Below are 57671 nucleotides of genomic sequence, written 5' to 3' on the forward strand. Positions count from 1 at the left end.
CCTCCCGTAGGAGTCTGGGCCGTGTCTCAGTCCCAGTGTGGCCGATCACCCTCTCAGGTCGGCTACGCATCGTCGCCTTGGTGAGCCATTACCCCACCAACTAGCTAATGCGCCGCGGGCCCATCCTTCAGTGACAGCGAGATGCCGTCTTTCAACATTCCCTCATGCGAGAGAATGGATTATTCGGTATTAGCCCCGGTTTCCCGGAGTTATCCCCATCTGAAGGGCAGGTTGCCCACGTGTTACTCACCCGTCCGCCGCTAACTGAAGGAAGCAAGCTTCCAACAGTTCGCTCGACTTGCATGTATTAGGCATGCCGCCAGCGTTCGTCCTGAGCCAGGATCAAACTCTCCATAAGACTGACAGACAATCTGCAGCGAATTACGTCGTCGATTTCAGTCGATTAGTCGGTCACGTACCTAAGTACGCTCCCTCCTTCTCTCCTTCATCTCCTAGTACTTCACTACATCTTGTCAGTCAGTAAAATGAAAAATCGATTAGCTCGAGTTTCATTTGCTGGCATCATTTAAGATACTCATTTTGTTTGTGTCATCGTTAGATGCGCAAACTGTATTTCGTTAACGTTTTGCTGTTCAGTTTTCAAGGTTCGTGTTTGTCAGTCGTATAAAAGCGACTTCTCTATATTACACTCGAAGTTTGTCGAAGTCAACAACTTTTTAAAAGAAGTTTTTTATGTTGTTTTCGATTACGTCCGAAGCGACAAGAACTAATATACAATAGATCGTATAGAGAAATCAAGTGTTTTTCGCAAAAAGTTTTTTCTTTATTGCTTTTATATCCACGACAAACAGCAAAACCCCTGTCAGGACAACGATTGCGCCTGCAAATTGAAGTGCAGTTATTTTTTCATGCAACACAAAATATGCAGCGATTGAAGCGAGTACTGGCTCAAACAGAATAGCGATTGATACTACATTTGTGCTCACCCACTTGACTGCCCAGTTAAATAACGTGTGTCCCAACAGATTTGGTAAGATCGCCAAAGCTAAAAACCATCCCCAATCTGCAGTGGGGTATCCGAAGAAAGGTTCTTGTGTGACGAGAACATAGAAAAACAGTGCAACGGAACTTACGGAGTAAACAAGAAATGTGTACGTCACGAGCGAGATTCTTTTACGTACATTCTGACCTATTAATAAATACGCTGTAACGAATGCACAAGCGAGTAACGCTAGTAAATCTCCAAATAACGCAACTCCACTTACTTGGAAATCTCCCCAACTAATAATGAAGCTTCCCGTTAACGCAATGAATACAGCAGTCAGCATTTTTCCTGTAATAATCTCTTTAAAGAATAATGCCGTACCTGCTAACGCAAATATTGGTTGAAGCGTCACTAATACAGTCGAGCTAGCAACTGACGTGTAGTTGAGGGATTCGAACCATAGTATAAAATGGACTGCCAGAAATATTCCTGAGCATGTAGTGTAAAGCCAATCCCTTCTCGTTAACGATTTCAATTCATTGCGATAGGAGATTAAGAATAATGGAAGCATAATAACAGCTGAAAAGAACATACGATAAAAGGCGATGACACCCGCATCTGCCGTGGCCATTTTTACAAAAATTGCTGATAAACCGACAGTGAGGACACCAAGCGCAATGGGTATGTAGGGATGAATTAATGGTTTATTCATAATATCACTTCTCTTTCTATCTCTCTTCCCATTACAATAGAAGGAGAGGCATGTACGAGTCGATTGCCGTATTAAAGAGAGTATATAGGTAATCTTCCTATTATGTAAGTGAAGGAGGATGATTTATGTTAACAATACTTGCCGATTCATTTAATGTAGAAGCACTAATCAAAATTAGCATTGCCCTTGTACTTAGTATCATTATAGGTGTAGAGCGAGAGATCAAGAAGAAGCCTATTGGGCTAAAAACGAGTGCAGTCATTGCCACCTTCAGTTGTCTATTGACAATTATCTCAATGGAAGCAGCTTATTTAGTACCTTCTCGTAATGACATCAATATTACTATGGACCCTTTGCGGCTATCCGCTCAAATCGTCAGCGGTGTCGGTTTTCTTGGGGCCGGGGCTATATTGCGTAGGGATAATGACAATATCACAGGGTTGACTACCGCTGCAATGATTTGGGGCGCAGCAGGAATCGGTATTGCAGTAGGTGCAGGTTTTTATATCGAAGCATTCTTCACTGTAATTAGTGTAATGATCGTTATTGAGCTAATAGCGCCTTTATTAGGTAGATTCGGTCCTAAGCGGTTGCGTACTAAAGAAGCGAATTGTACGATTATCATTACTCAAAAGTCTAAAATTGATGATCTCATTAGATACTTGAATGAAGAACATATGGAAATTGATCATTTGCGTATCAGACAATTCCAGACACCTGAACATCAATATCATCACGAATTACAATTCAAACTTATGGCTCATCCTAAAAAATCTACCTCTACGCTCTATATAGAACTCACTACGCTTTCCTATGTAGAATCAGTAGAACTCGTTATTTACCCATAAAAAACGCCAAGTCGACGTGACCTGACGTAATCAACTGAAAGCAAACTCATTCGTAGTCTTTGCTTTCAGTTTCTTTATTTATTCAATTGACATTTTATCACAATAATCACAAACTAGCTTTCAATAAAGTTAGAACTTCATCCTTAGATAACTTAGCAAATCCACCAACCGGACCATTCACGGCAGCTTTTTCTGCTATCAACTCTAATTTGGAGTCATCAATATCATAATCCGCTAGTGTGACAGGCGCGCCAATTCCTTTCCAATATGCACTTAAACGGTCGATTCCTTCCATTGCAATCTCTTCATTCGTCTTATCAGCTGAATCTACTCCGAAAACATTAACAGCCAACTGTACAAAGCGTTGTGGATTTTTCGGGAATGTGTGCTTCATCCAGTGCGGGAATAAAATCGCTAAACCGCCAGCGTGAGGAATATCGTAGACAGCGGATACGGCGTGTTCGATATTATGCGTACCCCAGTCCCCTCTTGTACCCATCGATAGGAATCCGTTTAATCCCCAAACACCCGCAAACATCATGGATTCGCGAAGCTCTGTATTCTCTGGATCTTTCACCAGTTGCTCTCCAGTCTTCATAACGGAGCGTAATGCCGCTTCACAAATTTCATCTTGGAACAAAGCATTATCTGCAGTGTGGAAATATTGCTCGAAAATGTGGGACATCGTATCGACAATACCGTTGACTGTTTGATCAAGCGGCACGGTTAATGTGTATTTCGGATCCAAGATAGAGAACTTAGGATAATTTAGCGGTCCGCCCCAACCATATTTCTCCTGTGTCTCTTCATTCGTAATGACAGATCCCGCATTCATTTCTGAACTAGTTGCAGTGATCGTCAGCACCGTACCGAATGGTAGCGCTTCTTTAGGTGTTGCTTTACCTGTGACGAAATCCCATGGATCACCGTCGTATTTCGCCGCGGAAGCAATTAACTTCGTACAATCAATTACAGATCCTCCACCCGCTGCGATAATCACGTCGATATTATGTTCTTTACAAAGGTCCGCACCTCTTTTAGCAGTCGACAGTCGAGGATTCGGTTCAACGCCCGGCATGTCTACTACTTCAAAATCATCGTCTTTTAACAATTTCATGATCTCATCATATAGGCCATTGCGCTTAATACTGCCACCACCATATACTAGCAATACCTTTTTACCGTATGTTTCGAGTTCTTTAGGCAAATGTTGCAGTTGACCTTGACCAAAAATTAATTTAGTCGGGTTATTGAAAATAAAATTATCCAAATCGTACGCCTCCTTCTTCTTACTTTCCATTATGAAAAAGATGTATTTACGATGCAAGTATAGTGTTCTGAAAACAGGATATACTTTTTATAGGAGGAGATAAAATGGAAACATTGCAAAAACTTACGTTAGCGATCGCGCTAATCGGGGCATTAAACTGGGGTGTTGTCGGGATTTTCCGTTTCGACGTAATCGCCCAACTAACAGAAGGCGCCTATCAGCCATTAGCACGCTTTCTTTATATCGTCATCGGATTATCTGGTCTTATGGCGCTACAAGTTCTCTTTACGTATTGGCGCAGAGAAGAGGAACCGAAATCTAGTGAAGAAATTCGACCGGCTTCATCTATCGAACAAACATAAAAGGCATCTCCTCACACTCGAGGAGATGCCTTTTATTATTATTATACCCAACCACGGAAACGGCTTGCTTCCGCTGTTTTACGTACACCAATCATATATGCTGCTAAACGCATATCGATGTTACGTGTAGTGGCTATGTTATACACATTTTCAAATGCCTGAACCATCTTCGCTGTCATTTTTTCACGTACTTCATCTTCAGACCAGTAATATCCCATGTTATTCTGAACCCATTCGAAATACGATACTGTCACGCCACCAGCACTAGCCAATACGTCAGGTACTAGTAGGATGCCGCGATCTGTCAGGATTTTTGTCGCTTCCGAAGTAGTTGGACCGTTAGCTGCTTCCACTACGATGTCCGCTTTAATATTATGCGCATTTTTTTCTGTGATTTGGTTTTCAATTGCAGCTGGAACTAGTATATCACATTCCATTTCGAGCAATTCCGCATTGGTTAGCGTATTGTCGAATAATGTAGTGACTGTTCCGAAACTGTCACGACGATCGAGTAGATAGTCGATATCTAAACCATCAGGGTCATACAATGCACCGTACGCATCGGAAATACCGATTACTTTCGCGCCTGAATCGTGTAAAAACTTGGATAGGAAACTGCCTGCGTTACCGAATCCTTGGATGATCACACGTGCACCCTTCATATCGATATTACGGCGTTTTGCCGCTTCATTAATAATGATTGTTACACCTTCAGCTGTTGCGCGCTCACGGCCATGTGAACCACCGAGTACGACTGGCTTTCCTGTAATGAAACCAGGTGAGTTAAATTCATCAATTTTACTGTATTCATCCATCATCCATGCCATGATTTGTGAATTCGTAAAGACGTCCGGTGCCGGAATATCCTTTGCAGGCCCCATTACCTGACTAAGTGCACGCACATAGCCACGGCTCAAACGTTCTAATTCACCCATCGACATTTCTCGCGGATCACATAAAATACCGCCTTTAGCACCGCCATATGGCAAGTCCACAATTCCTGCTTTTAGTGTCATCCACATAGAAAGCGCCTTCACTTCGTCAGCACTTACGTTAGGATGGAAACGAATTCCACCTTTTGTCGGTCCGACTGCATCATTGTGTTGTCCGCGGTATCCGGTAAATACTTTTACTTTTCCATCGTCCATACGGATAGGAATACGCACTTCTACCATAAGAAGTGGTTCTTTCAATAGTTCATACATTCCTTCATCATAGCCTAGCTTTTCAAGTGCATCTTTTATTACAACTTGTGTAGACGTAAATAGATTCAGGTTTTCTGTCATTGTATGGCTCGCCTCTTTGTTTGTTATTGTCTTTCACGGACACATTATAACACGAGCATATTCAAACATCCACATATCGAATCCAAATCTTTTCCGAATTTCTTCATCCGACATAAGCTTGGTGGTAGAGTGTTACTTACTTGTTAAATACTGTGCGGATTTTTTCCAATGCCCAATCTAACTCATCTTTAGTAATGATCAATGGTGGAGCAAAACGGATGACTGTATCATGTGTTTCTTTACATAATAAACCAAGTTCTTTTAGTTCTTCACAATATGGCCGTGCTTCTTCTGTTAATTCCATGCCAATAAATAATCCGCGTCCACGTACTTCCTTGATTGAAGGATGTGTTAATTTCTTTAACTCATCCATGAAATAGTTTCCTAATTCTTTGGATTGCTTCGCAAGCTCTTCGTCTTCCAACACTTCAAGTGCCGCTAAGGATACTGCGCACGCCATTGGATTTCCACCAAATGTAGATCCGTGAGATCCCGGATTGAATACGCCTAGAATATCATCATTTGCAAGTACACAGGAAATCGGGAATACTCCCCCACCAAGTGCTTTACCGAGGATATACATATCCGGTGTGACACCGTCGTAGTTACAAGCAAACATTTCACCTGTACGACAGAGTCCTGCTTGAATTTCATCCGCTATAAAGAGAATGTTCTCTTTTTTACATAGTTCAGAAGCTTCCTTCATGAATCCTTCAGGAGGAATAATGATTCCAGCTTCTCCTTGGATCGGTTCAATCAGGAATGCAGCAGTATTGGAAGTAATAGCCGCTTTCAACGCATCAATATCCCCGTACTCTACTAACTTAATGCCCGGTAGCAATGGACCGAATCCTTTTTTATATTCAGCATCGGATGACAATGAAACCGCACCCAGTGTACGGCCATGGAAATTCCCTACACATGCGATAATTTCTGCATGGTTGCCTGCTACACCTTTCACATCATACGCCCAGCGTCTCGCTGCTTTTAAAGCAGTCTCCACTGCCTCTGCACCAGTATTCATAGGTAATACCATATTTTTACCTGAGAGTTCTGCCATCTTTTCATACCACGGGCCCAATTGGTCATTATGGAATGCACGTGAAGTTAGCGTTACACGATCTGCTTGATCCTTCAGCGCTTGAATGATTTTCGGATGGCGATGGCCTTGATTGAGTGCAGAGTAGGCAGCCAACATATCCATATATTTAGTACCTTCAGGATCCTTTACCCAGACACCTTCCGCTTCAGAAATTACAATCGGTAGCGGATTATAGTTATTCGCACCGTACTTTTCCGTTTTTTCAATAACATTCGTCGTTTTCGTCATATCCGTTCACTCCTTCAAATTCACTTTAACGATTTACAGCATCTCTGACGTAGTTTTACCCTGCATATGCAACTGCAAGTAATCAGGTCCACCAGCTTTTGAATCCGTACCGGACATATTGAAACCGCCAAATGGTTGGTAGCCAACGATAGCGCCTGTACAGCCTCTGTTGAAATATAGATTACCTACATGGAAGTCTTCACGAGCTTGCTCAATATGGTGACGGTTCTTCGTGATGACCGCACCTGTTAACCCGTAGTCTGTATCGTTTGCAAATTCAATGGCTTCTGCAAACGACGAGGCTTTTGATAGCGCCACCACCGGACCGAAGATTTCTTCTTGAGAAATACGTGCATTTGGATCAACGTCTGCGAATACAGTAGGCGCTACGAAATAACCTTTTGAATCATCGCCAGTTCCACCTGCGATGAGACGTCCTTCTTGTTTCCCAATTTCAATATAATCCATAATTTTATCGAATGCCGCCTGATCAATAACTGGACCGGCTGTGTTGTTTCCATCCATTGGATCACCCCAGTTGTATGACTTCGTGATCTCTTCTACACGCTTTACCACTTCATCGTAGACATCTTCATGAATGATCGCACGAGAACATGCTGAACACTTTTGGCCACTGAATCCAAATGATGAGGAAACGATAGATTGCGCAGCCAACTCCAAATCCGCTTCATTATCGACAACAATCGTATCTTTACCGCCCATTTCCGCAATTACACGCTTCAGCCAAATTTGACCGTCATGTACTTTTGCCGCGCGTTCGAAAATACGTGTACCTACTTCACGTGAACCTGTAAATGAAACGAAACGAGTGTCTTTGTGATCGACCAAGTAGTCACCAATCTCAGAACCCGATCCTGGGATGAAGTTGACGACACCAGTTGGCATACCCGCTTCTTCCAAGACTTCGAGAAACTTATACGCAACGACTGTTGTTGTTGAAGCCGGCTTCAACAGGACTGTGTTTCCTGTTACAAGTGCACCTACTGTTGTCCCTGCCATGATCGCAAATGCGAAGTTCCACGGTGAAATGACTACACCTACACCAAGTGGTACATAATCGAATCGGTTGTATTCACCTGGTCGACTCTCCACGTGCATACCTTCTTTTAGTGTAAGCATCTGACGAGCGTAATATTCCATGAAGTCGATCCCTTCAGCAACATCTGCATCCGCTTCATTCCAAGGTTTACCTGCTTCTTTTGTCAGTAACGCAGAAAACTCAAACTTGCGGCGTCTGACGATGGCAGCTGCTTTAAATAATACATCAGCACGGAATTCCGGCTTGACTTTCCTCCAAGTTTTGAATGTTTCCTTTGCAGTAGTCATCGCTTGCTCTGCTAAATCGCGACTAGCTTGCGAGACGTTACCAATGACTTCTTTTTTATCAGAAGGGTTAGTGGATGCTAGTTTCTTATCTGTCATTATACGTTCACCGCCGATAATTAGCGGATAATCTTGCCCAATATAACTTTCTACGACTTTAAAACCTTCTTCATACGCTTCGCGGTTTTCTTTAACTGTAAAATCAGTGAATGGTTCGTGTTTGTATGGAATCATTTGGAATCAAATCCTCCTTTATAGTAGGGACGCAAAATAAATTTGCGTTTGTTAGCGTTTACATCTATAATAATGCAAGAAAACATTGCACATTGCAAGTGTTTTCTTGTAATTATTTTTTAATTCTATTAATTTATTAACTAAAACCCGATAAGTACTATGTTAGGAAGGTGTTTTAAATGAGCATACATGAAAATATATTGGATATTTGCAATCAGTTTGCTGTGGACCATGCAACTATCGGTATACATGCTGTAGATCATTCAGGACGAACAATTGTCTACAATCGCAAAATGAAAGAAATCGAAGGATTGAATATTGAAGATATAAAAGACCATTCTATTTTGGAACTATTTAATTTTGACAAGATTGAAAGCACGTTATTGAAAGTATTACAAAGCGGAGAGCCCCAATTGCGGGTTAAGCAGAGGTACTGGAATACGAATAAAGTAGAGATCACGACGATGAATGACACCTACCCTATTTATGAGCAGCAGGAATTGATTGGTGCAATTGAGTTTGCTCAAGATATTACGGCATTAGAAAAATTCGTTTTACAACCATTACGTAAAAATCGCGGAAAGATTACATTCAATCAAATCACTGCTCAATCATCTGCCATGAAGTCGGTCATTTCCACTGCGGAACAAGCAGCGGCGGCTGACTTGCCAGTTTTATTGATTGGAGAAACAGGTGTAGGGAAGGATAATCTTGCTGAGGCTATTCACTATGGTTCTGCAGGAAACGAACGGATTTTCCACACATTCCATTGTCTGCATGCTGATACAGATATCATCCAGCAGCTCGAAGAAACTTTGCAACAACAACCACCTATGACATTATTCTGCGAACGGATTGACGCTTTATCGATTTCTTTGCAACAGGCATTGCTCTACGTCTTGCAGAAAACACCCACCCATCAATTCATCGCGAGTATCGGCGACGACCCAGTCGAACTGATCGCATCGGGTACATTGCTAAAGGAGCTCTATTATTTTTTCGCGTCCTTTGCCATTAGAATTCCTCCACTACGGAAGCGGCCAGAAGACATGATCCCTTGTGCGGAATCGTATTTAAAGATCAGAGTAGAGTCACTAGGGACAGGACTGACGAAAATTGATGACCAAGTGAAAGAATTGCTTCTGGCATACGATTGGCCGGGGAATTTGCGAGAGCTCGAGCTACTTCTGGACGAAGTTTCATCCATGCGTACAACAGAAGATACGTTGACTCTTGATATGTTACCTTTGCAATTTAAGATGAAGGTCGAGGCAGTAGCAAATGACGCTTCACGACCAAGAGACTTTATCGTGCAGAGCGACTCAAAACTGTTACCATTTGATCAGTATTTACGAGAAGCCGAGAAGTATTATCTTCAGAAAGCAATGAAGTTGCATGATCATAACATTACGAAAACTGCCAACTCCCTCGGTATGAGTAGACAGAACTTGCAGTATCGGTTGAAGAAACTAAAGGAGTAAGTAATAGAACACCGTTGATCTTCTGGTGATGAAACGCACAACCTCACAGTATCTTGCCCTAACTATACGATTGCGTCTTTAAAGTAGTAAGCGTACTTACAGCCTGTGATTCATCGCGGGAGCCATCTGCCGTCGAAGTGATTCGAAAAAACACAAAAGGACTGTCGCTAAAGTTATAACAACTTCTGCGACAGTCCTTTTATTAACGTCCGGATTGTTCAATCCAACCTTGCAGTTTATCTTTTAGTGAATTAAAGCCATCTGCGTCTTGCTGATCTACGCGTTCTTGCAATGATTGACGAGAACGAGAGTGATTCAAGTAAGAACTTGGTGGCTCCTGTAATGCACGTATCGACAAACTAATTTTACTAGCTCCTTCATCCACATCCAATACTTTGACGTGAACTTCTTGCCCAACTTCCAAAAATTCATGAATATCCTTAACAAATCCATACGTGATTTCAGAGATGTGCACTAAACCTTGCGTTGAAGCATCCAGCGCCACAAACGCACCGTATGGCTGTATTCCGGTAACTTTTCCGGTCAGCTCATCTCCTACTGCAAATTTGTGAGACATGCAAAACAGCTCCCAATCTAAAGTAGTATCTAGTCTGCCACTATGGCCGTTTCAAAGTATACCATATTTCGTAGTTTTGAACAAAAAAGAGCCATCCGAATAGATGGCGTTGAGCATTTAATATTGAACGATCGATTTGGCTTCATATTTAATAGCAATTAGTTTGTAGGATATCTCCATACAGTTCTCTAAAGGTATCCATATTTCATGGGTGTGCTCATAGATATCACGAATACATTTGGCTAAGTCTACTGGATGATCTACACGATGAAGCTCCGTCACTATTGCGGCAATTTCTGCACCATACGCATATTCCCCTTCTTCGAAAGGATCCCATTTTTTAAGAAGTGAGACTGCTTTTTTATTCATTTCCATGGTTTGCATGATTCGTCACCTGATTTGTTTTTCTTTTAATAATAGCACAACAGCTAGCAAGAGAACAGTTAGAAATATTTTGACAGTTTACGAGACCGATGGATAAAAAAAGAACATCCCAATCAATCGATGGGATGTCCTGCATTTTTATGTTGTTGTCGTTCTTTTAAAATACGTTGTTCCAGCTCTTTCGTTTCCTCTTCCTGCCGTTTGGATTTCTTAATAATCCAACGAAATACGAACAGCATGAGCGTCATGAAGATGACGAAAGAGATTGCTGCTGGGATGTATTCTGATTTATCTTCAGGAAAATAAAGAAACGGCATCAATAGAACGAAGTCCATGCTAGTTTCCCCCTAGGAATCAAATCCGCTTACTTTTGGATGATTTCAATTGATTCAATTTTAATTTCTTCATTTGGCTTATTGTCGCGGTTAGTTTTCGCATTAGCAATTTTGTCAACAACGTCCATTCCTTCTACTACTTGACCAAATACAGAGTGCTTCTGATCCAAGTGTGGCGTTCCGCCGTTTGCTTCATATGCATCCGCAATTTCTTCAGGCCATCCGCCATTTTTCAATTGTGCCGCTGAAGCGCCTGCAAGTGAAGATGCTTGTACGATGAAGAATTGGCTACCGTTTGTGTTTGGTCCAGCGTTTGCCATAGATAGTGCGCCACGCAAGTTGAATAGATCCATAGTAAACTCATCTTGGAATGTGTTGCCATAGATACTTTCTCCGCCCATTCCTGTTCCAGTTGGGTCTCCGCCTTGAATCATGAACTCAGGGATAACGCGGTGGAAAATAATACCGTCGTAATAGCCATTTTCAGCGTGCGTCAAGAAGTTTTCAACTGTTTTTGGAACTTGCTCTTTAAAAAGCTTTATTTTGATAGGCCCCATTGTTGTGTTCATCGTAACTAGTGCTTCGTTTTCTGCTACTTCAGTCGATAGTTGTGGATACATGATATTCCTCCTCAAATTTACGTGCTTGTTCATTTTGGTGCATGTTTTGTGTATGGAAACAGTCTATCATATATGATGGCAAAATTCGATAATTGTAACTGTGACAGTTAGTTGACAAAGTTTATTGTGCTTAGAAAAAGCGCAGGATCAGGATAGGATGACGTTGATCTACTCCTAAGTACACTGCGAGTTCGCTCATTCATTCGTGTAAGCGCTCATAGTTCATGCATAACCGCTCTATGATCAACGCCAAGCGCTCTATCACGATCCGTTACCGCTCATACTTTACTGTTAACCGCTCTATGACTAGCTGTAAGCGCTCATACACGCCTTGCAAACGCTCAAAGCCCTCCGCGTTTCCACCGCCATTGAATTATAAATGTCAATGTACATCCTCTTAAGAAGCAGAAACTCCATCCACCCCCAACTCTTGATGTAAGCACTATGTTTCCTTCGACTATCGAATTGTTTTATACTTATACTTATCGAAACTTTACAGGAGGAAGGCGGTTCAACGTTGAGTCGACATAAGAAAAATTTCATTATCATCTGGATTACGAACTTTCTTGTAGCGGGAACGATGACGATGATTATGCCATTCCTGTCGTTATATATTGAAACGTTTGGGGATTATTCTGATGCATATGTCCAGAAGTGGGCAGGATTAATTTTTGGTGCTACGTTTATTACCGCGCTAGTCATGTCACCTATTTGGGGGCGTTTTGCAGATCGCTTTGGCTTCAAGCCTATATTGCTCATTAATGGTTTCGGGATTACCATTTCAGTCTTTTTGATGGGCTTTGTCAATTCCGTAGAAATCTTTTTTGTATTGAGATTACTGATGGGCTTAGTTACAGGTTTTTTACCGACATCATTAGCTTTCATTTCATCTCAGACACCTCGTGAGGAAGCGGGTAAGATGCTCGGGACGCTGCAAATGGGTGGTGTCGCGGGAATGTTATTTGGCCCCGTTCTCGGTGGTCTCATGGCTGATACGTTCGGTTTTGAATACACCTTCATCATCACGTCCGTTTCCGTAGTGATTGCTACACTGCTTGTGCTATTTGGAATCAAGGAGGGCGCACGGGTAAAAGCGAGGAAAGTAGCAAAGTATTCTCGGAAAGTCATTTTAGGTGGATTGTTTAAACACCGTCTGATGTTTAACGTCATGCTCGTCACGACGTTGATCCAAGTCGGGAATTTCAGTATTCAGCCGTTGCTGTCACTCTACGTAGCAGATTTGACCCATGCTGCAACCAATATAGCGTTCCTTGCTGGATTGACGTTCAGTGCAACGGGCCTCGGCAACTTACTATTCGCTAGGTATTGGGGGAAGATAGGCGACGATCTCGGATACGAAAAAATCCTTGGGCTTCTACTCATCATGTCTTTCCTCTTCATCATCCCACAGGCGTTTGTTACATCACTTTGGCAACTGGTTTTGTTGCGGTTCTTATTTGGGATTTCGACAGGCGGTATGATTCCACTTACGACAGCACTTGTTCGTCGTGAAGCGCCACTGGAAGTACAAGGTGAGGTCATGGGATATAACACGAGCTTCCGTTTCCTTGGTAATATTATCGGACCTATGTTTGGCGGGATTGTCAGTGGGTATATTGGGATTCCTGCAGTATTCATCGTGACAGGCGTATTGTTCATAGTCGGATATTTGTTATTATCTATGGCATTACGACGGCCTACACAGGATTTCGAACACTTCCTACAAGACCGGCAAGGTGAAGCGAATGAACACGCGTAATTTTAGCCACGTAACCTTTTTATAGGTTGCGTGGCTTTTTTATTCCCATTTGATTCAGGCGACAGTTGTCAAGATATGTTATATTTTTCTATAGCTATGTGAGAGTACAGGGGGCTAGGTAGTTGAAACAAACGGTTGCATTAGTGATTACGCTTGCTTGCGTTCCGCTATTATTATTTATCCAAAATCAAATCCACGAAGAAACCATGAAGACGGAAACATTGCATGCGTCTATTCGTGACACCGTTCAATTGGAAGTGCCTGCCATGATCTCCCCTATTCAAATGAAAGACCGGAACGGGACTTTATTTGCGGAAGAATATACGGAATGGCGGCAGCCAATTCATTTGCAAAATATGACGTTTTTCACGCGGCAGTTGTTTTTAAAAAGTGAAGACCGGACGTTTTATGAACATCGAGGCTATGATATCGCAGCGATCATTCGAGCTTTCACGATCAACGCAGCGGCAGACGCTAAACAACAAGGCGCTTCGACCATTACACAACAAGTCGTACGAATGCGCTATTTATCGACAGAGAAAACGTATGAACGAAAGTTTAAAGAGCTCTTCTTTGCAGCAGAGTTGGAAAAGCAATCGACAAAAGATGAAATCTTGGAAATGTATTTGAATGAAATGTATTTTGGCAATCAAGTGTACGGAATTGGCGGTGCGGCAAGCTACTACTTCAGTCGTCCGCTCGAAAAATTGCATGAGGCGGAAATCGCTTTTTTGGCAGCCGTTCCAAATAATCCATCTCTTTATAACCCAATTAAACATTTCGATCAAACGAAAGAGCGTCAAATACGACTGCTTCGAGTTATGCTCGACCAACAAGTCATTACACAAGAGCAATTTGAAGCGTACAGTACGTTTCCAATTCAATTGAACGTCAAGAAAAAAGAACAGTTTTATCCGATGTACAGCTCGTACGTATTAGAAGAGTTGAAAGACCTTATTGCGCAGACAGAAGGGCTCGACACGTCGATGAGTAAAGCGAAAACGCCAGAAGAACGACAACGCTGGCAAAATGAAATCAATCGTCGTACACGAGAAGTGATTGGCGCAGGCGTAACAATTGATACGGCACTGGATCAAAATAAGCAACAGCATGATGAAAATCGAATGAATGCACTAATTGGAACGGGTGGTGTGCAAGCTGGAGCTGCTGTCATCGACAATGACATGCGGGAGATCATCAGTCTGTATGCAGGTGCAGGCTATAAAAAAAACGACTTCAATCGCGCGTATCAAGCGGTGCGGCAACCGGGGTCCGCAATCAAGCCTTTGCTTGTCTATGCACCGTTTTTTGAAAGTGGTCCGTATCATGCGGATACCCCTGTCAACAGTAGTGATATTTGTATTGCGAATTATTGTCCGAAAAACTTCGGCCACTATCAGTTTGGTACGACTACGGTACGGGAAGCATTCCGGAATAGTTATAACTCGACGGCTGTACGTTTATTGCAACGTGTAGGAATCGACGAAGCATTCTCGCATTTAGCACCTTTCCACTTCCAGCATGTCGTCGAGGCTGACCGCTCCTACCCTGCTGCGCTCGGTGGATTTTCTAAAGGTGTCACGCCACTGGAACTTGCCGCGGCGACTACGAGCTTTATCGACGGGACGTACTTGACGCCTCACGCGATTCGCTCCGTAAAAGATAGTAAAGGTGAGGTATTGTATAAATGGAAGGATACGTCAAAAGTGGTTTGGTCCCCTTCCACAGTTAACAGCATCCGCTCCTTGATGAGAGAAGTCGTCGTCAACGGTACAGGCGAAGGAATTGCTTATACAACGAGCTATACCGGAGCGAAAACAGGAACGACTGATGCGTTTAAAGACTTGTGGGCCATTGGCATGAATGATCGCTATACGTCAGCTGTCTGGATCGGTTACGACAGACCGACACCCATTCCACGTCTGCGCGACCAAAAAATTCATCTGCGGGCATTTTCCTCTACGATGCGACCATAAAAGCCTTGCAAGGTCCGTTAGTTCGGATCTGCAAGGCTTTTTCATTTATTCACTGGATTGGTTAATGGAATACTGGCGAGTAGCCCGTTGTATAGACGGAATATGATATACAGGAGCCCCGTCACCAGAACACTCCAGATGATAATCTGAAAGAAAATCAAACCTACTGTATGTGTCAGTGTCATGAATGGACTTAATTTGTAGACTACATAAACAAAGTAGATGAATGAAGTGATCAGGAAGATTAATACTAGTGTCTTCCATGATTGAATACCTATTGCCGAAGCGAGTGCACCGATAAAATAAATGACTACGCCAGATTTCGACGCGCTATACGACGCATCCGCTTCTTCTTTCAGGAAAAATAATAAGGCCGTTTCATGAATGGTGACAGCAATCAGCTTTAAAGCTGCAAATAGCATAAAGAATAGTAATGAATACATGGTCAATAAAAAGATACGTAACTGAAAGTCCGATAAGAACTCCCTCATACCTTGATAGAGACCGATTTCCTTAAAAAGGATCAATGTCTCCCCAACACTATAGACACCAAAGGTCAAACTGAATAGCAAGACCGTAACAAATGGTAAATAGCTGAACAAATATGGATTTTTCATAATACCCCCAAAAAAATTTTTTTCATCCTCCTAATAATATAAGAAGGAAGTCGAATAAAGCAATAATTGTTCGACTGTCGTCTATGCAATTTGAAATGTTTTACGCTATACTAACAAATACGCCCACGCTTATGCCTCGGGAATTGAATATGTGAAGAACATGGTTGGAAGGAGGATTTTCTTGGAATTCGTGTTATTGATTTTTTTACCTGTAATCTTCGCGCTACTTGTTCCTTTTGCTTATAAGAAGATTAAAGGAATACATACGGGTTGGTTTGTATTAGTAGTCCCTCTAGTGTTATTTGGCTATTACCTGAGCTTTTTACCGCTAGTCATGGATGGTGGTCATGCTATTTCTGAAATGAAATGGATTCCTTCACTTGGAATTGCGTTTACTTCATACATAGATGGTCTTAGTTTATTATTTACGCTATTGATCACCGGAATCGGTTCGTTAGTCGTCTTGTACTCTGTGTTTTACATGGATAGGGAGAAAGAAGATCTAGGTAGCTTTTATGTCTACTTATTAATCTTCATGACCGCTATGCTCGGAGTCGTGCAATCTGACAACACGATGACACTCTATTTGTTCTGGGAGTTAACGTCCATTTCGTCCTTCTTATTGATTGGTTTCTGGTATACGAAGGACAAGTCACGTTTTGGCGCATTGAAATCGATGATGATTACAGTGTTTGGTGGATTAATGATGCTCGGGGCATTCATTTTACTTAGTATCATGGGGGAAACATTCTCCGTTCGGGAATTAATTGCCCAAGCTCCTGATCTACTGAATCAACCGTATTTCACTCTGGCATTAGTATTACTCTTGCTTGGTGCCTTTACGAAGTCGGCACAATTTCCATTCTATATCTGGTTACCAGATGCAATGGAAGCGCCCACACCAGTCAGTGCATATTTACACTCTGCCACGATGGTGAAGGCAGGCATTTATTTGGTCGCGCGATTTACGCCAATTTTCGGCTCAGCGTCCACTTGGATTTGGCTCGTTACAGGAATCGGATTGTTGACGCTGTTCTGGGGTTCATTTTTCGCAGTAAAGCAAACTGATTTGAAAGCGATTTTAGCATTTTCAACAGTCAGTCAACTTGGTTTAATCATGTCGTTACTTGGCGCTGGCGCTATTTCATACCATGCGACCGCAGCCATGTTCGGCTTTGCGACGTATGCGGCTATTTTCCACTTGATTAACCACGCAGCATTTAAAGGCGGGCTCTTCATGATCGCAGGGATTATTGATCATGAAACCGGTACCAGAGATATTCGTAAGCTAGGCGGGTTAATGAGCGTGATGCCGATTAGCTTTACCGTTGCAGCGATTGGTTCATTATCTATGGCTGGCTTGCCACCGTTTAGCGGATTCTTGAGTAAAGAAATGTTTTTGGAATCTATGGTAGCGCTTCAACACTTTGAATTATTCAACTTCGATACATGGGGCATCTTGTTCCCGATCGTCGCTTGGATTGCCAGTGTGTTTACGTTTACGTACAGTATGTATTTTGTTTTGAAAACATTTATTGGACAGAAGAAGTTTGATCAATTGCCGAAGCAACCACATGAAGCACCGATTGGCATGCTAATTTCGCCTATGATATTGGCAACAATCGTCATTCTAGTGTTCTTCATTCCGAACGTCATTGGGAAGTGGATTATTAAACCGGCTGTCATGGCGGTTCAACCGACATTGTACGCAAGTCCGTCGGCTGTCGATATTCATGTCAAAGCATGGCATGGATTTGGAGCTGCTGGCTTATGGCTGACAATCGGCGTGGTCGTATTCGGTACATTACTTTATCTAACCATACCGAAATGGCAACCGCTTTATCGTATCCAGCCTGATAAGCTATCGTTGAATAATGGCTATGATGCGATGATGCGTGGAAGTGAAAAAGGATTGAATCGGGTTTCTCGTCTTTATATGACAGGCAAAATTCGGACATACTTATTGTATATGTTCGCATTTATGTCAGTTACGATCATCGCAATTTTGTTTATCAAGGATGCATTCGTTCTCGATATGAACAGTTTCACAGCGATTACATTATATGGATCACTAAATGCGATTGTGTTAATTTTATCTGTCGGATTTGTTGTATTTGCGAAGTCACGTCTTGCCGCGATCATCGCGCTTGGCGGCGTCGGGTATTCCGTCGCGTTATTCTTCGTCATCTTCAAAGCGCCTGACTTAGCACTGACACAATTGGTAATCGAGACAGTATCCGTTGCGTTGTTCTTGCTAGCTTTCAAGCATTTGCCGGCACTCAGTACGCACGGGGAAACGAAACGCAATAAAATGGTCAATCTGATAGTTTCATTGAGTGTAGGAGTGATGGTGACATTGGTCGCCCTATCCAGTCACTCACAAAAAATGATTCCTTCGATTTCCCAATACTATAAAGATACGGTCGAGACGGAGGCAGCTGGCGGAAATATCGTCAACGTCATTCTTGTAGATTACCGTGGATTTGATACATTTTTCGAAATCGCAGTTCTCGCTATTGCAGGGATTGCAGTACTAGGCATGATTCGCTTGCGTGTATCGAGAAAGGAGCCGACTGATGAAAACAAATGATGTCATTTTACAAACCACAGCTAAAGTAGTGTTTTTCATCATCTTCCTATTCTCTATACATATCTTTTTTGCGGGTCATTATGCACCAGGTGGAGGATTCGTCGGTGGCTTGTTGACAACAGGTGCAATTGTGCTGTTGTTGTTGGCATTTGATCTACGGACGATCCAACAAATTCTACCGTTTAACTTTACGATCATGACCGCAATCGGATTATTGCTTGCGTTAGGGACAGCGGCGGGCTCGATTTTCTTCAATGTGCCATTCTTCACACACGCATTTAGTGATTTTGACTTGCCGCTGTTCGGACATACGTCCCTTCACACAGCTATGTTGTTTGATAGTGGAGTGTACTTAGTTGTCGTTGGTTCCGCCATCACGATTATTCAATCGATTGGAGGCGATGACTGATGGAGTTTATCCTTTCGATTCTCATCGGGATATTATTTACGGCAGCCGTCTATTTGATTTTATCCAGAAGTTTACTAAAAGTGATTTTAGGTACTGGTTTGCTCAGTCATGGTGCGCACTTACTTATTCTTACGATGGGTGGACTTGGAGGCACAGCGCCTCCCGTTGTAATCGACGGTGTGACTGATTTTGCAGATCCCCTGCCTCAAGCATTGATCTTAACTGCGATCGTCATCAGTTTTGGTGTGACGGCGGTCATGCTAGTCATGGCATATCGTATGTATGATGTGCACAGAACAGATAATATGAATGAATTGAGAGGGAATGATGAACATGATTAATCTTCTTTTATTTCCGATCATTATTCCTTTCTTTTTCGCGATGATCTTAATGTTTTTCAAAGAGCAGGTGGTCGTCCAGAGAGTGTTGACACTGATCGGATTGGCTCTCAGTCTAGTTGCTTCATTTTGGCTTATCGCGACAGTGAAGACAGAAGGAATCCAAACCGTGACGCTCGGAAGCTGGCCTGCACCATTCGGTATTACGATGGTGTCGGACATGTTCTCCGCATTGCTCGTCACGACGACGATTATCATTACAATTTTTGTCGTCATCTATAGCTTTTCATCCATTGGTGTAGAAAGAGAAAGATTTTTCTATTATCCTGCGATTCTGTTCATGATTACAGGAATCAATGGTGCCTTCACAACAGGCGATATTTTCAATATGTTCGTATTTTTCGAGGTGCTACTGATCGCGTCTTATTTGCTTATTGTACTCGGCGGCGAGAAACGGCAACTTCGTGAATCCATTAAATACATATTGGTAAACGTCATTTCATCTGCTATCTTCGTTATTGCGGTAGCGTATTTGTACTCTATCATCGGTACTTTGAATATGGCGGATATTTCGGTGAAGATTGCCGAGATCAATCAACCAGGAATTATTTCTGTCATTGCGATTCTGTTTTTGATCGTCTTCGGAATTAAAGGGGCTATCTTCCCCTTATATTTCTGGTTACCAAATTCGTATGCTGCACCGCCGATACCCATTCTTGCACTGTTCGGTGCCCTACTTACTAAAGTAGGCGTCTACGCAATCACGCGTACCTATACGTTGTTTTTCGTACACGATATTGGGTTTACGCACCAGTTTCTCATGGTCCTAGCGTTACTCACTATCATTGCAGGCTGTATCGGCGCTCTCGCGTATTTCGATTTAAAGCAAATCATCATTTACAACATTATCATCGCAGTAGGTGTCATCTTGTTCGGTGTGGCTCAAATGAACACGTCTGGACTAGAAGGCGCGGTTTACTATTTACTCCATGATATGTTGATCAAAGGTGCACTGTTTGTCTTGATCGGTATCATTATTTATGCAACAGGTACTTCGAACTTACGGGAAATGGGTGGCTTAATTAAAACTCATGCAACACTTGGTTGGACGTATTTAATCGCTGCGTTCGGTCTAGCCGGCATTCCTCCGTTAAGTGGATTTATCGGAAAAGTACTTATCACAAAAGGTGCATTTGAAGCTGATCATGTGATCGGCAGTATCATTATTTTGGCCTCTAGCTTAGTTGTGTTACTGTCTGTCATTCGGATTTTCATTTATGCATTTTGGGGGCCTCAGAAGAACGAGTTGCCTGTTCGCGATCAACGTACGTATCGTCAAATGATGTTCCCAGCTATTATGCTAGTACTCATTACGGTAGCGTACGGTGTGGGTGCAGAATGGCTTATGCCCTATATGACGGATGCAGCGAATGTATTGGCTGATCCATCCATCTATATAAATGCGGTGTTAAAGGAGTAGAGGTCAATGGCTTTTCAGATACTATTAAATTTCTTCATTGCAGTCGTTTGGATGTTCATGAATAGTTCATTGACACCTTCTACGTTCATCATAGGATATCTTATCGGGTTGTTGATGATCATCATGACACGCCGTTATTTCAGTGGACGCTTGTACATTTGGCGAATCTGGTCTGCAGTAAAATTAACAGCGATTTTCCTAAAAGAACTCATCTTGTCGAATATTTCCGTGTTGCTATTAGTTATTAAACCGGATTTGTCGACTATGCAGCCGATGTTCTTCGCTATGCCAACAGAGCTCGAAAAAGATTGGGAAATCACGTTGTTATCTAGTTTAATTACGTTAACACCTGGTACGGTCGTCGTTCATGTTTCAGACGACCAACGTACTCTGTATATCCACGCAATCGATGTAGACGATGTGGATGAAGCAATCGATTCTATTAAAAACACATTCGAGAAAGCCATTATGGAGGTGAGCCGAGGATGAACGTATTTTATTCTGTCTGTCTCGTGCTAGTCATCTTGTCTATGCTCGGATTACTATATCGCGTATGGAAAGGTCCTTCCGTGCCAGATCGGCTAGTAGCTCTTGATGCGATTGGCGTCATGCTCATATCAGCAATCGCGCTGCTTTCCATCTTGTTCGATACACCGTTCTTCATCGATGCGATTTTATTGATCGCTATTATGTCGTTTATCGGCACAGTGTCCTTCTCAAAATTCATTGAGAGAGGAGAGATCATCGAACGTGGACCTAATCGCTGACATTATTATTGTGTTACTCGTTACAGTTGGGATCATTTTCACGATTGTCACAGTCATTGGAATTTTACGGCTTCCTGACGTCTATACACGGGCACACGCCGCATCGAAGAGCGCTACGCTAGGTGTTATGAGTTTACTGCTTGGTGTATTCCTCCACTTTTGGTGGAATGAAGGCCATTTCAGCGTGGCACTGTTGCTCGGTATCGTCTTTTTGTTTATCACTTCTCCTATTGGTGGGCACTTAATGACACGTGCCGCTTATATGTCGGGTGTAGAACCTACCGATTTAACGGTTGGGGATGATTTAGAAGAAGCAGTAATAGAACAACGCATAGAATCAGATAAAAACACGCCGGATGACAAATAGTCATCACGGCGTGTTTTTTCAATAATATGGATAGTAAGGGTAATACGGTTGTGGATAATACGGATAGCTGTTGTAGTAAGGTGGATAGTATCCCCCACCATAGCCACCTCCGTAACCGTAGCCTGGGAAAATAGCATTACCTAAAAATCCGCCAACTAAACCACCTAGGAAAGGACCCCCGAAACTACCAAATCCACTTCCATAACCGCCACCATAATGACCATGACCGCGACCGCCACCGTATCCACCTCTATGACTATGTCTTGTCATCCAACTTCCCCCTTTCCATGTATCCTATGTCTAGCCGGAAAGAAGGTGTGGGGAAAGCGCCTATCCTGAACTATTCTTGTTGTTCTGCTTCAGCAGCCAAACGTTCTACAAAGGTTGCCAATGTACGGACCATTACGCCCGTCGCGCCTTTAGGGCCGAGCGCATGTGGACTCGCTGCATCAGACGTACCTGCAATGTCTAAATGAATCCACGGTGTATCTCCAACAAATTCACCAACGAAGCCACCTCCGAAGATCATATGACCATCTCGTCCTGGCGAGTTGTTTACATCTGCGACATCACTTTTGCGAATCCGCTTCCGATCACTTTCAGTTAATGGCAGTTGCCAAATGAATTCCCCTGTTTCATCTGCTGCTTCCTGGAACTTCTTATAGAATGCTTTGTTGTTCGTCAGTGTACCTGTTTTATCATGACCAAGCGCCACAATGACACCACCTGTTAGTGTGGCCACATCAATCAAATACTCTGCGCCCGCTTGCTTCGCATATGTCACCGCATCAGCCAGTACTAGACGGCCTTCTGCGTCTGTATTCAATACTTCAATTGTTTTACCACTTAAAGACGTGATGACATCGTCCGGCTTGAATGCTTCACCAGAAATCATGTTATCAGAAGAAGCAATGACCGCAATTACGTTTTTCTTCGGCCGTGACTCCCCTATGATTGCCATAGCACCGAGTACTGCTGCCGCGCCCCCCATATCACCTTTCATGCCGACCATGCCGTCTTTAGGCTTCAACGAATAGCCACCTGTGTCATACGTAATTCCTTTACCGACTAAGCCGATGACATCTTCCCACTGTTCTGTCGCTTGGTACTTCAGCACAATGAGTTTCGGTTCTTCTACTGAACCTTGATTGACCGCAAGAATCGCGCCCATACCGAGCTCTTCCATTTCTGCTTTACCGAGAATATCGATTTCCAAGTCATAGCTTTCCGCTAATTCTCGTGCATATTCCGCCATCTTAGTTGGTGTTAATAGATTGGGGGGTACATTGACTAGCGTCCGAGCTTCGTTCACTGCATGCGCGGAAATCATGCCTACTTCTCCTGCAGCAGTGACACGTTCTTCATCTTCCGTCGTAATGAATGTCACAGTAGTTAGTGGAACATCCACTTCATTGGAAGAGGTCTTGAATCCCTCATACGTGTAGGAGCCCATTCCGATACCCTCAGAGGCCAGGAACGCAACATCCTCACTACCAATCTCATCATTGCAGAATGGGGCTGTCCAGACGCTTACAGTGCGCACACGGTCTTTGTGTAGTTGTTTCCCTACCTCAGCGAATAATTCACGCAACGGCTGCTCTGTCAGCTGTTTTTGATTGCCAATGCCTACAAAGTATACGCGGTCGTAACTTTGCTTTAATAACGCAGGCATTTTAGTAATCGCCTTAAACTTCTGTTGAATGTCATGTGATTTGATCCAGTCTGGCAATGAGGGATGGAAAGATTCAACGAACGCATCGAAGCCTTCTACATTCTCTGGATGATCTGGTATTCCTACAATCAGTACCTCTACTTCTTTTTGATCAATTGCGGATGCTGTTTCTACGTTTATCATGTGTGTTCCTCCCCTTTTCTTTACGCCTTCCCCATACTAGTATAGACTAGTCAGATTAGCACTTCCAACTACAAATAATTATTCGTTTAATAACGAGTAGATCCAGATTATGTTATACTGATTGTTAAACTACAGACAGTAAAGGAGTGGAATCTCTTGGCTATTTTTGAAAACATACCGCTCCTCGCAGCGCTATTTGCCATCTTATTTGCCCAATTTGTAAAAATTCCTATTCACTTTTTATTAACACGTAAACTCGATTTCGGACTCATGACTTCCACAGGCGGCATGCCCAGTTCTCACTCGGCAGCAGTCACTGCACTCACAACTGCCATCGCATTCGAAGCTGGCCTGGACTCACCACTATTCGCCATTTCCGCTATATTCGCGGTAATTGTCATGTTCGACGCAACGGGCATCCGCTACCAAGCTGGACAACAAGCCTTAATCATCAACCAAATGCGCTCCGACTTTCAAATATTCGTCAGCGATTTGAAAGATTGGCCAAAAAAAGACAACGACGCAAAAATTCAAGAACTCAAAACCTTACTCGGTCACAAACCAAACGAAGTATTCTTCGGAGCCCTAACAGGTATCCTCATCTCGATCCTTACGTATACGGTTATATTGTAACAATGAGTGACGCCCTCTTCCTCTCTAATCTTTTCATCTCTAAAACAACGCAAAAAACGGAACTGTCACAAGATGTCGTAATTCACGACTTCCTGTCCAGCTCCGTTTTTCCATATCAACACATAGCAAAAAGCATCAAAACATCTGATACCCCATCTTACGTAACACCTTCATCACAAAACCTGCAATAATCGCTCCGACCAAACCACTCGCCAATATTACGATATCTACTGCATGCAGCGACATAAGATTCGCCCCCAGCTCACTAAAAGCAAAACCAGGCTTCGTAATGTATTCATACATCGGCACATCATCAATAATAAAAATCACGATAATCGGATAAATAATAGCCATAAGCCACGTCATACGTAACAGCATATTCAATAAAAAGCCGATACCGAAAAACATAACGATAAATATCAAGATCGATAGCATCACCTGTGCTATGGATATAGTTTGCATGCTTGCTAACCTCCAGTTCATCACCTCAACATTTTACAGGATGATGAGACGGCTTTCAATAGAATGAGACAGAGTACACGGAACGTTCTTTTCAGATGTCATGAATTCTTAAAATTTGACAGACGAATTTCTCTACTTCGACTACTTCCAAAGTTGACTTGTTACCTATTTTGTTGCACACAAAAAAGCACTCGCCTCTGCGAGTGCTTTTCTATATTCATTATAACACGTTGAATTTACCTTTTTTAATCGTTAATCCAAGACCGCCGATCATAAATAGAGCACGGTTGTCGATCATTTTCTTCATGAATGATGCTTTTGTACCTGTCACTTTTTTATCAAATACTACACCAATCGCATCGGAATCACCTAAAGAACACACGCTACCTTTTAAATCCGGTACGAATTCTTTTGTTGGGTTTCCTTTCATCAACGCGATGATATTGTTAGCAATCATCTCACCTTGTTGCATAGCGATTTGTGCAGTTGGTGGGTATGGACGGTTGATTGCTTCATTGATCATCAACGCGCAGTCACCTACTATAAATACATCATCGAATCCTGGCGCACGCATGTCTTTTTCAACTTTTACACGAGCACGCATGTTTTCTATACCGGATTCTTCGATCAGATGGTTACCACGAACACCAGCAGCCCATACAACCGTACCCGCTTTGATGAATTCAAACTCATCTTCGCCTTTTTTAATCTTAACGCCTTCAGGAGTTGCTTCTACAACCGGTGTACCGATAGAGAATTCTACACCTTTCGCGCCCAATTGACGCACTGCATATTCCACAAGTTCCGGATCGAAACCAGGCAATACCATTGGAGCTGCTTCTACACATAGAATGCGAACCTTTTTGGCTGGCACATCGTATTCCTTACATAATTCAGGTACACGGTTTCCTAGTTCACCAAGATACTCGATTCCTGTGAAACCTGCTCCACCTACAATGATAGTCAAACGGCTATCGTCTTTTACTTCTTCGGTAGACCATGTAGCGAATTGATATTCCATGTGATCACGGATGTGACGAGCTGCATTCACATTGGCAATAGACAATGCGTATTTGTCCAAACCTGGAATTCCGAAAGTTTCCCCTTCAAAACCAAGGCCAATTACTAGGTAATCATATGTGTGAGAACCGAGGTTCGTCTTTATGCTTTTCGTTGCAACATCGATGCCAGTAACTTCTGCTTCGATGAACTTTACTTTATTGCTATTGATTACACTAGAAATATCATAGCGAACTTGTTCTGGAGATAATGTTCCAGCTGCTGCTTCGTGCAACCATGTAGATTCATAGTGATAGTCATTTTTGTTGATCAGAACGATATCTGCTTCATCTGCACCTAATGACTTTTGCAAATTTACAACAGTCATCAAGCCACCGTAACCTGCACCCAATACTAAGATTGTTGGTCTTTTCACGTTAATCGAACCACCTTTTAGTTTCTTAAACGCCGAGAACGTGTAAAATCAATCTTACTTGGTTTTGCAGTGCCGGCATTTAGTTTGATATTAATAGAATCATACTTTCATTACTAATAGTAGACCTTTTGAGCACGTATTTCAACAGAATTATTATTTTGCAAATAATCAATTTAGACTAGTGATTTGTCATTTCTGTAATTTTATCAAACCTTGCTCGACTAAGATGGCTAGACTTATTCGCAATCAGCAGGAGCGCCAGCTTTCTTAGCTGTTCTAAATGAAGTACCGCAACCACAATTTGCAATCGCATTTGGGTTATCGATGGTGAATCCGCCACCCATCAAAGATTCTTTATAATCTACTTTTGTACCTACGAGAATAGCTGCGTCCTCTTCTTTTACTACTACAGGAATTCCATGTGCTATATAAGAAATGTCATCGTCTTCTTTTTCTTGGGCAAAACCAAGACCGTATGTTAATCCGCTGCAACCTCCGCCATTGACGGAAACGCGCAAGAAAGATCCTTCTTCTTCGTTATGAGTCATCATTTTCTTCACGTGAAATGCTGCCGCTTCCGTAATCTCTACTGTGTTCGTCATCAATACCACTCACTTTCCACGTTTTCTTTTTATCATATCAATCTTTTTCATCACAATGCAACCAAATAGTCCCCCTACTAGGTCTATTTTAATGTATAATAAGACTTAGGATAGAAAGGAATGATACTAGTGGAAATCAGCCCGTTTTACGAGAAGAAGATGCAATGCTTACTGTGTAAAGAGCATTTCCCTACTACTAAAATTCGTTCTCGCCAAGTAAGAGTAGTTGATCATGATAGCGATTTTAGACCTATTTATATAGATGAGGAAATTAATCCTATTTTTTATAATGTAGCTGTTTGCCCGTCTTGCGGTTTTGCATTCACTGATGATTTCGCTCCGTACTTCGCACCAGGCACAAAAGAGATGATCGCTAAAAACATCACAGCTAAATGGCGTAGTCGCTCATTTGGAGGCGAACGGACGAAAGAGCAAGCAGTTGAAGCCTATAAATTAGCTTATTTAAGTGCCAACTTTAAAAAAGAAAAGCATTTAACGATGGCAGGGATGATGTTGCGTATAGCTTGGATTTATCGTAATGATGCAAACCGACCAAAAGAAATGCGTTATCTGGAAATATCTCGTGATCTGTACATCAAAGCATTTTCTGAAGGTGATTATATCGGAACACAAATGTCTGAAACTCGTGTGCAATATATCATTGCAGAATTATCTTGGCGCATTCATGATCGTGCAGAAGCCATCCGAAACTTCTCACGTGTAATTGAAACGCAAAAAAGATCGACCGAGCCTACAGTCATCCAAATGGCCAAAGATCGATGGCAAGAGATTCGTGATGAAGAAACCGTTCATTAAACTAGCTAAAAAATGAAAACCGTGCAAAGAAGATCCTACTTCATTTGCACGGCTTTTATTTATTGAAATTAAAAAACCTGTTCGACTTCTACTACGCCTGGTACTTCTTCAAGTAATGCGCGTTCAATACCAGCTTTTAATGTAATTGTCGAACTAGGGCAAGTTCCGCATGCTCCTAAAAGGCGCAGCTTCACAATTCCTTCGTCAATATCCACTAGTTCACAGTCCCCTCCGTCTCGCAAGAGGAATGGGCGCAATTTATCTAGCACTTCTTTTACCGGTTCGTATAATTTAGTATCTGTTGTCATTGTAATCACACTCTCCTTTCCTTATACTTATTATAAACTGCCAAGCAGAAAAAATCCAATAATGAATCGGAGGTTTGATTAATATGTCGCAAACACCAGTAACAATTGAAGTATATGGAGCAGAAGTCATTTGTGCCAGTTGTGTAAATGCACCTTCTTCTAAAGATACGTATGAATGGCTCCAAGCGGCAATATCAAGAAAGTACCCTGAACAACCATTTACTATTACGTATATTGATATCGATCAAGAAGTAACAGAATCACGGCAGCAGGAAATCGTCGAGAAAATTCGTGAAGACGAGTATTTTTATCCTCTCGTCATGATTAATAACGAAATGATCGGTGAAGGTCATATTCAACTGAAACCTGTTTTTAACGCATTAGAAACACATGGTTATCAAGCAGGATAAATTGATAATTTACTGGATTAATTGAGAACAATACATTCATTGAAGCGGTCGTTCTACGTTGAACTGACCGCTATTTTGTATTCAATTAAGGAAAAGCAAAATTAATCGCTAAAGAAAAAGCCACTTCATGGAAGTGACCTATAGATATTTATATTTAACCGTTATGCCACTTGTACATCCACAGCAAGCCAGATTTCATTAAACGGGCGATTCTTCCTGTAACGGTACGATCCGCCAAGTACGCAAATCCTTGTTTTTTTCCTAATGAACCCATAAAGCCTTTTAGTTTCAGCTCCGGCATTTCGAGCATTAGCGGTTCACCTTTCCAAGTAGAGCGCAATACTTGAACGATTTGTTCTCCTTGTACTTCTGCCAATTGAGCGCTTGGTGCGTGTGTAAGCGCAGCAATGTCCCCGACCACGTAAACGTTTCGGTAACTTGGGACTTGATGATATTGATTGAGTACGATACGGCCTGAACGGTCTTTCTGAATGACTAAATCATCCACGACCTTGCCTGGCTTAATACCAGCCGTCCAAACTACTGCATCTACATCAATTGTATCTTCATGGTTATACAGAATATGTTCGCCTACTTTAGTTATGTTGGAATTCGCAACGACTTCTACTTCGTTCTGAACAAACCAATCTTTTACGAAGTTACTCAATCGTTCAGGGAAGTCACGCAAAATACGCGGGCTACGATCGAATAATTTAATTTTCAAGTCTGGACGACTCTCACGTAACTCACTTGCTAATTCGATACCGCTAAGTCCCGCACCAACAATTCCTACGGTTGCGCCATCGCCTAATCCTAGTAACGTCTGATACGTCCTGCGGGATTTGCCGATTGTTTGGATACTTAGCGTATGTTCAGCAGCTCCAGGTACGTTGTGGTAGTTATCTTCACTACCTAGTCCGATGACTAATTCGTCATATGCAAGTGCTTGACCATCTGCCAACAACACTTCTTTTTCGTCAAGCTTAATTTCTTGAATCTCGCCTTCGACCACTTTTAATTGTTCATGAACAGGGATTGCTACGCGTACTTCCGAGTCAGAAACTGTTCCGGCTGCAAGCGCATAAAACTCTGTTTTTAAACTATGAAATAAAGTTCTATCGACAAGTGTAATTTCAATATCGCTTGGTAATTCTTTATTTAGCAAACGCAATAAAATTCTCATGTTACCATAGCCGGCACCTAGTAATAGTAATTTTCTCATAACGTTCTCCTTCTATGTCTATTTTCTCCTGCATCTCATTTGTTATTATAGCAGTTTGTGATAACTTTCACAATATGTCATGTTCATTGACGCTTCTGTAAAAAAAGAGTACCATTTCTAGTAGGCGAGGTGAGAAAGATGAATCCCATCGTGGAGTTTTGTATGAGTAATTTGGCAAATGGATCCTACCCCGTTTTCGAAACGTTGGAGCGTGATCCAAACATCGACGTACTAGAATACGGCTGCTTAAGCTATTGTACGAAATGTAGTGATACGTTGTACGCAATTGTGAACGGTGAACTTGTAGAAGCGGATACTGCAGATGAATTGACAAAGGAAATTTATCAGTTCATTGAAGATAATCCCCTTTTCTAATAAAAATAAACCTATGCGATGTCTTAGAAGCTATTACGCTTTTAGGGCATCCTTTTTTAAATGGGATTAAGGTTGAGATCTGTGTGTATATTAGCAGGAGAGAGGTAACTAGTGGATGAAGAGATTGAGGCTCCAGCTGGAGACGCTTCAATCCTACGTTGAGAGTGGTGGTATTCATATCACCTACTGTTATTAGTGTGTTAATTATTGTTATCTTTGAATCTGGTTATTTCAACTTCAAATCCCTGTAAAAAACTGATTACAAGCCCACATTCAATACACAACAAAAAGTATCACCAACTCAAATTGTAAGGGATTGGCGCGTAGGAGGGGCGACTCCTAGAGGATCAGCTCGACAGGTGAGACAACTAAAGGGAGCGCAGCGACCTAGTTGGCTCACCGCGAGCCCTCAGGAACGCGTCCCCTCCGAAGCGCAAATCCCCACTCCAACAGCCTGCTAGCCTAGTCTCTACAGCTATCCTAAACAAAAAAGCCATCTCAGAAGCCGTAACGTTACGGTTCCTGAGATGGCTCCATATTACTTAAGCCAATCCGCAAGCGAATTTAGCAAATAAGTTGGTTGCTGCGCCTTCTTCAGCACTTCTTCCATAGGCGTGACCCCTGTTGCGACATACGCCGTATCTATACCATAGCGAATCCCCGCCATAATATCCGTATCATAATTATCGCCAATCAAAATCATGTCTTCTTTCTCGTACATCCCTTGCTGTCGGATAAACTCCAACATATGCGGCTCTGGTTTTCCTACGATGAGCGGCTTTGTATCAGTCGCCACTTCCATCAATTTAAGGAAAGAACCGTTGGCTGGTACCAATCCTTTTTCAGTTGGGAATTTGATGTCTGAATTGGTACCTAAGAAATGAGCACCGTTACGTATCGCTAAACAAGCATCCGCGAGTTTATTGTATGTAACCTGACGATCAAGTCCCATTAAAACGACATCAGGATTCGTCGTGGTGATATGGATATTCTCAAGTTCTAGCGCTTCACGCAATCCTTCTTCACCAATCATCATGACATGCGCACCTTCAAAATGCTGTTTGCAATAACGGGCCAATGTCGTAGCAGAATTCATGATGAAATCTACTTCTGTATTCACACCAAAATTCGCTAGTTTCTTCTGTTGAGCAGTACGTGTCAGAGCCGCGTTATTCGTAATAAAATACGTTCCTTTACCTTCAGCTTGACACGCTGCAACGAAATCTACAGCTTCTTGAATAGGTTCACTACCGCGATACATCGTGCCGTCCAAATCGAAGCAATACGCTTTATAGTGTCTCATCATTCAGTCGGAAGAAACGCTGAGACTGGGCCTAATTCATTGGTTAAGTAGTCTCGAACTTGCCCCGGGAATTTTTGTAGTTCGTTACGTGTCTCGCGAATTGATAGTACTACTTTATCTGAATCGACTTCCACGAATTGGCGGACAATCATTGGACGTAGTGAAATGAATGCTTTTAAAGGAAGAGCTTGCTCAGGTTGAATGACTTTTTCATCTTCAAGAATGTCGATAATATCGTCGTAACTTCCAGGATCACGCATGATGAATCCGTCGATCATAGAATTCCCTACATCAATGATTCCTTCAATCAAGCCATGCGCAATTCGCTCTACAGCTAGCTTATTTACATCGTTTTGTAGCCAGTTTGTTTCCTTTTCAAAAATATCGAGTAACTGCTCCATATACACTAACGTTTTATTAATTTGATTTTGATCTACAAAATACATAATGTTCTTCCTCCTCATATACTTCATACTTCTATCTTACCATATTTATTGCAAAACGAATGAAAGCTCCGAGCAATTTTGCTCGAAGCTTTCATTTTTATTGTTCCTCTTTTGGAGTAGATGCTCTTTCAGGTTTTACTTCCTCTACAACTTCCACTTCCGTTGGTTCCGGTTGCACTTTTCCAATCTTTTTCAAGATAAAATACGCACAACCGAAATTACAGTACTCATAAATATAATCTTGGACGGTACTGATTTTTGTCTCGTATGTGGATTTGGAATTACGATCTTCAAAAAAGCCTTTTAATCGTAATTGACCATACCCCCAGTCACCCAAAATAAAGTCATACTTTAATAGTACTTCGCTAAAGCGTTCATTCAAGGCTTCTTCATCGAAACCATCGCGAAACTCTTCTGCGATTTCATACTGCATATTTTCTAAAATAACCATTCTCTGCTTCACTTCCATTTAACTGCTCGCTTGTCCTTCAAGTTTCAGCAGTTCGTCACCTTGGCGCTGTCTCTCTTTAGCCGAAGCATTAACTTGCTCGTCTGCATGGTAGCTTGAACGTACAAGCGGCCCCGCCTCACAATGAGAGAATCCTTTAGTCATTGCAATTTTACGCAATTCACCAAACTCATCGGGCGAATAATATTTTACTACTTTAGCGTGTTTTTTTGTTGGTTGCAAGTATTGACCTATTGTCATGATATCTACGTCGTGTGCACGCAGATCATCCATGGTCTCAATAATTTCTTCTACTGTTTCTCCAAGTCCAACCATTAATGATGACTTCGTCGGTATTTCAGGATACATTTCTTTTGCACGTTGGAGTAATTCAAGTGAACGATCATATGTTGCACGTGCACGAATTCTCGGCGTTAGACGGCGTACAGTTTCAATATTATGATTTAAAATATCCGGTTTTGCATCCATCAAACGTTGCAAGTTTTCTATATCTCCGCCCATATCCGAAGGTAGTACTTCAATAGTAGTAAATGGATTTTTTCTGCGAATTGCACGAATGGTTTCCGCGAAAATAGCAGATCCTCCGTCTTTCAAATCATCACGTGCTACGGCAGTGACCACAGCATGTTTCAAATTCATCAATTCAACTGATTCCGCTACGCGTTCCGGTTCAGCGGTGTCAAGTTCATTTGGTAAACCTGTTTTTACTGCACAGAAACGACATGCACGCGTACACACAGCCCCTAGGATCATAAAGGTAGCTGTACGTCGCTCTCCCCAGCACTCATGAATGTTCGGGCAACGTGCTTCTTCACATACTGTATTCAAGTTTTTCTCACGCATTAATTTCTTTAAACCTGTATAGTTCTCGTTGGTATTCAGCTTAATTTTCAGCCAATCAGGCTTTCTAATATGCTCAGACTTTCTTCCTGTCTCAGGTTTGCATGACAACGCTACCGACTCCATTCTGTTGATAGATTCTACTCATGTCAATGTAACATAAATTCAGATAACCTTCAATTATAGTTGACACACATTGCAAGCAATTAGGTAAGCGAGTAGAAATTTGGAATAGGGTGACTGATTTTGGATTTCCTTTGCAGTGATGGATGATTTTTTATACGTGTGGCATTGCCCCCTTCCATTGCTTAGCATCCTCCTGCAACGCCGATCAACGGTGCACTCCCTTTTCCCGAATAGTAATTCACAACAAAAAACACTTGCAACCAACTATCTGGCTGCAAGTGTACATCGTTTACTGTTCGGTTTTGAATTTCTTTTTGAACTTACTGAGGATCGTAGCATAAAAGATGCTAATAAATAGACCGCCCCAGATGATCGTCACGCCGAGTAACATCATGAGGATTGCAGAACCACTCATTCCTGTATCCATTTATAGCCCCCCTTTATTTTCATCATAGTCTGATGTAATTCTTGTGTTGTCTTTCCATTTTAATGATGTGAAAACGATCGACATGACAAACGCACCAATTGCAACCGGCCATCCAATTGTCCATAAGAACGATGTTGGATATCCTTCATAGTTTTCTGCAATATTGTCTTTAATTAGGAAGAATAACATAGTTCCCAATACTAGCGGCGTGATGAATGATAACGATACTTTCCACCACCAGCCAAGACGAATATCTGATACTGCGTTGGCATGTTGCTCGAACAATCCGAGTTTTCTGAATACCCAAGCTAGTAAGATAACCTCGACCAGACCGATGACTGCGATACCGAATTGGTTGATGAAGTAATCCGCCACGTCCAAGAAGTATAAACCACCATTCGTTGCATACAGCAAGGAGATGACCGCTGACAGTCCGATACCGATCGTAACCGAACGACGTCTTGATATGTTGAACTTATCTGACATACCTGCGATGTACGTTTCACAAATCGAGATGAGTGATGTAATTCCGGCAAGCGTCAGTGACAGGAAGAAGAATGCACCGAACAGTCCATTTAACCCTGGCATTTGATTAATAATTTCAGGGAATACGACGAACGCAAGCCCTACACCTGCAGTAGCTACATCTGCTACATCTACTCCTTGATTAGTTGCCATGAATCCTAATACTGCGAAGACTCCGATACCTGCCAATAACTCAACAGAAGAGTTAGCGAAGCCTGTAATAAAGGCGTTATTTGTAATATCTGATTTCTTCGGTAAGTAACTAGAATACGTGATCATGATGGCAAACGCGATCGATAAACTGAAGAAGATATGTCCGTACGCTGCAACCCATACACGCGGGTTGAGTAACTTATCGACATCAGGTTTAAAGAATGCATCTAGTCCTACCATTGCTCCATCCAGTGTGATTGCACGGATGACGACGAATAAGAAGAGCAAGAAAAGTACAGGGATAAATATCCGGTTCGCCAACTCAATCCCTTTCTTGACTCCACCAAGTAGTATGATGTAACAAATGACCCAAACGAGCAGTAGTGGCAATGCCACGCCTCCTACAAGTCCTCCAACTTCCCCAGGGTTATCCGCTAAGTTCAGGACGTCGCCGAAGAAGAATGCTTCTGGATCTTTCCCCCATGATAAGCCGAATGAATAGACCGTATATTTCATGGCCCATGCAATGATGACAGCATAGTAGGTAGAAATGACGAAGGATACAAAGATTCCCCACCAGCCTAGAAACTCCGTCTTTTTCCCATTCAGACGGAAAAATGAAAGCGGAGCTGATCCACGATATTTATGACCAATCGTGAATTCCATGATAAGAATCGGAATACCTGCCGTTAAAAGTGCAAATAAGTACGGGATAAAAAATGCACCGCCGCCATTTTCATACGCTACATAAGGAAAGCGCCAAATGTTCCCAAGTCCAATAGCTGATCCGACTGCAGCCAGTATAAAACCTGCTCTCGTTCCCCACTGTGAACGATTTTCCATACAACTCACCTCTTTTTTTGTTATTTTACAAAACTTTCACCATTCAATTTATTCTGATAATTCTAGTTCCGTATATTTAGTATAAACAGCCCAATTAGAGATGTCAAAACAAATTTAGACTAAGAATGAAGTAATTATCACTCTTAGTCTAAATGGTAAACTATGCTATTTGTCCTGCTCGTTGCTTTCCTTTTGCACTCAAGTACGTAAATAAAACTATTAAGGTAATAATAACAGCTACTAAGCCGATCCAGACAGACCCAGTCAGCCCGAGAACGATGTACCCTATTACTGCTACACTAGCTGCGACCAACGCATAAGGCAACTGTGTGGATACGTGATCCATATGGTTACAGCCCGCTCCAGTAGAAGACAGGATCGTCGTGTCAGATATCGGTGAACAGTGATCTCCGAATACCGCACCTGCAAGTACCGCCGCCAATGCTGGTAATAGTAACTCTGGAGCCGCATTGACCATGATCGTACCTGCTATCGGCATTAAGATACCGAAAGACCCCCACGAAGTACCCGTCGAGAACGCCATTAATCCTGCTAATACGAAGATCAGTACTGGAAGGAAAGTGACGGGAATATTCAATCGTTCTACCATCGTAGAAAGGAATAGACCTGTATCTAGGGAAGCTATTAAGTCAGTCAATCCCCAAGCGAAGATTAAGATAAGAATTGCAGGCATCATCGCCTTGACTCCGCTAATAAACGCGCGTCCCATCCATGAAACACTTGCTGTTTCGTTCTTTTTCATTTGTAGAATATATAACAACATAGCTAGCAATGTAGCCGTTACACCACCAATTACCAACGAAAACGGTACATCGGTATTTTCAAAAATAGCCCAAATATCGAAAACACCCGCTTCTTTATAGCCTGTATAAATCATCATACCAAGCGTTACCGCAATCAACGTTACGATCGGTGCAACCAAATCGCGAACTTTTCCGTACGTATGCTCAGGGAATTCTTCTTTCAGCTGACCTGGGATTTCTTTATTTTGGTCATAAAGTTCGCCTTCAATCATAGCACGATCTTCATGCTTCTTCATTTCAAAGAAGTCGTTATTCGTCCAAGCGAAGAAGAAGACCATGGACAATGTGGCAATGACATAGAAGTTCATCGGCGCCATCATGACGAAAGCAGTTAATGGTGAATAGCTGACCGCTGCTGTTGTACCTAAAATAAGTGCAAGTTGTCCAATCAAGAACGCGCCCCAACTAGAGATGGGTGATACGACACAGATGGGTGCTGATGTAGAGTCAATGAAATACGCTAATTTCGCACGAGAGATCTTGTGCTGATCCGTAATCGGTCTTGCAATCTGTCCAACTGCCAAGGAATTGAAATAGTCATCCACAAAAATTGCAATTCCAAGCCCCATCGTCAACAGCTTCGCTCCACGTTTTGTACGGATACGAGTGACTGCCCAACGTGCAAATGCGGCGCTTCCTCCAGATAGACTGACGAATGCCGTAATGACACCTAATAATAATAGAAATAACATAATAAATATATTGTATGTATTGAGTCCTCCATCATAAAATGAAACTGTCATGGCCCTCCATACACCTTTTAATGTCTCTAACGGAGCAAAGTTCGCTAAAAGTAAAGCGGCTGTAACAATTCCTGCTCCTAATGATAATAATACTCTCCTCGTCGCTAACACCATCACGATGGCGATAATAGGAGGCAAAATAGAGACCCACGATCCGATCATTGTAATTCCTCCTCTTTCTAGTTGCTAGATGATATCGAAATGCAGAAGATCTTTCGAAGAGTGGAAAGCCCATAATATCCTGTAATTCCTTAATTTCCCGATAAAAAAGCCGCCCCCACAGGCACTAACATGTGTGTAGGGGTCGGCCAACCAATTCATCAAGCAATACATGAATAAATCGCAGTACAATTGGCTACTGTAGCTCTCCATACATTTATCAGTGTATGACAGTGTCATTCCTTTTCGAAATGACCCCAACTTGAGAAGCGGACTCTTCTCAAACTTCGGCATTGCCTCCTTTCGCTCGCGGTCATAGATGTCACTCTCTCGCTAGGTACTCATAAACAATGCAGCCTCTACGTAAGTCTCGATATTCTTCTGTTCTCAGTGTAGCAATAATCGACAGCGTTCACAATACCTTTTACTCCTTCTTCTCAAGTGGAACTTCGATTTGTGCTGGCGTTTGCTCTCCTTTCGAATAAATTTGCGGTACCTTCCCTCTAATCAAACCTATCGCAATCGGTATTTTCTGCTCTATAACACTTCTACTTGTTGCTAGCGGAACAATAATCTGCACATTGACTTGTAACATTAAATACACTTCTACATACGCATTATTGATGCCAAATTCACGAATATCCGTTTCTACTGTCGCATGCACATCTCCAACGACATGGAAGCGAATAGGAATTTTCGGTCCCAGGTTACCGAGCAACGGGATATTCGCCGCTTGCCCAATCGGAACGAAAAATACAATACCTTGTTCTTTTTCCATCCGATCGGGATTATACTCGAGATCTCCGAGTGGCGGTAACATATCCAAATCTCCGCCTTCTGCACGCTCTAAATGATTTTCTACAAGCTGATGAATTTCTGACATGACCTGGCTAATGATTTCTGCGTTAAACTTGGTCGTCACCGTATCTGTCGTATCATCGGGGACGTTTTCGATAATTTCATTGACATCGTACACACTGGTAGACCGATTATTAATGGCTTGACTGATGACGTGGCTGGCTATTTTTTGCGTTTGTACTTCAGCATATTGTGTGTAGATTGGCGTTAACTGTTTGTTGACCGTATAGAAAAATATTGCCACACCCACCAAAATGCTCGGGATGACAAAGCGCAGTACGATTTTGCCATAATTATTTCTCTTTGGCCGTTTTTGATTCGTATAAAACCGCATAAAAACGCCTCCTACTTCACATTATGCGAAATAGGAGGCGTACATAACTAGCGTTCATTGAAATATTTTCTTCCATACCAACCGAGAATATCGCGAAGCATTTCTGGCATGATATATTCCTTCTTCGCTTCTTTTAGTATTGGATAGAAAAAGCCAAACGTGAACATATCAAGTGTTGCCAACGTATACATCTCACCTGGTTCCACCAAACGGTTTCCCGCGAATAATTGTCCGTCATTGTTACGGTATAAGTGCTCATGTATCATGCTCCCCATCAGTGTGCCACGAAAACCTAGACCTTTTATTGGAAGTTTTGCCCACTTTGGATCAAGTGACTGCTCGTAGACCGTCAACAAATCAGTACCATCCAAATGAATAAGGCACGGATTGATCGGATGAGGTAATAAGGAGTGCAAATCCCCTTTTGTCACCCAACCTTTATCTAAACTACCAAGGAAAATTCCTGCGTTGAATAACGCGCAGTCGGCATCCAGATACGTTAGTAACGCACGGCCAAAAAGCGAGGATAATGGACTGTCTCCTGTAAGACGCTGTGATAAAGGTGAAGGATTGTAAAACACTGGCACTTGCAACGTTTCTTCTCCTTTAGCAAATAAGGAATTCACTTCTTCCATATCTTCTTCTGTCATTTCCATTAGCTGTGTTGGAAAAACTTCTGCTTTCATATGAACGACTTGACCTGTTATACGGTCTACCTCGATTTGGACATGACCGACATAATGACCGAACTTTTCTGCTGCCGCAAGTAGCGTGTCGTCAATCCACTCGCCATTTGGTAACAAATGATGCGTATGTGCGCCTAAAATAACATCGATCTCTGGGCATTGCGCAGCCAATAGACGATCTTCCTTGATTCCTAAGTGAGAGAGGCAAACGATGACATCGCATTGGGTACGCAAGTTTCGTGCCACCTTCTGCAACGCTGCGTGCGGTTCACCCACACTCCAGCCGAGTTGGTCATAAAAGGCGTAGTATGGCGCTGTGGCACCTATGACACCGATACGCACACCATCTGTGGTCTCAAATACTTTAGACATCTTCGCCCAGTATGGCAGCTTACCGTCTAATTCTGTCAGATTGCAGAGCACTACATCAAATTTTGCATCTTCATATACTATATTCAGCGCTTCCTTAGACATGGTGATTCCTTCATTATTTCCAATTGTCACTGCGTCGTATCCTGCTTTATTTAATAATTCGATATTTCCTTTACCTTCTGTTCCTTCGGTAAACGGATGAGATCGGTCAATATGGTCTCCAATATCAAATAAAAAATAACACTCTCCATCGGCTTCAGCTTGTTGCTTGCGCTGCTGAAGAAAATGATGGATTTGCGGCCAATTTTCGAAATGACTATGGATGTCATTCGTATGATAAATGTGAATCGTCTCTACCGTTTCTTCCATATTTGTCAACCCCAAATCCCCTCATAGATGGAACGTAGTCCAAAGACGAGTAAAATGATGCGTATGACTAAAACTAATGTATCGGATTTCATTTTGCTGTTTAAATAGGCTCCAAGCATTCCACCGAAATAGGCTCCTGGCACGACAGGAATCGTATAGAGCCACGGCACATGACCGAGTGAAATATGCGAAATCGAGTTGACGAGTGCGGATAAAAACACCATAAGCATCGATGTCGCGACCGCTACGTGCGGTGGGAACAAGAATAATAAGATCATAGCTGGCACGATCATCGTACCGCCACCGATTCCGAATAACCCCGACGTAAATCCGATGAATAATGCTAATAGGATGGCGAACCAAATCGGGTATCCATAAATATGCGTTTGACCTTGAGGGTCCGTAAATTTAATCTTTTTCCCATTGTCTACAAACCATCTAATCGGCTTCAAATATTTTCTCGTTAGTAACAGTGTAGATAAAACTATGAGCAATATGCCAAAATATAAATTAAATGATTGCAAACTTACGTTTTTATTAACCAACGCACCGAGTACGATACCTGGTATACTTGCAGTGAAAAATAGAAATGCACTGCGATAATCAATCGTCCTCACTTTCATATACGATAGTGTCGATCCAAGTCCATTCGCAATCATCATAATGACCGACAAGCCAACTACACTTTGCGGAGTAATATCTGGAATCATTCCAAGATTTAATCCGACAAATAACGTGACAGGGACCAGAATTGTTCCGCCGCCAAGACCGGCAATCGAACCGATAATGCCGGAGGCCAAACCAATTAAGGCGAGTGCTACAAATTCCATTACTGATCCCCCTCAAATAAATCCATCTGCTTGGTGAGAGGCTGACCGTATTCTATGTTGAGTAGTCCTGCAAATTGTTTGGCATTCTTCGCTGCATGCTGACCGGAATTATTATTAAAGATGACAAACACTTCTTCAGCCTGTTTCTCCAGATGTTTAACGATTCCACTCATACTCTCTAACTCTTTTTCATTATAATCATACAGATAGCGAACTTTACGCCACGCTTTACTATCCCCCATCGTATTGACCCAACCTTTATCATTGCGCCCGTGGAGACGTAATAAAACTTTCTGGTCAGTCGCAATCGGAACTAGCGGCACACTTCCATCTCCTACTTGTGGCTCATCACAGACCACATGGATGACATGTAAACTCTTCAGAAAATTGAGTGTTTTCTCTCGATAAGCTGGAGAATACCATGTTTGATTACGAAATTCTACTGCAATTGGCAACGGCTGTAATTGTTCATGCACATAGCGAATGCGGTCCACGTTTTCTTTCTTGCAATCAAACCAAGGTGGAAACTGCACAAGTACCATCGCAAGCTTTCCCGCCTCAACAAACGACGTCAGCGACAGCTTAAACAATGAGAACATCTCTTCTTCAGAATCATACGGGATCTTCCCACGCTGATGGCCCGTGATGCCCTGATACGCTTTCACTACAAATTGGAAATTTGCGGGCGTTTCCTCTGTCCACTTATCCATTACTATCTTTGATTGTATCGCATAAAACGTCGAATCCAACTCAACGATTGGAAAGTGTTTACTATAATCTATAAGTTTTTTATTCGCAACTGTATTCTCATTATATAGGCTTGGATGGTCTCCCCACCCTGTCAGGCCAACATGGATCATGAAAAGCCCTCCTCCTTTTATCTTTAGCTTAGTGTATCATATCTTATGTATTTTCGGAAAAATCGTACTCTCTAACTCGGTTTTAGTATTTTCAATATTGAGCTTAATCATATCGATATCATTTCCAAATAAAAAAGCGTCTCGAGAAATGATTCTCGAAACGCTACTTCTATAATTACCCTTGCCACGCGCTCATTCCACCGCGTACATTCGTTACCTTCACGAATCCTGCTTTTTTCAACTGGCCTGCCGCATTCGAACTGCGCATGCCGCTTTGACAGATCACAATGACTTCTTGATCTTTCTTCAACGTTCCCATTTTATTCGAAAGCACATTCAATGGGATATTCTTAAATTGCTTTATATGGCGTCCTTTATATTCAGCCTGTGAACGTACATCGATCAACTGGACGTTTTGATCTTTAAGTCTATCTTTTAATTGTTCAGTCGAAATTGTTTGCACACCTTTTGCGGGCTTCAATCGCCAAACTACTAAGCCGACGAGAAGTGCTATGATGATCCATCCCATATGTGGCGCCTCCTATTGGTGAGTCCATTCTATGATGACGAGAATGATACCCATCACCGCAAATGCTATATTGCCGATACAAAAGCGCGGAAATAATTTCTTTTCCATATCTTCTGCTGATTGGATTGTACAGCTTCGGTTGAATAACATCTGTTTGAATTTATTCATGCGTCCAGTGCAGCGTGAATACTTGCTGGATCAAAGCCAATAATCCATTTACCATTCAACTGTGTTTGTGGAACGCCCATCTGACCTGTTATTTCCATCAGTCGCTCTCCCTCTGCGGGATTTGTAGAAACATTGATTGTTTCATAAGGTACATGGATTTCATCTAGATAATTCGTCATCATCGTGCAATAAGGACAAGTAGATGATACATATACGGTTGCTTTTTCAGACATGTAAAAAACTCCTTTCCGTTCGTTTGTATATTTATTATATACCCCTACAGGTATAAAATCAACGAATTGATTTAGCATTAGGATGGCATTTTTCTTTCATGAAATGCATTAAAATAGAATTTTCTAAGAGTAAGTCGGATATTCGTGCGCTCAAGTCTCATGTCGATGTCCTACATACAGAAATGTCAGATGTGAAAAAGGAATAGCAACAGACTAATAAGCGCTTGTCTTCTATTGAATGTACACAGGACATTATGTACCAGCAAACTAGTTCTTTATCGGAAACACAAACCAAAACTCTCTCCTTATTCGAACATCTCCAATCAGATGTAGAATTCACCTTTCAAAAGACCGCGATGAATGATTTAAAAACCAATCGCATAGAAACATATTCTATTCACAAACACTTTATGGGCAAATAAAAAACAAGCGTGTCTGAATAGACATACTTGTTTTTCATCGTTATTCGGTTCGTTTTACATCTATATTATCTGCTCGCTGTGTTCACTCTATCCCCTATCAACTTATCCTTTGCCTCATTATACTGTTGCGCTAATTGTGCGACATAATCTTTTGTAGGTTGTACTTTATCAATGATACCGATTCCTTGACCACAGCCCCAAATATCTTTCCAAGCTTTTTGACCTGTATCTCCACCGAAGTTCATTTTACTTGGATCACTTTCCGGCAAGTTATCCGGATCTAAACCCGAAGCTCGGATGGACGTAGCTAAATAATTCCCGTGTACTCCTGTGAAATAATTACTGTACACAATATCATCCGAAGTTGCGTCTAAAATTGCCTGTTTATATTCTTCAACTGCCCTCGCTTCTTCAGTGGCAATGAAAGGCGACCCGATGTACGCAAAGTCTGCCCCCATTGCTTCAGCTGCCAACACACTTCCGCCTGTTGCTATAGAACCTCCAAGTGCTAGTGGTCCATCAAACCATTCCCGAATTTCTTGAATGAGCGCAAATGGACTTTTCGGACCCGCGTGCCCTCCTGCTCCTGCCGCTATCGCGATTAAACCATCTGCCCCTTTTTCAATGGCTTTCTTGGCGAACATATTATTGATGACATCATGCAAAACGATTCCACCATAACTATGCGCAGCCTCATAGACGTCTTCTCTCGCACCTAGCGATGTAATAATGATAGGAACTTTATACTTCACACACAGTGCCATATCTTCTTGCAATCGTTCATTGGACCGATGTACGATTTGGTTGATCGCAAATGGTGCAGCTGGTTTAGTAGGATTTTTCGCATTATAGTCAGCTAATTCTTCTGTAATCTCGATCAACCACTCTTCGAATTGTGCAACCGGTCTTGCGTTCAGAGAAGGCATAGAACCGATCACTCCTGCTTTACACTGCTCAATCACTGTCTTAGGATTACTAATAATGAACATCGGCGAGGCAATCACTGGAAGACTCATACTCTTTTTCAATTCCACTACATTCATCATAAACACTCTCCTTTTATCGTAAGCGCTTTCAAAATATGTTCAGGGTATTTCTGTGAAGAACGTACAGACTCTACTCTTTAAAACTACCAAATCATCAACACATGTATATACATATATTTTACTTAATCATTTTGATTTGTCAATCAATTTATGAATGAAGATTCATTTTTATGTCGATGAACGTTTAACGTCGTCTATCACTCTCTGTAATGCGCCCAACTTATCCAGTAAATCCATATACTGTGCTTTGCCAATAGCCCCTTCAATTTGTTCCTGTACGTGTAGCCAAATAGGCGTAGCATCATTTAATTTCTCGTACCCTAAATTTGTTATCGTGACTACTTTTGTTCTCGAGTCTTGCTCTGCTCTCTTAATGTGAACATATCCAGAATCGTTTAAAATATTCAAGTTACGCGTGACCGTCGTTTGATCCAGCAACATCATCTCGCCTAATCTACTAATCGAAATATCAGGCGATGTATAAATATTGCCAAGCATATAATATTGGGTGATCTTCAATCCAGTAGGTTTCAACAGATGATTGTACAGTTGCGTAAGTGAACCGGATACCGTACGGAGGTTAGCACTGGCACACACTTCAATAATATAATTGGCTTGCTCCTGATCTAAATTTTTTTTCAAGATGTCCACCCTTCCATTGAAATGAAGATAGCTAAATTTTTAACGATCCTTGACAGTTTATCCTATTCTATACTAGTGTACATGTACGCGTACTAATTTTAAAGTTGGATTTCTAGATGTACTTAGAAATATGCTTCAATTACATGTATATACATGTAGTAGAAGTATATCATGGAAATGGAGGTTGAAAAGATGATGAAAGAACTTAATTTATTAGATGGTATTGACCTGGAACAGACACTAATCGGTGCATTGGGAATTACCTTTAAAGAGCTAGATCGTGATAAAGTCGTATGTGAAATGCCAGTCGGGCCGAAAACTGTTCAACCTATGGGATTACTGCATGGAGGTGCTTCCGTAGCACTTGCTGAAACAGCTGCCAGCATTGCGGCTGCTCTAAACCTAAATCCCAAGACGCACTATCCAGTAGGACTGGAAATCAATGCGAATCATATACGAGGTAAAAAAGATGGCGTTGTTACCGCTACCGCTGTTCCTTTCCACAAAGGACGCACATCGATGGTTTGGGATATCCAGATCACAGATGAAGAAGGGAAATTAATTAGTATTTCTAGATGCACGATTGCTGTTGTGGAGAAAAGATAAGGTACACCACAAAACATGTAAACCGCAGTAGACTATTTCTACACAAGAAAAAAAACCTGCCGCATCTTGTAGATGCGAACAGGGTTTTGTTGTTTTATCCGATTGAACCTTCCATCTCGAACTTGATCAAACGGTTCATCTCTACCGCATATTCCATCGGTAGTTCTTTTGTGAACGGCTCGATGAAGCCCATAACGATCATTTCTGTTGCTTCCAATTCAGGAATACCACGGCTCATCAAATAGAAGAGCTGCTCTTCAGAAACTTTTGATACTTTTGCTTCGTGTTCCAATGAAATGTTGTTATTCAAGATTTCATTGTACGGAATTGTATCAGAAGTAGATAACTTATCCATGATCAACGTGTCACACTCAATGTTGGCACGAGCTCCGTCCGCGTTACGTCCGAAGTGAACAACTCCGCGATACGTTACTTTTCCGCCGTGTTGAGAGATTGATTTTGAAACAATAGTAGAAGACGTGTTAGGTGCCAAGTGCATCATTTTCGCTCCGGCATCCTGGTGCTGTCCTTTACCTGCTAATGCGATGGATAGAGTCAGACCACGTGAGCCTTCGCCTTTTAGAAGAACTGCAGGGTACTTCATCGTCAATTTAGAACCAATGTTGCCATCAATCCATTCCATTGTCGCATTTTCTTCACATACTGCACGCTTCGTTACCAAGTTGTAGACGTTGTTCGCCCAGTTTTGGATCGTCGTGTAACGGCAATATGCATCTTTTTTAATGATAATTTCAACAACCGCACTGTGTAGTGAGTTTGTTGTGTAAACAGGTGCTGTACAACCTTCTACGTAGTGAACGCTTGCGCCTTCGTCTACGATGATTAACGTACGCTCAAACTGTCCCATATTTTCTGAGTTAATACGGAAATATGCTTGTAGCGGTGTTTCTACTGTTATACCAGGTGGTACATAGATAAATGATCCACCAGACCATACAGCAGAGTTTAATGCTGAGAACTTATTGTCTGAGTTCGGAATTACTGTACCCCAATATTGTTTGAACAATTCTTCGTTTTCACGAAGTGCAGAATCTGTGTCTTTAAAGACAATGCCTAGATCTGTTAGTTCTTCTTTCATATTGTGGTAAACCACTTCAGATTCATACTGTGCAGATACACCCGCCAAGTATTTTTGTTCTGCTTCAGGAATACCGAGTTTATCAAACGTACGCTTGATTTCTTCTGGTACTTCATCCCATGAAGTTTCCGTTGCTTCTGAAGGTTTAACGTAGTACGTGATTTCATCAAAGTTCAATGAATTCAAGTCGCCACCCCACTGCGGCATAGGCTTACTGTAGAAAATCTCCAAGGATTTCAAACGATAATCCAACATCCACTGTGGTTCTTCCTTCATACTAGAAATTTCTTCAACAATTTCACGTGTCAATCCACGTTCTGAACGGAACACGGAAACGTCTTTATCATGGAAACCATATTTGTAATCGCCGATTTCCGGCATTTGTTTTGCCATTATTATTCCTCCGTTCCATACTTGCTCGTACTATGGCCAAGGTCATTGCGACTCGCCAGAGACTCCCTTTTCCATCGCCTTCCAGCTCAATGTTGCACATTTAATTCGGGCAGGGAATTGCGCGACACCCGAAAGTGCTTCAAGGTCATCGAGCTCAATCGACTCGTCCAAATCTTTACCTAACATCATATCTGAAAATGAATGAGCTAACTTCACTGCCTCTTCTGTTGTCATACCTTTAATCATCTGTGTCATCATGGAAGCGGATGCCATGGAAATGGAACATCCTTCTCCTTCAAAATTGACGTCTTTTACGATGTCATCTTCTACGTTCATCGTTAATCGGATGACATCACCACAAGTTGGATTGTTCATGTCGATCGTGACATTTCCATTTTCCAAGACGCCTTTGTTTTTCGGGTGTTTATAATGCTCCATGATTACAGAACGATAAAGTTGGTCTAGTTTATTAGTAGACATCGTTAAAATACTCCTTTGTTGTGCGAAGTCCTTCCACGAGGCGATCTACGTCATCAGTGGTGTTGTAAAGATAGAAGCTAGCACGCGCTGTTGAAGAAACTTGTAGCCATTTCATCAATGGTTGTGCACAATGGTGACCTGCACGAACAGCTATACCATTCATATCAAGTACAGTTGCAACATCGTGAGGATGGACGTCATCCAAGTTAAATGTGACCAATCCTGCGCGCTTGTCGGGATCTCTTGGACCATAAATGGTCAAGCCGTCGATTTCAGACATTTTATCCATAGCATAACCAGCTAGTTCGTGTTCATGCTGTTCGATTGCGTCCAAACCGATTTCTTCCAAGAAGTCGATGGCTGCACCGAGTCCAATAGCTCCTGCAATAATAGGTGTGCCGCCTTCAAATTTCCAAGGCAACTCTTTCCAAGTGGATTCATATAGTCCGACAAAATCAATCATCTCGCCGCCGAATTCAATGGGTTCCATATTATTGAGTAAATCCTTTTTACCGTAGAGGACGCCGATACCGGTAGGTCCACACATTTTGTGTCCGGAAAATGCAAGGAAGTCGCAATCTAGATTCTGTACATCAATTTTCAAATGTGGAGCTGCTTGTGCAGCATCTACACACATCACTGCCCCATGTTGATGGGCAATTTTAGTGATTTCTTCAATCGGATTCATCGTGCCGAGAACGTTGGAAACATACATGATGGAAACGATTTTCGTTTTGTCTGTGATGGTTTCCCGTACTTTATCAAGTGATAATGTGCCGTCTTCTTCTAAATCGATATATTTTAACACTGCGCCAGTTTCTTTAGCGAGCTGCTGCCACGGAATAATATTGGAGTGGTGCTCCATATGTGTAATGACGATCTCGTCACCTTCCGAGACATTGGCACGGCCATAGCTTTGCGCAACGGTATTAATAGCTGTTGTTGTACCACGCATGAAGATTACTTCTTGCGTGGATTTGGCATTAATAAATTTACGAACTTTCTCACGAGCACCTTCATAACCATCAGTCGCACGATTTCCAAGTGTATGCACACCACGGTGAACGTTGGAGTTATCAAAGCGATAATAGCGATCCAGTGTCTCAATTACTTGAACAGGCTTTTGTGAAGTGGCAGCGCTATCCAAGTAAACTAGAGGATGTCCATTGATTTCTTGGTCTAATATAGGGAAATGATTGCGGATGTCTTTGCTGAGCATTAGCGCACTTTCCTTTCAATAACCTCCGTCAATTGTTTTCTAACTCCTGCGATTGGCAATTTGCTAACAACTGGAGCTAAGAAACCATGAATGATGAGGCGTTCTGCTTCTTCTTGTGAAATACCACGGCTCATTAGATAGAACATTTGAAGTGGATCTACACGTCCTACTGAAGCTGCGTGACCTGCTGTTACATCATTTTCATCGATAAGCAAAATCGGGTTCGCGTCTCCACGTCCTCTTTCGCCTAGCATGAGAATACGGGACTCTTGCACTGCGTTTGAACGAGTTGCACCTTTAGCAATACGTCCAATTCCGTTAAAGATCGCAGTAGAGTTTTCTTTCATTACACCGTGCTTCAAGATGAAACCGTCTGTATCAAGTCCCCAGTGCACGATTTCAGAAGTAAAGTTTTGCTTCTGGCTACCGCGTCCAACCACTACGGATTTCATATCACTAGATGAGCCGTCTCCGACTAAATGCGTGATGTTTTCAGAAATCGTATTGCTGTCGTTCATTAGACCAAGCGCCCACTCAATGCGTGCGTGAGGTCCAGTAACACCGCGACGGTTGACATAAGTTGTCATGCCTTCTGCTAATACGTCGACTGATCCGTAGACAATTTTCGCGTTCGCCATAGCAAATACTTCAGATACAATGTTCGCTTGAGTTTCTGCATGCTCTACTGTCGAAAGATAGCTTTCTACGTATGTTACTTGACTGTTTTCTTCTGCGACAAGTACAACGTGGTTAAATAATGATGCCTCTTCGTTAGAATGAATGAAAAGTACTTGTAGTGGATCTTCGATTACTACGTTTTTAGGTACGTAGACAAATACTCCACCGTTGATCAGTGCAGCGTGAAGAGCTGTTAATTTATGCTCATCCACTTTGACACCGTCAGTCATCAAGTATTTCTGTAACAACTCACTGTGTTCGCGTGATGCCGTAAAGATATCCGTCATAATAACGCCTTTTGACTTCAAATCTTCCGACAACGAAAGGTAGGCAGGTGTATTATTGTGCTGCACGTAAATATTTTGTTGTTGCTCGTCATCGATCAATGCTTTCGCTTCAGTCGGTAATTCTTCCAACCCAGCGAAGATCGAGCTTTCAACTGTATGTGAAGGGAATTCCGTGAAATTCCACTTTGTAATCTTAGTTTTATCTGGTTTTGGCATTTCGAGCACTTCAGCTTTCGCTAGAGCGTTCGAGCGAAAATCTGCCATCCAAGCAGCTTCCTCCACTTTTGCGGAATAAGAGCGGACGTCTTGTTCGGTCAATGCCAATGTTGTTTCAACCGTCATTTTGAGTCGTCCCCTTTCTTATGCTTCTTGTCCAACAGTTTCGTCTTCAATACCTAGTTCTTCTTTAATCCAGTCATATCCTTGCTCTTCAAGTTTCTTCGCTAATTCTGGTCCACCAGTTTTAACGATTTTACCTTGCATAATGATATGCACGTGATCTGGCGTGATATAGTCGAGCAAACGCTGGTAGTGAGTGATGATTAAGCAACCGAAGCCTTCACCGCGCATTTGATTGATTCCCTTAGAAACAATTTTCAATGCGTCGATATCTAGACCCGAGTCAATCTCGTCAAGTACTGCGAATTTTGGCTTCAACATCATTAACTGGAGAATTTCATTACGCTTTTTCTCTCCACCTGAGAAACCTTCGTTCAAATAACGAGTTGCCATATCTTCTTCCATTTCAAGAACTTCCATCTTGCTATCCATTTCACGAATGAACTTCATCAAAGAAATTTCATCGCCTTCTTCACGACGTGCGTTTACTCCAGAACGTAGGAAATCCGCGTTCGTTACGCCAGTGATTTCACTTGGATATTGCATCGCTAGGAATAGACCAGCTCTCGCACGCTCATCTACTTCCATTGCTAATACGTCTTCTCCATCGAGTAAGATCGATCCAGAAGTTACTTCATATTTCGGGTGACCCATGATTGCTGCTGCAAGCGTAGATTTCCCCGTACCATTGGGACCCATAATTGCATGGATCTCATTTGTATTTATTGTTAAGGTAACACCCTTTAAGATTTCTTTGTCCTCAATTCGGACATGAAGATCTTTAATTTCCAAAATTGCCATTCCAATACCTCCAGTATAATCGCGTTGAATGGTTATAATCCATTCTCTATTTAGTATCATTCTAATCTTAACCCATATTCGAGTTGGTTGCAAATCTTTAAGAATCATTACACATATTGGCTAATTCTATTGCTACTACAGGGCTAGGTATATTTTTCAAGATATTTGTTTTTCATTTGACAACTAATGAGTGAGAATCAATCAGAGCTTAGTACATAAGAATTAGACAGCAAAAAAGCCGGTTAAGTAACCGACTTTACTACTACTCTATATTTTTTTAGTGAAACGGTCGACGATCATCGCAAGCGCACCGTCACCCGTTACGTTTGTTGCTGTTCCGAAACTATCTTGTGCTAAATACAGCGCGATCATCAATGCTACCATGCCATCTGTGAATCCTAGCATAGTCGTTAGAAGTCCAGTTGCCGCAACAACTGCACCACCCGGCACACCTGGAGCCGCGATCATCGCAACACCTAGCATGAAAATGAATTGTAAATACGGACCAAAACTAACATCTAGGCCGTTCATCATCATAACCCCGATGGAACAAGAGACGATCGTAATCGTGCTACCTGACAAGTGGATCGTTGCGAATAACGGAACCGCGAAGTTCGTTACTCGTTCTGAAGCACCCGTCTTTTTCGCCTGACGAAGCGTAACTGGAATCGTGGCCGCAGAAGACTGCGTTCCGATAGCTGTCAAATACGCAGGTAGCATCGTTTTCATTAACACGAACGGATTACGTTTGTTCAATGAACCCGCCACTGTGTACTGGAATGTCAGCATGATTAAGTGAAGAATAATGATCATGATGAAAACAAATACAAAGACAGAAAGTACATTCGCCACTTCACCTGTATACGTCATATTCAGGAAAATCCCGAAAATATGAAATGGTAATAACGGAATAATTACGACAGAAATAACTTTATCGATAATTAAATTAAACTCATCGAAGAACGACATCATCGTCTTCCCTTTAATGGCTGCCATCCCGATTCCAAGGAGAAATGCCATTAGCAAAGCGGTCATGATTCCCATCATCGGATCCATTTCCATTTTGAAGAACGCTTCTCCCGCTTTACGTGCGCCGTCTGCAATATCCGTCTTCGTCGTTGGATTAATGAAGTTCGGTAAAATAGTTGTTGCTGCAAAATACGCAAGCAATCCCGCAATAACCGTAGAGCCATACGCAAAAGCAGCAGACATTCCAAGTAATTTCCCTGAACCTGCCCCAAGCTTTGCAATACTCGGTGCGATAAATGCGATGATGATCAGCGGAACAATAAAGTTCAAGAATCCACCGAACAACATATTAAAAGTGGCCGCTAAACGAACGAACCAGAGTGCGAACCCTTCATGGATCATCGGCAATAGTAAGCCAAGCCCGATCGCTAACCCAATGGCGATCAAAATTCGCCAAATGAGTCCTAATTTAAACTTCACAATACGTCCTCCTCAAATACACATATGTATTACTCAAACAAAATCAACTTTATCACAAGTCGAAAGAATAAAGAAGATTTTGTTTGGATTTTCTTAATATTTTTCTTGTGTGTTGGGGGATGAGGTGGATTGTCTGGGTATTGAGCGGATAGCTTAGCGGGTTGAGCGGATTGCCCAGTGGGTTGAGCGGATAGTCCAATACATTGAGCGAGCCGCGCACTGCATAGGAGCGGACACCCCAACACTTTGAGCGCTCCAAACACTGCATTGAGCGGATTGCCCAGCGGATTGAGCGGTTCACGCGCGGGGTTGAGCGGATTGCCCTGCACATTGAGCACTTCACCCACCTCATTGAGCGGATAACTCCCAACATTGAGCAACCAAATCACTCCACCCACCATTCATCCAAATAAAAAAAGGCCGGCAGCTACAATAGCTACCGACCCTCACCTTATTATTGTACGGGAACAACTGATCCAGACCACTCGTTCAAGATGAATTCTTGAATTTGCTCTGAAGTCAGTACTTCTACCAATGCTTGGATTGCATCGCTGTCTTCGTTACCGCTCTTCACCGCAATTACGTTAACATATGGAGACTCTTTATCTTCCAATGCGATGGAATCTTCCATTGGATTCAAGCCTGCATCGATAGCGTAGTTGGAGTTAATCAACAATGCGTCGCCTTCGTCGTTGTTATACAACTGAGGCATTAATGCTGCTTCGTAGTTTGCGTCGAACTCCAAGTTCTTTGGATTTTCTACAATATCGTCTACTTCAGCTTTCACTTTTTCTACGTCGTCAGCTAGCTTGATCAATCCTTTTTCTTCAAGCATAGCAAGTACTCGGCCGTGATCTGCAACAGAGTTACTGATTAAGATCGTTGCGCCGTCCGGAAGATCTTCCAATGAATCATATTTCTTTGAGTACACACCGATCGGCTCGATGTGGATTGCACCCGCATTGACAAAGTCATAACCGAAATCAGCCATTTGGCTCTCTAGATACGGAATGTGTTGGAAATAGTTCGCGTCGATTGTACCTTCGTCCAAATCTTTGTTTGGCAGTACATAGTCTGTGTAACTCTCTATTGTTAAATCATAGCCTTTTGCAGCTAATAACGGCTTAGCTTCTTCTAAGATCACCGCGTGCGGTGTATTAGATGCACCGACTGTCAACGACGTTTTCTCGCCTTTTTCTGCATCATCTACATCTGTTGCCCCATTATCCTTACTACCCTCGTCTTTTGTTCCGCAAGCTGCCAGCGCAAGCACTAGTACGGCTGCGAATAGACCGAATAAAAACTTCTTCATATCCACATTTCTCCCTCTCCATGATGGAATGTTTTATGGTTAACAGGTTATCCTGAAAATCCTATTATCGCTTGTCCAAACGTTTCACAATGAAATCACCTATAAACTGAATGATAAACACGATGACTAGTACTAATATTGTCGCCATCATCGTAACATCTCCACGGTTACGCTGAAACCCTTCGAGATACGCGAGCGTACCGAGTCCTCCAGCACCGATTACCCCGGCCATTGCTGTGTAGCCGACAAGTGCAATTGACGTCACTGTAATACCTGACACGAGTGCCGGCATGGATTCTGGTAACAATACTTTAAAAATGATCGTAGATGTTTTGGCGCCCATTGAACGCGCCGCTTCGATCACTCCTTTATCAATTTCCTGCAATGCAATGAGTACCATGCGGCCATAAAACGGAGCTGCGCCAATGATTAATGCTGGCAACGCAGCATTCGGTCCACGCATGCTGCCTATTAATAAATTCGTCAAAGGTAACAATAAAATAATCAAAATAATAAAAGGTATCGATCGGAATATATTTACGAATGCGCCCGTAAAGACATTCGTGATTTTATTTGCCCATAACTGACCCGGATTTGTTAAAAACAATAACAGACCGAGTGCAATACCAAAAATAAACGTGAAGACCGTTGAGTAGGCAGACATATAAAGCGTCTCGCCCGTTGCTTGCCACATTTTATCCCAGTTAACGTTCGGGAACCATTGCTCAATCATGGATCAGCACCTCCGTCTTCACTTCATTGGCGTCTAGGAAAGCAATGGCTTCCTCTATAACTGCCGCGTCCCCTACTAATTGCAAGACAAGTGTGCCATATGCGCCGTCACGTGTCGTCGAAATATTCCCTTGCACGATGTTGACATCGATTGAGAATGTACGAATTAATTCAGCAAGCACTGGCTGCTCTGTACGTTCGCCAATGAAAGCTAGCTTGATCAACTTGCCATGCGGTGACTCTTCCTGTAAATGCGCCATCGCTGCGTCCGTATCGCCTGTATCGGTCACCTGCGAAATGAAACGCTTCGTAATATCCGCTTGAGGGGATTGGAAGACATCCAGCACATTACCCGCTTCCACGACTTGCCCGGCTTCCATGACCGCCACGCGATGACAGATCTTGCGAATGACATGCATTTCATGCGTAATCAAAACGATTGTTAATCCAAGACGTTCATTAATATCCGTCAATAAATCCAGAATCGCATTCGTCGTCTCGGGATCCAGTGCGGACGTTGCTTCATCACAAAGTAATACTTCGGGATCATTTGCAAGCGCGCGCGCAATGCCGACACGTTGCTTCTGACCACCCGATAACTGCGATGGATACGCCTGCTCACGGCCTGTCAGTCCAACGAGATCAATCAATTCCTTCACTTTTTGCTTACGTGCCGATTTCTTCACGCCAGCAATTTCAAGAGGAAACATAATATTCTCTTCTACTGTTCTTGACCACAGTAAGTTAAAGTGCTGGAAAATCATACTGATTTTCTGGCGCGCATTGCGAAGGCCAGCACCTTTCAATGTCGTCATTTCTTGTCCGTGAATCATAATACTACCGGACGTAGGTGTTTCAAGACCGTTCAACAGTCGAATTAAAGTACTTTTCCCTGCCCCACTATATCCGATGACGCCGAAAATTTCTCCCTCTTCGATGGCTAATGTCACATCATCTACCGCGACAATTTCTGAACGGTTCAATTGGAATCTTTTATGAACGTTTGTTAGTTGAATCATTTTCCGCACCACCTTTATTAAGTCTTTTCATTATGTGTTTTAGAAAGCTACATTGCGCTTTCCGCTTTTGTTTCATCCAGCTGCAGATGCCAGCTCCTCGGGTCGTTTCAGACTTTCCAAAAAGGCAAAGTGCGCCTTTGGGGTAAGTCCTCCAACGCCTGTCGGAGCTAAACGGCATCTTCCGCTTTTGTTTCATCCAGCTGCAGATGCCAGCTCCTCGGGTCGTTTCAGACTTACCAAAAAGGCAAAGAACGCCTTTGTGGTAAGTCTTCCAACGCCTGTCGAGCCTACACGGCGCTTTCCGCTTTAGAATAAAAAAAGCCTTCCTGCAGACAAGCAGAAAGGCCGAACGTATGTAGTTATGTACGTTACCATTTCTCTCATCTATCAAAGCGTTAGGCTTTGAGTGAATTGGCACCATTTCACAAACGTGACGGTTGCCGGGCTTCATAGGGCACTTCCCTCCACCGCTCTTTATAAGAGTTACGTATTCAATTGATTAACTACTTATACCATACTTTGATATCTATTGTCAACTGAGCTTCTCTAGCAAGTACGGGACGGATTGAAAGGCGTAAATCTTTTCTAAAGGCTGTCCTCTGCGTTGAATGAGTAAACAAGGAACACTTTCCACCTCATATTCTATTGCGATTTCCTGCACGTAATTCAAGTCTGCCTTTCCAATCGGTAATTTCGGACACATTGTCTCGATTACCGTGAGCATTTTTGAAGCGACTGCACACGTTCCGCACATCGGTGTATATAAATAAAAAGCGGCTACTTGCTCTGCCGCCTGTGCACGTTGCCAGTCTTCAATTGTCCAATTATTCATGTGGTCCACCTGCCAAGTATTTGGAATGTACTTTAAAATTGGCGGCAGCTAAAATGCTAGCCAATAGTTTAATAGGCGTCGTTTCTACTTCGCGGTAGAGACGATCCGTATATAAATGTCGCGCTTCTGGATACAGTTGTTTGAACAGCTTCCGAATGGACTCACCTGAGGCGTCCGCATCCATAAAGACGAACAGGTCTTGTTGCTCGTATGGTTCAAGCAGTTCCTCAATATGATACGCACTGATGGTGCCATTCGTACAAAGAATCTCTACAGGCTCTGCAAGGATCGGCACTAGCCGCTTACGATCCGAACCGCCTTCTACAATGAGAACTTTCAGGTCCATCCTGTTTCCTCCTAGCGTGTAAAAAAAGCGCTAGGACGTTCCAGCGCTTTTTCTTTTAGAATATTATTCAGCTGTCATTTCTTCGTACTGCTCAGCTGTCATTAACTCATCCAATTCAGCTTTGTTATCGATTTCAACTACTACCATCCATGCACCTTCGTATGGAGATTCGTTAACCAATTCCGGGCTGTCTTCAAGGTTTTCGTTCACTTCTACAACTTTACCAGTAAGTGGAGCGTACAATTCAGAAACCGTTTTCACTGATTCAACGCTTCCGAAAGGCTCGTCTGATTTCAATTGATCGCCCACTTGTGGCAGTTCAACGAATACGATATCTCCTAGTTCAGACTGTGCGAAATGTGTGATTCCGATACGGTATTTACCGTCTTCTTCTTTTACCCATTCGTGCTCTTCTGAATAACGTAAATCTTTTGGTGTGCTCATGTCGTTACCTCCAAAAATATAATAGTTTATCTACCCTTAGTTTGCCATAGTTCCCGCATAAAGACAAGATTCTAGATCACTTCTTCCACGTTTCTGTAAACGTTGTTTCATTAAATCCAACGGTCACTTTTTGGTTATCAGAAACGATTGGACGTTTGATGAGCATTCCGTCTGAAGCGAGGAGCGCGATCTTTTCATCGTCCGTCATGGTTGGTAGTTTGTCTTTTAAGTTGAGCTCACGATATTTCTTACCGCTTGTGTTGAAGAATTTTTTCATTTCGAGTCCGGAGTTCGCGATCATGTTGCGTAGTTCGTCTTCGCTTGGAGGTTGTTCGGCGATGTTCTTTTCTTCGAATGAAATCCCTTCGTCCGTAAGCCATTTCTTCGCTTTGCGGCACGTGGTACATTTTGGATAGCCGTAGTATGTCATAGTCATAATTGTCAATCCCTCCTTTTTTTTCAGTATAGCAAATTAAGGGGGGCGGTGCTAACTTAGCGGCGTTTGATTGCTGTTGTGTTTGTGCTTTTAGAGGCTGGCAATCTGTTGGGCTTGGGGCTTGGGGCTTGGGGCTTGGCGCTTCGGAGGGGACGCTTTCCTGAGGGCCCGCGGCGAGCCAACTGTTCGCTGTGCTCTCTTAGTTGTCTCGCCTGTCGGGCTGATCCTCTAGGAGTCGCCCCCCTACGCACCAATCCCTTGCAAGCTGAGTGGGTGACAGTTTCTGGTGTGCATTGTATGTGGTATTGTGATTAACTTTATAAAGGAGCTTGAACTAACCAAGTGTAAAGGAAAAACCACTTAGACTCTATCTACAATAGTGGATCTAGGTACCTTCACGTTAAACATAGGATTGGAGCGGAAGCTGGGGCGACTCCTGGAGGATCAGCGAGAGCCGTAACGAAGGACGGCTTTTGCGAGTAAAAGCGCAGCGTTAGGAGCATGTGCTTTCATAGACTGCCTTGAGTAAGCCACGCCCTCAGGAAAGCGTCCCCAGCTGGAGCTTCAATCTCCTCGCACTCTCTATCTATATTCACCACTCTAACGCATTTGTTCTTGAACGACCTCTCCAATTCTCCCAAAACAAAAACGCCCCACATAGGAGGCGTTTTGTCTACGTTATGATTAAACGATATACTTCTCTGCTTCGATCAGCTTCTCAGCCGCTTCACGCTTCTTCGCAATAATGTTATATGGATTATTACGAGTCAACTTACGCAACGCAGAAATCATCATGCGTTGGTTGTCACCGTCGACCGCTGCAAGCAAAGTCTCTTTTGCTG

General features: G+C 42.4%; 65 protein-coding genes, 1 rRNA gene and 2 riboswitches (1 of these 68 running past the window's edge). Of the genes, 17 read left to right on the top strand and 49 right to left on the bottom strand.

Annotation, left to right across the window (positions count from 1 at the left end; genetic code table 11):
• Together H605_RS0111720 and H605_RS0111725 are read right to left on the bottom strand one after the other, a co-directional pair.
• Positions 1-358: ribosomal RNA gene (locus H605_RS0111720) — 16S ribosomal RNA — on the bottom strand; the annotation flags it as partial.
• 397 nt (positions 359-755) lie between these two features.
• Positions 756-1658 (bottom strand): DMT family transporter, encoded by a 903-nt coding sequence (locus tag H605_RS0111725; RefSeq protein WP_029054396.1) that lies wholly within the window; start codon positions 1656-1658, stop codon positions 756-758.
• A gap of 125 nt (positions 1659-1783) precedes the next feature.
• Between H605_RS0111725 and H605_RS0111730 the strand changes: the two genes are divergently transcribed.
• Positions 1784-2506, top strand: a complete 723-nt coding sequence (locus tag H605_RS0111730) for an MgtC/SapB family protein (protein WP_029054397.1) — start codon at positions 1784-1786, stop codon at positions 2504-2506.
• A 106-nt stretch (positions 2507-2612) separates the two neighbouring features.
• Here H605_RS0111730 and H605_RS0111735 read toward each other — a convergent pair whose 3' ends face one another.
• A complete protein-coding gene (locus H605_RS0111735) occupies positions 2613-3776 on the bottom strand; it encodes an iron-containing alcohol dehydrogenase (protein ID WP_029054398.1) in 1164 nt (387 codons plus the stop codon).
• Between the two features lie 104 nt (positions 3777-3880).
• Here H605_RS0111735 and H605_RS0111740 point away from each other — a divergent pair, with 104 nt between their 5' ends.
• Positions 3881-4138 (top strand): DUF378 domain-containing protein, encoded by a 258-nt coding sequence (locus H605_RS0111740; protein ID WP_029054399.1) that lies wholly within the window; start codon positions 3881-3883, stop codon positions 4136-4138.
• A 41-nt stretch (positions 4139-4179) separates the two neighbouring features.
• Here H605_RS0111740 and H605_RS0111745 read toward each other — a convergent pair whose 3' ends face one another.
• From H605_RS0111745 to pruA, 3 genes are all read right to left on the bottom strand, one after another.
• Entirely contained in the window at positions 4180-5424 is a 1245-nt protein-coding gene (locus H605_RS0111745; RefSeq protein ID WP_029054400.1) for a Glu/Leu/Phe/Val family dehydrogenase, read from the bottom strand.
• Positions 5425-5560: 136 nt separating this feature from the next.
• Complete coding sequence (locus H605_RS0111750; protein WP_029054401.1) at positions 5561-6754, bottom strand: ornithine--oxo-acid transaminase; 1194 nt, start codon at positions 6752-6754, stop codon at positions 5561-5563.
• Between the two features lie 33 nt (positions 6755-6787).
• Entirely contained in the window at positions 6788-8332 is a 1545-nt protein-coding gene (pruA, locus tag H605_RS0111755; RefSeq protein WP_029054402.1) for an L-glutamate gamma-semialdehyde dehydrogenase, read from the bottom strand.
• Between the two features lie 179 nt (positions 8333-8511).
• Between pruA and H605_RS0111760 the strand changes: the two genes are divergently transcribed.
• Entirely contained in the window at positions 8512-9813 is a 1302-nt protein-coding gene (locus H605_RS0111760; RefSeq protein WP_029054403.1) for a sigma-54-dependent Fis family transcriptional regulator, read from the top strand.
• A gap of 202 nt (positions 9814-10015) precedes the next feature.
• Here the strand turns inward: H605_RS0111760 and yugI are convergent, their stop codons facing one another.
• From yugI to H605_RS0111780, 4 genes are all read right to left on the bottom strand, one after another.
• Positions 10016-10390: a S1 domain-containing post-transcriptional regulator GSP13 gene (yugI, locus tag H605_RS0111765; protein ID WP_029054404.1), complete on the bottom strand. Its 375-nt coding sequence runs from the start codon at positions 10388-10390 to the stop codon at positions 10016-10018.
• A gap of 117 nt (positions 10391-10507) precedes the next feature.
• Complete coding sequence (locus H605_RS0111770) at positions 10508-10774, bottom strand: DUF1871 family protein (RefSeq protein WP_029054405.1); 267 nt, start codon at positions 10772-10774, stop codon at positions 10508-10510.
• 113 nt (positions 10775-10887) lie between these two features.
• Entirely contained in the window at positions 10888-11109 is a 222-nt protein-coding gene (locus H605_RS0111775; RefSeq protein ID WP_029054406.1) for a hypothetical protein, read from the bottom strand.
• A 29-nt stretch (positions 11110-11138) separates the two neighbouring features.
• Positions 11139-11729 carry a peptidylprolyl isomerase gene (locus H605_RS0111780; RefSeq protein ID WP_029054407.1) on the bottom strand — a complete coding sequence of 197 codons (591 nt, stop codon included), beginning with the start codon at positions 11727-11729 and terminating at the stop codon, positions 11139-11141.
• A gap of 517 nt (positions 11730-12246) precedes the next feature.
• Between H605_RS0111780 and H605_RS0111785 the strand changes: the two genes are divergently transcribed.
• Both H605_RS0111785 and H605_RS0111790 read left to right on the top strand, forming a co-directional pair.
• Positions 12247-13488, top strand: coding sequence for an MFS transporter (locus tag H605_RS0111785; protein ID WP_029054408.1), 1242 nt, complete (start codon positions 12247-12249; stop codon positions 13486-13488).
• A gap of 122 nt (positions 13489-13610) precedes the next feature.
• Positions 13611-15464 carry a transglycosylase domain-containing protein gene (locus H605_RS0111790; RefSeq protein WP_029054409.1) on the top strand — a complete coding sequence of 618 codons (1854 nt, stop codon included), beginning with the start codon at positions 13611-13613 and terminating at the stop codon, positions 15462-15464.
• Between the two features lie 41 nt (positions 15465-15505).
• Here H605_RS0111790 and H605_RS0111795 read toward each other — a convergent pair whose 3' ends face one another.
• Complete coding sequence (locus H605_RS0111795; protein ID WP_029054410.1) at positions 15506-16081, bottom strand: YufK family protein; 576 nt, start codon at positions 16079-16081, stop codon at positions 15506-15508.
• Positions 16082-16241: 160 nt separating this feature from the next.
• Between H605_RS0111795 and H605_RS0111800 the strand changes: the two genes are divergently transcribed.
• From H605_RS0111800 to mnhG, 7 genes are read left to right on the top strand one after another with little or no spacing between them, the layout of a single operon-like run.
• Positions 16242-18671 (top strand): Na+/H+ antiporter subunit A, encoded by a 2430-nt coding sequence (locus H605_RS0111800; protein ID WP_198040344.1) that lies wholly within the window; start codon positions 16242-16244, stop codon positions 18669-18671.
• A complete protein-coding gene (locus H605_RS0111805) occupies positions 18658-19080 on the top strand; it encodes a Na(+)/H(+) antiporter subunit B (RefSeq protein ID WP_029054412.1) in 423 nt (140 codons plus the stop codon). The genes H605_RS0111800 and H605_RS0111805 overlap by 14 nt, the downstream gene beginning before the upstream one ends.
• The gene (locus H605_RS0111810) at positions 19080-19421 is read left to right on the top strand and encodes a Na(+)/H(+) antiporter subunit C (protein ID WP_029054413.1); all 342 of its coding nucleotides are present in this window, start codon (positions 19080-19082) and stop codon (positions 19419-19421) included. The genes H605_RS0111805 and H605_RS0111810 overlap by 1 nt, the downstream gene beginning before the upstream one ends.
• Positions 19414-20898 carry a Na+/H+ antiporter subunit D gene (locus H605_RS0111815; RefSeq protein WP_029054414.1) on the top strand — a complete coding sequence of 495 codons (1485 nt, stop codon included), beginning with the start codon at positions 19414-19416 and terminating at the stop codon, positions 20896-20898. Before H605_RS0111810 ends, H605_RS0111815 begins: the two co-directional genes overlap by 8 nt.
• A 6-nt stretch (positions 20899-20904) precedes the next feature.
• Positions 20905-21387, top strand: a complete 483-nt coding sequence (locus tag H605_RS0111820) for a Na+/H+ antiporter subunit E (protein ID WP_029054415.1) — start codon at positions 20905-20907, stop codon at positions 21385-21387.
• On the top strand, positions 21384-21665 hold the full coding sequence (locus H605_RS0111825) for a Na(+)/H(+) antiporter subunit F1 (protein WP_029054416.1): 282 nt from the start codon (positions 21384-21386) through the stop codon (positions 21663-21665). Before H605_RS0111820 ends, H605_RS0111825 begins: the two co-directional genes overlap by 4 nt.
• Positions 21649-22032 (top strand): monovalent cation/H(+) antiporter subunit G, encoded by a 384-nt coding sequence (mnhG, locus tag H605_RS17795; RefSeq protein ID WP_037561991.1) that lies wholly within the window; start codon positions 21649-21651, stop codon positions 22030-22032. The genes H605_RS0111825 and mnhG overlap by 17 nt, the downstream gene beginning before the upstream one ends.
• A gap of 18 nt (positions 22033-22050) precedes the next feature.
• On the opposite strand, the gene H605_RS0111835 is transcribed toward mnhG, so the two are convergent.
• Both H605_RS0111835 and H605_RS0111840 read right to left on the bottom strand, forming a co-directional pair.
• Positions 22051-22302, bottom strand: coding sequence for a hypothetical protein (locus tag H605_RS0111835; RefSeq protein WP_029054417.1), 252 nt, complete (start codon positions 22300-22302; stop codon positions 22051-22053).
• Between the two features lie 70 nt (positions 22303-22372).
• Positions 22373-23887, bottom strand: coding sequence for a leucyl aminopeptidase (locus H605_RS0111840; RefSeq protein ID WP_029054418.1), 1515 nt, complete (start codon positions 23885-23887; stop codon positions 22373-22375).
• A gap of 156 nt (positions 23888-24043) precedes the next feature.
• Between H605_RS0111840 and H605_RS0111845 the strand changes: the two genes are divergently transcribed.
• Positions 24044-24520, top strand: a complete 477-nt coding sequence (locus H605_RS0111845; protein WP_029054419.1) for a divergent PAP2 family protein — start codon at positions 24044-24046, stop codon at positions 24518-24520.
• Positions 24521-24655: 135 nt separating this feature from the next.
• On the opposite strand, the gene H605_RS0111850 is transcribed toward H605_RS0111845, so the two are convergent.
• The 3 genes from H605_RS0111850 to H605_RS0111860 form a co-directional block, all read right to left on the bottom strand.
• Positions 24656-24982: a YuiB family protein gene (locus H605_RS0111850; RefSeq protein WP_029054420.1), complete on the bottom strand. Its 327-nt coding sequence runs from the start codon at positions 24980-24982 to the stop codon at positions 24656-24658.
• 220 nt (positions 24983-25202) lie between these two features.
• Entirely contained in the window at positions 25203-26417 is a 1215-nt protein-coding gene (locus H605_RS0111855; RefSeq protein WP_029054421.1) for an NAD(P)/FAD-dependent oxidoreductase, read from the bottom strand.
• A gap of 236 nt (positions 26418-26653) precedes the next feature.
• Positions 26654-27019 carry a HesB/IscA family protein gene (locus H605_RS0111860; protein WP_029054422.1) on the bottom strand — a complete coding sequence of 122 codons (366 nt, stop codon included), beginning with the start codon at positions 27017-27019 and terminating at the stop codon, positions 26654-26656.
• A gap of 120 nt (positions 27020-27139) precedes the next feature.
• Between H605_RS0111860 and H605_RS0111865 the strand changes: the two genes are divergently transcribed.
• The gene (locus H605_RS0111865) at positions 27140-27835 is read left to right on the top strand and encodes a DUF2225 domain-containing protein (RefSeq protein WP_081657923.1); all 696 of its coding nucleotides are present in this window, start codon (positions 27140-27142) and stop codon (positions 27833-27835) included.
• A 68-nt stretch (positions 27836-27903) separates the two neighbouring features.
• Here the strand turns inward: H605_RS0111865 and H605_RS0111870 are convergent, their stop codons facing one another.
• A complete protein-coding gene (locus H605_RS0111870) occupies positions 27904-28143 on the bottom strand; it encodes a NifU family protein (protein ID WP_029054424.1) in 240 nt (79 codons plus the stop codon).
• 83 nt (positions 28144-28226) lie between these two features.
• On the opposite strand from H605_RS0111870, the gene H605_RS0111875 reads away from it, so the two are divergent.
• Complete coding sequence (locus H605_RS0111875; RefSeq protein ID WP_029054425.1) at positions 28227-28553, top strand: YuzD family protein; 327 nt, start codon at positions 28227-28229, stop codon at positions 28551-28553.
• 154 nt (positions 28554-28707) lie between these two features.
• Here the strand turns inward: H605_RS0111875 and H605_RS0111880 are convergent, their stop codons facing one another.
• Positions 28708-29775: an NAD(P)/FAD-dependent oxidoreductase gene (locus H605_RS0111880; protein ID WP_029054426.1), complete on the bottom strand. Its 1068-nt coding sequence runs from the start codon at positions 29773-29775 to the stop codon at positions 28708-28710.
• Between the two features lie 138 nt (positions 29776-29913).
• Here H605_RS0111880 and H605_RS0111885 point away from each other — a divergent pair, with 138 nt between their 5' ends.
• Entirely contained in the window at positions 29914-30150 is a 237-nt protein-coding gene (locus tag H605_RS0111885) for a YuzB family protein (RefSeq protein ID WP_029054427.1), read from the top strand.
• Positions 30151-30688: 538 nt separating this feature from the next.
• Here H605_RS0111885 and H605_RS0111890 read toward each other — a convergent pair.
• From H605_RS0111890 to H605_RS0111965, 16 genes are all read right to left on the bottom strand, one after another.
• The gene (locus H605_RS0111890; RefSeq protein WP_029054428.1) at positions 30689-31456 is read right to left on the bottom strand and encodes a TIGR01457 family HAD-type hydrolase; all 768 of its coding nucleotides are present in this window, start codon (positions 31454-31456) and stop codon (positions 30689-30691) included.
• Positions 31453-31899 (bottom strand): DUF86 domain-containing protein, encoded by a 447-nt coding sequence (locus H605_RS0111895; protein WP_029054429.1) that lies wholly within the window; start codon positions 31897-31899, stop codon positions 31453-31455. Before H605_RS0111895 ends, H605_RS0111890 begins: the two co-directional genes overlap by 4 nt.
• Before the next feature lie 97 nt (positions 31900-31996).
• On the bottom strand, positions 31997-32350 hold the full coding sequence (locus H605_RS0111900; protein WP_029054430.1) for a YutD family protein: 354 nt from the start codon (positions 32348-32350) through the stop codon (positions 31997-31999).
• 18 nt (positions 32351-32368) lie between these two features.
• Entirely contained in the window at positions 32369-33334 is a 966-nt protein-coding gene (gene lipA / locus H605_RS0111905) for a lipoyl synthase (protein WP_037561993.1), read from the bottom strand.
• 289 nt (positions 33335-33623) lie between these two features.
• Entirely contained in the window at positions 33624-33761 is a 138-nt protein-coding gene (locus H605_RS18975; RefSeq protein WP_232321250.1) for a methionine/alanine import family NSS transporter small subunit, read from the bottom strand.
• Positions 33762-35282, bottom strand: a complete 1521-nt coding sequence (locus H605_RS0111915; protein ID WP_029054432.1) for a sodium-dependent transporter — start codon at positions 35280-35282, stop codon at positions 33762-33764.
• Positions 35283-35442: 160 nt separating this feature from the next.
• On the bottom strand, positions 35443-37011 hold the full coding sequence (locus H605_RS0111920) for a Na+/H+ antiporter NhaC family protein (RefSeq protein WP_029054433.1): 1569 nt from the start codon (positions 37009-37011) through the stop codon (positions 35443-35445).
• A gap of 191 nt (positions 37012-37202) precedes the next feature.
• Positions 37203-37378: riboswitch (Lysine riboswitch) on the bottom strand.
• Positions 37379-37432: 54 nt separating this feature from the next.
• Positions 37433-38200, bottom strand: coding sequence for a sporulation protein YunB (gene yunB / locus H605_RS0111930; RefSeq protein ID WP_029054435.1), 768 nt, complete (start codon positions 38198-38200; stop codon positions 37433-37435).
• A 47-nt stretch (positions 38201-38247) separates the two neighbouring features.
• Positions 38248-39627, bottom strand: a complete 1380-nt coding sequence (locus tag H605_RS0111935; RefSeq protein ID WP_037562007.1) for a bifunctional metallophosphatase/5'-nucleotidase — start codon at positions 39625-39627, stop codon at positions 38248-38250.
• 5 nt (positions 39628-39632) lie between these two features.
• The gene (locus H605_RS0111940) at positions 39633-40457 is read right to left on the bottom strand and encodes a sulfite exporter TauE/SafE family protein (RefSeq protein WP_029054437.1); all 825 of its coding nucleotides are present in this window, start codon (positions 40455-40457) and stop codon (positions 39633-39635) included.
• Positions 40457-41317, bottom strand: coding sequence for a DUF72 domain-containing protein (locus tag H605_RS0111945; RefSeq protein WP_029054438.1), 861 nt, complete (start codon positions 41315-41317; stop codon positions 40457-40459). Before H605_RS0111945 ends, H605_RS0111940 begins: the two co-directional genes overlap by 1 nt.
• Before the next feature lie 175 nt (positions 41318-41492).
• Entirely contained in the window at positions 41493-41846 is a 354-nt protein-coding gene (locus H605_RS0111950) for a rhodanese-like domain-containing protein (RefSeq protein WP_029054439.1), read from the bottom strand.
• A gap of 12 nt (positions 41847-41858) precedes the next feature.
• Positions 41859-42014 (bottom strand): hypothetical protein, encoded by a 156-nt coding sequence (locus H605_RS19240; RefSeq protein WP_155979525.1) that lies wholly within the window; start codon positions 42012-42014, stop codon positions 41859-41861.
• On the bottom strand, positions 42011-42247 hold the full coding sequence (locus H605_RS0111955) for a glutaredoxin family protein (RefSeq protein ID WP_029054440.1): 237 nt from the start codon (positions 42245-42247) through the stop codon (positions 42011-42013). The genes H605_RS19240 and H605_RS0111955 overlap by 4 nt, the downstream gene beginning before the upstream one ends.
• Positions 42248-42734: 487 nt before the next feature.
• Positions 42735-43715 carry an NAD(P)H-dependent flavin oxidoreductase gene (locus H605_RS0111960; protein ID WP_029054441.1) on the bottom strand — a complete coding sequence of 327 codons (981 nt, stop codon included), beginning with the start codon at positions 43713-43715 and terminating at the stop codon, positions 42735-42737.
• Between the two features lie 168 nt (positions 43716-43883).
• Complete coding sequence (locus tag H605_RS0111965; protein WP_081657924.1) at positions 43884-44357, bottom strand: MarR family winged helix-turn-helix transcriptional regulator; 474 nt, start codon at positions 44355-44357, stop codon at positions 43884-43886.
• Positions 44358-44549: 192 nt separating this feature from the next.
• Here H605_RS0111965 and H605_RS0111970 point away from each other — a divergent pair, with 192 nt between their 5' ends.
• A complete protein-coding gene (locus H605_RS0111970) occupies positions 44550-44963 on the top strand; it encodes a PaaI family thioesterase (protein ID WP_232321251.1) in 414 nt (137 codons plus the stop codon).
• Between the two features lie 94 nt (positions 44964-45057).
• Here H605_RS0111970 and sufB read toward each other — a convergent pair whose 3' ends face one another.
• The 15 genes from sufB to H605_RS0112050 form a co-directional block, all read right to left on the bottom strand.
• The gene (gene sufB, locus H605_RS0111975; RefSeq protein WP_029054444.1) at positions 45058-46455 is read right to left on the bottom strand and encodes a Fe-S cluster assembly protein SufB; all 1398 of its coding nucleotides are present in this window, start codon (positions 46453-46455) and stop codon (positions 45058-45060) included.
• Positions 46456-46497: 42 nt separating this feature from the next.
• Positions 46498-46935, bottom strand: coding sequence for a Fe-S cluster assembly sulfur transfer protein SufU (gene sufU / locus H605_RS0111980; RefSeq protein WP_029054445.1), 438 nt, complete (start codon positions 46933-46935; stop codon positions 46498-46500).
• A complete protein-coding gene (locus H605_RS0111985) occupies positions 46925-48154 on the bottom strand; it encodes a cysteine desulfurase (RefSeq protein WP_029054446.1) in 1230 nt (409 codons plus the stop codon). The genes sufU and H605_RS0111985 overlap by 11 nt, the downstream gene beginning before the upstream one ends.
• Complete coding sequence (gene sufD, locus H605_RS0111990) at positions 48154-49461, bottom strand: Fe-S cluster assembly protein SufD (RefSeq protein WP_029054447.1); 1308 nt, start codon at positions 49459-49461, stop codon at positions 48154-48156. The genes H605_RS0111985 and sufD overlap by 1 nt, the downstream gene beginning before the upstream one ends.
• Before the next feature lie 18 nt (positions 49462-49479).
• Positions 49480-50259, bottom strand: coding sequence for a Fe-S cluster assembly ATPase SufC (gene sufC / locus H605_RS0111995; RefSeq protein WP_029054448.1), 780 nt, complete (start codon positions 50257-50259; stop codon positions 49480-49482).
• 267 nt (positions 50260-50526) lie between these two features.
• Positions 50527-51708: a dicarboxylate/amino acid:cation symporter gene (locus H605_RS0112000; protein WP_029054449.1), complete on the bottom strand. Its 1182-nt coding sequence runs from the start codon at positions 51706-51708 to the stop codon at positions 50527-50529.
• Positions 51709-51737: 29 nt separating this feature from the next.
• Entirely contained in the window at positions 51738-52088 is a 351-nt protein-coding gene (locus H605_RS0112005; RefSeq protein ID WP_029054450.1) for a hypothetical protein, read from the bottom strand.
• A 74-nt stretch (positions 52089-52162) separates the two neighbouring features.
• On the bottom strand, positions 52163-53020 hold the full coding sequence (locus H605_RS0112010; protein WP_029054451.1) for a MetQ/NlpA family ABC transporter substrate-binding protein: 858 nt from the start codon (positions 53018-53020) through the stop codon (positions 52163-52165).
• Positions 53021-53084: 64 nt separating this feature from the next.
• A complete protein-coding gene (locus tag H605_RS0112015; RefSeq protein ID WP_029054452.1) occupies positions 53085-53753 on the bottom strand; it encodes a methionine ABC transporter permease in 669 nt (222 codons plus the stop codon).
• Complete coding sequence (locus H605_RS0112020) at positions 53746-54771, bottom strand: methionine ABC transporter ATP-binding protein (RefSeq protein ID WP_029054453.1); 1026 nt, start codon at positions 54769-54771, stop codon at positions 53746-53748. The genes H605_RS0112015 and H605_RS0112020 overlap by 8 nt, the downstream gene beginning before the upstream one ends.
• Before the next feature lie 377 nt (positions 54772-55148).
• A riboswitch (SAM riboswitch) is annotated at positions 55149-55254 on the bottom strand.
• Between the two features lie 49 nt (positions 55255-55303).
• Positions 55304-55603, bottom strand: coding sequence for a thioredoxin family protein (locus H605_RS0112030; protein ID WP_029054455.1), 300 nt, complete (start codon positions 55601-55603; stop codon positions 55304-55306).
• Positions 55596-55949, bottom strand: a complete 354-nt coding sequence (locus H605_RS0112035; protein WP_029054456.1) for a toprim domain-containing protein — start codon at positions 55947-55949, stop codon at positions 55596-55598. Before H605_RS0112035 ends, H605_RS0112030 begins: the two co-directional genes overlap by 8 nt.
• Before the next feature lie 63 nt (positions 55950-56012).
• Positions 56013-56393: a glycine cleavage system protein GcvH gene (gcvH, locus tag H605_RS0112040; RefSeq protein ID WP_029054457.1), complete on the bottom strand. Its 381-nt coding sequence runs from the start codon at positions 56391-56393 to the stop codon at positions 56013-56015.
• A gap of 76 nt (positions 56394-56469) precedes the next feature.
• Positions 56470-56829 carry an arsenate reductase family protein gene (locus H605_RS0112045; protein ID WP_029054458.1) on the bottom strand — a complete coding sequence of 120 codons (360 nt, stop codon included), beginning with the start codon at positions 56827-56829 and terminating at the stop codon, positions 56470-56472.
• Positions 56830-57513: 684 nt separating this feature from the next.
• Positions 57514-57671, bottom strand: partial view of an acyl-CoA dehydrogenase family protein gene (locus tag H605_RS0112050; protein WP_418346939.1) — the end only. Its footprint extends 1642 nt past the window's final position; only the last 158 of its 1800 coding nucleotides appear in the window; its start codon lies off the right edge, out of view; it ends in the stop codon at positions 57514-57516.

The organism is Sporosarcina ureae DSM 2281, assembly GCF_000425545.1.
Classification (GTDB): domain Bacteria; phylum Bacillota; class Bacilli; order Bacillales_A; family Planococcaceae; genus Sporosarcina; species Sporosarcina ureae.

What these genes read in the sequence shown, in the direction of transcription:
- H605_RS0111725 (WP_029054396.1), bottom strand. Translation starts at nt 1,658, where the DNA reads ATGAATAAACCATTAATTCATCCCTACATACCCATTGCGCTTGGTGTC.
- H605_RS0111730 (WP_029054397.1), top strand. Translation starts at nt 1,784, where the DNA reads ATGTTAACAATACTTGCCGATTCATTTAATGTAGAAGCACTAATCAAA.
- H605_RS0111740 (WP_029054399.1), top strand. Translation starts at nt 3,881, where the DNA reads ATGGAAACATTGCAAAAACTTACGTTAGCGATCGCGCTAATCGGGGCA.
- H605_RS0111745 (WP_029054400.1), bottom strand. Translation starts at nt 5,424, where the DNA reads ATGACAGAAAACCTGAATCTATTTACGTCTACACAAGTTGTAATAAAA.
- H605_RS0111750 (WP_029054401.1), bottom strand. Translation starts at nt 6,754, where the DNA reads ATGACGAAAACGACGAATGTTATTGAAAAAACGGAAAAGTACGGTGCG.
- pruA (WP_029054402.1), bottom strand. Translation starts at nt 8,332, where the DNA reads ATGATTCCATACAAACACGAACCATTCACTGATTTTACAGTTAAAGAA.
- H605_RS0111760 (WP_029054403.1), top strand. Translation starts at nt 8,512, where the DNA reads ATGAGCATACATGAAAATATATTGGATATTTGCAATCAGTTTGCTGTG.
- yugI (WP_029054404.1), bottom strand. Translation starts at nt 10,390, where the DNA reads ATGTCTCACAAATTTGCAGTAGGAGATGAGCTGACCGGAAAAGTTACC.
- H605_RS0111770 (WP_029054405.1), bottom strand. Translation starts at nt 10,774, where the DNA reads ATGCAAACCATGGAAATGAATAAAAAAGCAGTCTCACTTCTTAAAAAA.
- H605_RS0111775 (WP_029054406.1), bottom strand. Translation starts at nt 11,109, where the DNA reads ATGGACTTCGTTCTATTGATGCCGTTTCTTTATTTTCCTGAAGATAAA.
- H605_RS0111780 (WP_029054407.1), bottom strand. Translation starts at nt 11,729, where the DNA reads ATGTATCCACAACTATCGACTGAAGTAGCAGAAAACGAAGCACTAGTT.
- H605_RS0111795 (WP_029054410.1), bottom strand. Translation starts at nt 16,081, where the DNA reads ATGAAAAATCCATATTTGTTCAGCTATTTACCATTTGTTACGGTCTTG.
- H605_RS0111800 (WP_198040344.1), top strand. Translation starts at nt 16,242, where the DNA reads ATGGTTGGAAGGAGGATTTTCTTGGAATTCGTGTTATTGATTTTTTTA.
- H605_RS0111805 (WP_029054412.1), top strand. Translation starts at nt 18,658, where the DNA reads ATGAAAACAAATGATGTCATTTTACAAACCACAGCTAAAGTAGTGTTT.
- H605_RS0111810 (WP_029054413.1), top strand. Translation starts at nt 19,080, where the DNA reads ATGGAGTTTATCCTTTCGATTCTCATCGGGATATTATTTACGGCAGCC.
- H605_RS0111815 (WP_029054414.1), top strand. Translation starts at nt 19,414, where the DNA reads ATGATTAATCTTCTTTTATTTCCGATCATTATTCCTTTCTTTTTCGCG.
- H605_RS0111820 (WP_029054415.1), top strand. Translation starts at nt 20,905, where the DNA reads ATGGCTTTTCAGATACTATTAAATTTCTTCATTGCAGTCGTTTGGATG.
- H605_RS0111825 (WP_029054416.1), top strand. Translation starts at nt 21,384, where the DNA reads ATGAACGTATTTTATTCTGTCTGTCTCGTGCTAGTCATCTTGTCTATG.
- H605_RS0111835 (WP_029054417.1), bottom strand. Translation starts at nt 22,302, where the DNA reads ATGACAAGACATAGTCATAGAGGTGGATACGGTGGCGGTCGCGGTCAT.
- H605_RS0111840 (WP_029054418.1), bottom strand. Translation starts at nt 23,887, where the DNA reads ATGATAAACGTAGAAACAGCATCCGCAATTGATCAAAAAGAAGTAGAG.
- H605_RS0111850 (WP_029054420.1), bottom strand. Translation starts at nt 24,982, where the DNA reads ATGCAAACTATATCCATAGCACAGGTGATGCTATCGATCTTGATATTT.
- H605_RS0111860 (WP_029054422.1), bottom strand. Translation starts at nt 27,019, where the DNA reads ATGACGAACACAGTAGAGATTACGGAAGCGGCAGCATTTCACGTGAAG.
- H605_RS0111865 (WP_081657923.1), top strand. Translation starts at nt 27,140, where the DNA reads ATGATACTAGTGGAAATCAGCCCGTTTTACGAGAAGAAGATGCAATGC.
- H605_RS0111870 (WP_029054424.1), bottom strand. Translation starts at nt 28,143, where the DNA reads ATGACAACAGATACTAAATTATACGAACCGGTAAAAGAAGTGCTAGAT.
- H605_RS0111875 (WP_029054425.1), top strand. Translation starts at nt 28,227, where the DNA reads ATGTCGCAAACACCAGTAACAATTGAAGTATATGGAGCAGAAGTCATT.
- H605_RS0111880 (WP_029054426.1), bottom strand. Translation starts at nt 29,775, where the DNA reads ATGAGAAAATTACTATTACTAGGTGCCGGCTATGGTAACATGAGAATT.
- H605_RS0111885 (WP_029054427.1), top strand. Translation starts at nt 29,914, where the DNA reads ATGAATCCCATCGTGGAGTTTTGTATGAGTAATTTGGCAAATGGATCC.
- H605_RS0111890 (WP_029054428.1), bottom strand. Translation starts at nt 31,456, where the DNA reads ATGATGAGACACTATAAAGCGTATTGCTTCGATTTGGACGGCACGATG.
- H605_RS0111895 (WP_029054429.1), bottom strand. Translation starts at nt 31,899, where the DNA reads ATGTATTTTGTAGATCAAAATCAAATTAATAAAACGTTAGTGTATATG.
- H605_RS0111900 (WP_029054430.1), bottom strand. Translation starts at nt 32,350, where the DNA reads ATGGTTATTTTAGAAAATATGCAGTATGAAATCGCAGAAGAGTTTCGC.
- lipA (WP_037561993.1), bottom strand. Translation starts at nt 33,334, where the DNA reads ATGGAGTCGGTAGCGTTGTCATGCAAACCTGAGACAGGAAGAAAGTCT.
- H605_RS18975 (WP_232321250.1), bottom strand. Translation starts at nt 33,761, where the DNA reads ATGGATACAGGAATGAGTGGTTCTGCAATCCTCATGATGTTACTCGGC.
- H605_RS0111915 (WP_029054432.1), bottom strand. Translation starts at nt 35,282, where the DNA reads ATGGAAAATCGTTCACAGTGGGGAACGAGAGCAGGTTTTATACTGGCT.
- H605_RS0111920 (WP_029054433.1), bottom strand. Translation starts at nt 37,011, where the DNA reads ATGATCGGATCGTGGGTCTCTATTTTGCCTCCTATTATCGCCATCGTG.
- yunB (WP_029054435.1), bottom strand. Translation starts at nt 38,200, where the DNA reads ATGCGGTTTTATACGAATCAAAAACGGCCAAAGAGAAATAATTATGGC.
- H605_RS0111935 (WP_037562007.1), bottom strand. Translation starts at nt 39,627, where the DNA reads ATGGAAGAAACGGTAGAGACGATTCACATTTATCATACGAATGACATC.
- H605_RS0111940 (WP_029054437.1), bottom strand. Translation starts at nt 40,457, where the DNA reads ATGGAATTTGTAGCACTCGCCTTAATTGGTTTGGCCTCCGGCATTATC.
- H605_RS0111945 (WP_029054438.1), bottom strand. Translation starts at nt 41,317, where the DNA reads ATGATCCATGTTGGCCTGACAGGGTGGGGAGACCATCCAAGCCTATAT.
- H605_RS0111950 (WP_029054439.1), bottom strand. Translation starts at nt 41,846, where the DNA reads ATGGGATGGATCATCATAGCACTTCTCGTCGGCTTAGTAGTTTGGCGA.
- H605_RS19240 (WP_155979525.1), bottom strand. Translation starts at nt 42,014, where the DNA reads ATGAATAAATTCAAACAGATGTTATTCAACCGAAGCTGTACAATCCAA.
- H605_RS0111955 (WP_029054440.1), bottom strand. Translation starts at nt 42,247, where the DNA reads ATGTCTGAAAAAGCAACCGTATATGTATCATCTACTTGTCCTTATTGC.
- H605_RS0111960 (WP_029054441.1), bottom strand. Translation starts at nt 43,715, where the DNA reads ATGATGAATGTAGTGGAATTGAAAAAGAGTATGAGTCTTCCAGTGATT.
- H605_RS0111970 (WP_232321251.1), top strand. Translation starts at nt 44,550, where the DNA reads ATGATGAAAGAACTTAATTTATTAGATGGTATTGACCTGGAACAGACA.
- sufB (WP_029054444.1), bottom strand. Translation starts at nt 46,455, where the DNA reads ATGGCAAAACAAATGCCGGAAATCGGCGATTACAAATATGGTTTCCAT.
- sufU (WP_029054445.1), bottom strand. Translation starts at nt 46,935, where the DNA reads ATGTCTACTAATAAACTAGACCAACTTTATCGTTCTGTAATCATGGAG.
- H605_RS0111985 (WP_029054446.1), bottom strand. Translation starts at nt 48,154, where the DNA reads ATGCTCAGCAAAGACATCCGCAATCATTTCCCTATATTAGACCAAGAA.
- sufD (WP_029054447.1), bottom strand. Translation starts at nt 49,461, where the DNA reads ATGACGGTTGAAACAACATTGGCATTGACCGAACAAGACGTCCGCTCT.
- sufC (WP_029054448.1), bottom strand. Translation starts at nt 50,259, where the DNA reads ATGGCAATTTTGGAAATTAAAGATCTTCATGTCCGAATTGAGGACAAA.
- H605_RS0112010 (WP_029054451.1), bottom strand. Translation starts at nt 53,020, where the DNA reads ATGAAGAAGTTTTTATTCGGTCTATTCGCAGCCGTACTAGTGCTTGCG.
- H605_RS0112015 (WP_029054452.1), bottom strand. Translation starts at nt 53,753, where the DNA reads ATGATTGAGCAATGGTTCCCGAACGTTAACTGGGATAAAATGTGGCAA.
- H605_RS0112020 (WP_029054453.1), bottom strand. Translation starts at nt 54,771, where the DNA reads ATGATTCAACTAACAAACGTTCATAAAAGATTCCAATTGAACCGTTCA.
- H605_RS0112030 (WP_029054455.1), bottom strand. Translation starts at nt 55,603, where the DNA reads ATGAATAATTGGACAATTGAAGACTGGCAACGTGCACAGGCGGCAGAG.
- H605_RS0112035 (WP_029054456.1), bottom strand. Translation starts at nt 55,949, where the DNA reads ATGGACCTGAAAGTTCTCATTGTAGAAGGCGGTTCGGATCGTAAGCGG.
- gcvH (WP_029054457.1), bottom strand. Translation starts at nt 56,393, where the DNA reads ATGAGCACACCAAAAGATTTACGTTATTCAGAAGAGCACGAATGGGTA.
- H605_RS0112045 (WP_029054458.1), bottom strand. Translation starts at nt 56,829, where the DNA reads ATGACTATGACATACTACGGCTATCCAAAATGTACCACGTGCCGCAAA.